Source organism: Achromobacter sp. FW305-C-30-7 (assembly GCF_058783105.1).
Window position 1 is genome coordinate 1 of the sequence record NZ_JBYSYI010000017.1, and the last position, 51,089, is coordinate 51,089.

Below are 51,089 nucleotides of genomic sequence, written 5' to 3' on the forward strand. Positions count from 1 at the left end.
GAGCCATCCGAAGCGCAGCCCCGCCGGGGCGAGCATCGGAATGGCGCAGGGCAGCCTCGGCGGCTAAAGAACCCCGACATCCGCAAGCTCGAAGCGCTGCCGCTCCGCACTTCGGTTGTGTGAGGCAGCGTTCTTGAACCGCCGGCGTCCGGACTGCGGGATTCCGATGCTCGCCCCGGTGGGGCTGCGCTTCGGATCCCTCCGCCCGGCCACCGGCTCACGGCATCTACCCATGAACGGGTTCCGAAACCAATGCATTAGGCGACTGCCAGCCGAGGACCCCGGAGTCATCCGAAGCGCAGCCCCACCGGGGCGAGCATCGGAGTGGCGCAGGGCAGCCTACACGCAAGCCGGCGCGCGCCGAGCCTGTGCGTTTTTAGTTTTTATGAAGTCCGAAGGAAAAAGAAAAAGGCCAACCCCGAGGGATTGGCCTTTTTTGCAATACTTGGCGGAGAGGGTGGGATTCGAACCCACGGTACGGGGATACCGTACGCCTGATTTCGAGTCAGGTACATTCGACCACTCTGCCACCTCTCCGTGGCTGGGTTTCGTAACGGCGGTTTACCCGGGGGCCGGGTTTTCCACAAAAGATCCCTGGTCGGAAGGATCTTCGTTGTCGAAGCAGCGAAGCCCGCAATTCTACAGGATTTTTTTTGTTTGTGTAAAGAGGGTGATTGAAAGTCCCCTACAGCGGGTTTCAACCGGCTTTCGGAGGCGGCGTTCTTTGCCCAGAATTCCGGTATGCCTGACGTTCCTGCCCAGGCATCCATCCGTCTCGGCGTTCATCCCGGAACCGCTAGTCCCATGGATCTGATCCTCATTCTCCTACTTGCGGCCGTGCTGTGCGTGCCCCTGACCCAGCTGCTGGGCCTGGGCGCCATCCCGGGCTACCTGCTGGCCGGCGTGCTGGTGGGGCCGTCCTGCCTCAGGCTCGTCACCAATGTGGACACCATGATCAACGTGTCTCAATGGGGCGTGGTGATGATGCTGTTCATCATCGGGCTGGAGCTGTCGCCCAAGCGCCTGTGGGCCATGCGCAACGAAGTCTTCGTGCTGGGTTCCTTGCAGATGCTGGCTTGCGGCCTGCTGCTGGCGGTGGTGTTTGGCGCGGCGCTGCGGCATCTGGCCGGCATGGAGTGGCAGGCGGCGATCCTGTGCGGCCTGTCGCTGGCCTTGTCGTCCACCGCAGTGGCCTTGCGGCTGCTGGACGAGCGCGTGCTGACGCGCACGCCATTGGGCAGATCGGCGCTGGGCATATTGCTGTTCCAGGACATGGCGGCGATCCCGATGCTGGTGGCGGCGGGCCTGCTGGGTTCCGATGGTGCGTCGGCGCCTTCCTTCAAAGAGGCGCTGATTGCCGTGCTGGTGGTGGCAGCCGCCTACCGGCTGAGGCTGCTGGGATGGGCGGCCAAGGCGCAATTGAACGAATTGTTCACCGCCGCCGCGCTGTTGATGGTGGTGGGCGCAGCCCAATTGTTCGACTTTGCCGGCTTGTCCGCCGGCCTGGGCGGATTCCTGGTGGGCGTGCTGATGGCCGAATCCCGCTACCGGCACGATCTGGAAAAGGCGATCGACCCGTTCAAGGGCTTGCTGCTGGGCCTGTTCTTCGTGGCCATCGGCATGTCCGTGAATTTGAAGGTAGTGGCCAACCACTGGCCGTTCATCTTCGTGGGCGTGTTCGCGTTGCTGCTGGTCAAGGCCTTGATCTTGTACGGTTTTTCGCGCTTTCTGGGCTTGCCGCGCTATCACCGCCTGCTGTTTGCCCTGGCGCTGGCGCAGGGCGGCGAGTTCAGCTTCGCCATCTTCAATGAAGCCTGGGACAACCACCTGATGAATCTGGAACAGCGCGACCTGCTGTCGGTCATCGTGGCGATTTCAATGGGCGTGGTGCCTGTGTTGATCAAGCTGCTGGAACGCATCCCCGAGAACCGCGGCGGCATGGCCGATCTCCCGACGGCGGAACCCGCCAAGGACGAGGCGTCCCAGCCGCCCGTGCCGCGCGATCCTCCTCCCGCTGCTTGACCCTGCGCAGCGTACGGGCATGGCATGATTGCCGTCTTGCCGGGCAGCTACACTTGATCCTCGCTTGGCCCGTCCAATGTGCCCGACCACAGGAGAATGCTCATGCTTAAAGGAAAAGTCGCCCTTGTCACCGGTTCCACCAGCGGCATCGGCCTGGGTATCGCCACTGCCTTCGCCCAGCAGGGCGCCGATATCGTCTTGAATGGTTTCGGCGATGCCGCCGAGATCGAAAAGGTCCGCGCCGGCCTGGCCGACAAGCACGGCGTCAAGGTGATCTACGACGGCGCCGACTTGTCCAAGGGCGCCGCTGTGCGCGAGCTGGTCGAGAACGCGGTGCGCCAAATGGGCCGCATCGACATCCTGGTCAACAACGCCGGCATCCAGCACACCGCCCTGATCGAGGATTTCCCCGCCGAAAAGTGGGACGCGATCCTGGCGCTGAACCTGTCGGCCGTGTTCCACGGCACCGCCGCCGCCTTGCCGCACATGAAGAAGCAGGGCTTCGGCCGCATCATCAACATCGCCTCGGCCCACGGCCTGGTGGCCTCGGCCAACAAGTCGGCCTACGTGGCGGCCAAGCACGGCGTGGTCGGCTTCACCAAGGTCACCGCGCTGGAGACGGCGGGCCAAGGCATTACCGCCAACGCCATCTGCCCCGGCTGGGTCCGCACCCCGCTGGTTGAAAAGCAGATCACCGCGCTGGCGGAAAAGGACGGCGTCGACCAGGAAGCCGCCGCCCGCGAACTGCTGAGCGAAAAGCAGCCGTCGCTGCAATTCGTGACGCCGGAGCAACTGGGGGGCACCGCCGTGTTCCTGGCTTCGGACGCCGCTGCGCAAATCACAGGTACGTCCGTCTCGGTCGATGGCGGCTGGACGGCACGCTAAAAAGGAATACCCGAATGCTGTTTCTGCTTTCTCCCGCCAAGAAGCTGGACTACGACTCGCCGCTGCACATCGAGACGCATACCCAGCCGCTGTTCGTGGACCAGGCCGCCGGCCTGATCAAGGTGTTGAAGACCAAGTCGGCTGAGGACATCTCCGAGCTCATGAGCCTGAGTCCGGCGCTGTCCGAGCTGAACGTGCAGCGCTATGCCCACTGGAAGCGCAGCTTCACCCAGGCCAATTCGCGCCAGGCGGTGCTGGCCTTCAACGGCGACGTCTACGAAGGGCTGGAGGCCTCGACCCTGTCGGCCAAGCAGCTGGACTGGGCGCAAGAGCACGTGGCCATCCTGAGCGGCCTATATGGGGTGCTGCGCCCGCTGGACCTGATGCAGCCCTACCGCCTGGAAATGGGCACGCGCCTGGCTACGCCCAAGGGCAAGAACCTGTACGAGTACTGGGGCCCGGCCATCGCCGGCTACCTGAACGAACGGCAGGCCGGCCAGAAAGCGCCCGTGATCATCAACCTGGCGTCCGAGGAGTACTTCAAGTCGGTCGACCTGAAGACTCTCAAGGCGCGCGTGGTGCAATGCGTGTTCCAGGACTGGAAGAACGGCGCCTGGAAGGTCATCAGCTTCCACGCCAAGCGCGCGCGTGGCCTGATGGCGCGTTATGCGATCCTGCACAAGGTGTCCAAGCCGGAAGGCCTGCAGGGTTTTGACCTGGAAGGCTACAAGTTCGACGCCTCTGCTTCGTCGGACGACAAGCTGGTCTTCCGCCGCAAGGTCTGACCCGGTCCCGGGCCTCGCGCCCGGGACGTCCCTATTCCGCCTGATCAATCCAGGGTAGTCACGCTGCCGCCGCCACTGGCGGCGCGTGCGTGGGATCGGCCAACGCGTGCAGTTCCTGGCGGATCATGTGCGCGGCCTTCAGCATTTGTTTGACCGGATAGACCAGCGCGGCCTGCTCGCCTTCGGTCTCGAACTGGTTCGGCAGGCCGGTAGGCGCCTGCGCCCGGTTTTCGTCCAGCAGGTCCACCATGCCGGCCAGCGCCCGCTGCACGGCCTCGGGCGTGGCGGGCAGGGCGGCCAGCATGGGTATGGCCGCCGTGATCTGCGAGGCCAGTATGTGGTTCTGGATCAGCAGGTTGTTCAGCTCGGGCACGCTCACTTGGTGCGAGGTGGGCTCGCTCATCATGCGGTAGAAGGCCTCGGCGAAATTGCTGAACGAGATGTGCACGTTCTTGCGCGCCAGCCGCCACGCCAGGTCGGCGTCGGTCACTGCCGGGGTCTCGCCCGCCGCGGCGCCCACGGGCGCGCCATGGGCCTGCATGGCCTCGACGTAGCGCAGGCCCGCGATCAGGTACTCGCGGTTGGCGCGCGTGGCCGCGGCCGCCAGCGGCTTCAGGTAGCGGGCCTCCCACCAGGGCAGGATGTAGCTGCAGATCAGCGCCAGCGCGCAGCCGATCAGCGTGTCGATGGCGCGTTCGCCGATCACCGACATGGACACCGTGCCTGGGGATACGAAGTGGAACACCAGCACCACGAACAGCGTATTGAAGGTGGCGCTGGCCATATAGTTCAGCTGCACCAGGCTGTTGCCCATGATGCAGGCGCCGAGCAGCGCCGCGAACAGCAGTTCCGGGCGGTCGGTCAGGTTGAACAGCAACAGGGCCAGGATGCAGCCGATCAGCGTGCCTGTCAGGCGCCAGCTATTGCGCTGGCGCGTCAGCGCGAAGCCCGGCTTCATGATGATGACGATCGTCAGCATGATCCAGTAGTTGTGCGCGGAAAACGCGGGCGACAGCCACTGGCTGGCCAGGGTCATGGCGATGGCCGCGGCGGCCGTCACCCGCAGCGCGTAGCGGAAGTGCGGCGAATCCAGGCGCAGATTGCTGGTCAAGAGTCCCACGCGGAATTCCTGGCGCGAAATGAAGCGCGTCAGCGACTTGTTGATGCGCAGCACGTCGGTGGGCTTGGCATCGGGCGAGGCGGCGGTATGGTCGGCCAGGCGGTCGACGATGCGCGCCGAATTGCGCAGCCTGCGCAGCACCTGGACGATCAGCGCCAGCATCTCGGGCTCGCGCTCGCCCAGGCCCTGCTGTTTGAGCTGTTCGATTTCGTACTCGATGGCGCGCAGCTCGGCCTTGGCGCTGCTGCGGTACTGCACCTTGCGTCCGCGCGACACGTCCAGCGCGATGCGGTTGAGCTCCAGCGACATCTTCACCAGCGCGTCGCGCATGAACATCAGGCAGTCGCTGCCGGCCAGCGCGCGGCGCAGCGCCGCGTAGTCGGTATGCGTGGCCACCAGCGTGTCCAGCAGCTGCAGCATGTCGACGAACATGTTCCAGATCATCACGCGCTGGCGGTCGCCCAGGCCCTTGCCGCGGGGCAGGGCGCGCAGCACCATGTCGCGCGCCGCCTGGTGCTTTTCCGTCATGACGGACTGGCGTTGGATCAGTTCGCGGTAGGCGTCGTCCAGATCGGCGGTTTCATCGTAGAAGGCGGCGCGGGCCGCCACGTAGTCGGCGGTGGCGAACAGCGCCACCGACATGGCCTGCTGCTCCTCGCGCAGCCAGAACAGGCGCGAGAACCCCAGGCTGAACGCGACGTAGAACAACGCCCCGCCCAGCGTGGCCGCGGCGTGCGCCAGCACCTCGTGGGGCGCCAGCGGCGAATGCATGGTCAAGGTCATCAGCAGCAGGCCGGCAAAGCCGATCAGGCCGCCGCGCTTGCCGAATACCGTGAACATCGAATAGACGAAGCACTGCGCAATGACCGCCAGCCAGATCAGCACGGGATACGAGGAAGCGAACCCGGTGATGATGACGGTCAGGGTACCCAGCGCGGCGCCGCCCAGCATCTCGTTGGTGCGATGGCGCTGCGGCCCGCCCGGCTGGTCGATGATGGCCAGGCACTGCGCGCCGAAGGTCGCGACCAGCCCCGTGGTGTAGTTGCCGAAGACGCCGCCCAGCACCAGCACCGGCAACAGCATCCCCACCCCCTGGCGCACCCCTCCGAAGAAGTAGTGGCTGTAGAGGAAGCGGCGAATGCTGGCAATGCGCAAATCCATGGGTGGGGGCTCGGTTCTGGACGACAAAACAAGTATAGAGATGCTGCTCAATTTTTTGGGGCCAGATAGTTACCGAACCTTCCCTGCAACGGTCCGCGAAAGGCCGATTTGCCACCTTTGACGCAACGCGGTAAATTGCTCCACTTGCACCGGTCTGCCTATCCGAAACCGGTGCGTTGAGGCGGATTGCCAGGGTCACCTCCCAGCCATCCCGCAGCAGTTACACCTGCCGTTGGCCGCGCCACAAGCGTGTGTTGCCAAGGCTTCCATTTCGACCTCCAGCGTCCCCCAGGGGCGTTTGCACTGCGTTCTGTCGAGCGTGTGCCGGGTCGGCAAGGTGTCCGGGTGGCGTGGCTCCGTGAGCCGCAAAGCGCCGGATCATGTTGTCGGAACCGGTATGGGTTCAGTTGCCGCCGTATCCGGGCGAGCAGCAGTCAGGGTTGCAGGGCCGGTACTGAAAGGAATGACAACATGGAACTGAATGGCGCCGATATCGTCGTGCGCTGCCTGGCCGATGAAGGCGTGGAACACGTTTTCGGCTACCCCGGCGGCGCGGTGCTTTACATCTACGACGCGATTTTCAAGCAAGACAAATTCCAGCATATCCTGGTTCGTCACGAGCAGGCCGCCGTGCACGCCGCCGATGCCTATTCGCGCTCGTCGCAAAAGGTCGGCGTCTGCCTCGTGACCAGCGGACCGGGCGTGACCAATGCCGTCACCGGCATCGCCACCGCCTATATGGATTCCATCCCCATGGTCATCATCAGCGGGCAGGTGCCCACTGCGGCCATTGGCGAGGACGCCTTCCAGGAATGTGACACCGTCGGCATCACGCGTCCCTGCGTCAAGCACAACTTCCTCGTGCGCGACGTCAAGGACCTGGCCGAAACCATGCGCCGCGCGTTCTACATCGCGCGCACCGGCCGTCCCGGCCCGGTGCTGGTGGATATCCCCAAGGACATCACCATCGCGCAGTGCAAGTACACGCCGCCCAAGGGCGAAATCTCGATGCGTTCCTATGCGCCCGTCAACAAGGGCCACCAGGGGCAGATCAAGAAAGCCGTGCAGATGCTGCTGGCCGCCGAGCGGCCCATGATCTACACGGGCGGCGGGGTCATCCTGTCGAACGCCGCGCCCGAGCTGAACAAGCTCGTGTCGCAACTGGGCGCGCCCTGCACCAGCACCCTGATGGGCCTGGGCGGCTACCCGGCCAGCAGCGGCCAGTTCGTCGGCATGCCCGGGATGCACGGCACCTACGAAGCCAATATGGCGATGCAGCATTGTGACGTGCTGCTGGCCATCGGCGCCCGTTTCGATGACCGCGTGATCGGCAACCCCAAGCACTTCGCCCAGAACGCCCGCAAGATCATCCATATCGATATCGATCCCTCGTCGATCTCCAAGCGCGTGCGCGTGGACGTCCCGATCGTCGGTAACGTCAAGGACGTCCTGGCCGACCTCAGCGCGCAGTACGACATCGCCGCGGCCGAGCACAAGCCCGCCCCGATCACCAAGTGGTGGGAGCAGGTCGAGTCCTGGCGCGGCAAGGAATGCCTGAAGTTCACCAACTCGGACGAGGTCATCAAGCCGCAATACGTGGTGGAAAAGCTCTGGGAAGTGACCGGCGGCGACGCCTTCGTCACCTCCGACGTGGGCCAGCACCAGATGTGGGCCGCGCAGTACTACAAGTTCGACAAGCCGCGCCGCTGGATCAATTCCGGCGGCCTGGGCACCATGGGCGTGGGCCTGCCGTACGCCATGGGCGTGCAGATGGCCAATCCTGGACACGACGTCGCCGTCATCACCGGCGAAGGCTCCATCCAGATGAACATCCAGGAACTGTCGACCTGCCACCAGTACCGCCTGACGCCGAAGATCATCTGCCTGAACAACCGCTTCCTGGGCATGGTCCGGCAGTGGCAGCAGATCGACTACGGTTCGCGCTATTCCGAGTCCTACATGGATTCGCTGCCCGATTTCGTCAAGGTGGCCGAGGCCTATGGCCACGTGGGTCTGCGCATCGAACGCCCGGCGGACGTCGAGCCGGCGCTGCGCGAAGCGTTCAAGAAGCACAAGGACCGCTTGGTCTTCCTGGACTTCATCACCGACCGCACCGAAAACGTGTGGCCGATGGTCAAGGCCGGCCGCGGGCTGACCGAAATGCTGCTTGGCTCTGAAGACCTGTAAGGAGGCCACCCATGAAGCACGTGATTTCCGTCCTCCTCGAAAACGAACCCGGCGCGCTGTCGCGCGTGGTGGGCCTGTTTTCCGCGCGGGGCTACAACATCGAGACCCTGACGGTGGCGCCCACCGAGGACTCCACGCTGTCGCGCATGACCATCGTGACTACCGGTTCGGACGAGGTGATCGAGCAGATCACCAAGCACCTGAACCGCCTGGTGGACGTGGTCAAGGTCGTCGACCTGACCGAAGGCGCGCACATCGAGCGCGAGCTGATGCTCGTCAAGGTGCGCGCGGTCGGCAAGGAACGCGAGGAAATGAAGCGCATGGCGGACATCTTCCGCGGCCGCATCATCGACGTCACCGACAAGTCCTACACCATCGAATTGACGGGGGTGCAGGAAAAAGTACAGGCCTTCCTGGAGGCCCTGGACCGCAGTGCAATCCTTGAAACCGTGCGCACCGGCGTGTCCGGCATCGGACGCGGTGAACGGATTTTGAAGATTTGACCGGCCTTCCAGGCCAAGCCGCACCCTACATCTGAATTAAACAAATATCCAAAATACTGGAATCTGGAGCACAACCATGAAAGTTTTCTACGACAAAGACTGCGATCTCTCCCTCGTCAAGGGCAAGACTGTTGCCATCATCGGCTACGGCTCGCAAGGCCACGCGCACGCGCAGAACCTGCATGAGTCCGGCGTGAAGGTCGTGGTCGGCCTGCGCAAGGGCGGCGCCTCGTGGAACAAGGCCGCCAACGCCGGCCTGGAAGTCAAGGAAGTCGCCGACGCCGTCAAGTCCGCCGACATCGTCATGATGCTGCTGCCCGACGAGAACATCGCCTCGGTCTACAACAAAGAAGTGCACGCCAACATCAAGCCCGGCGCCGCCCTGGCGTTCGCTCACGGCTTCAACGTGCACTACGGCCAGGTCGTGCCGCGCGAAGACATCGACGTCATCATGATCGCCCCGAAGGCCCCGGGCCACACGGTGCGCAACACGTACAAGCAAGGTGGCGGCGTGCCCCACCTGGTGGCCGTGTACCAGGACAAGTCGGGCGCCGCGCGTGACGTGGCCCTGTCGTACGCCAGCGCCAACGGCGGCGGCCGTGCCGGCATCATCGAAACCAACTTCCGCGAAGAAACCGAAACCGACCTGTTCGGCGAACAGGCCGTGCTGTGCGGCGGTACCGTCGAACTGATCAAGGCCGGTTTCGACACGCTGGTGGAAGCCGGCTACGCGCCCGAAATGGCGTACTTCGAGTGCCTGCACGAACTGAAGCTGATCGTCGACCTGATCTATGAAGGCGGCATCGCCAACATGAACTACTCGATCTCGAACAACGCCGAGTTCGGCGAGTACGAAACGGGTCCGAAGATCGTCACCGACGAAACCCGCAAGGCCATGCGCCAGTGCCTGACGGACATCCAGACCGGCGAATACGCCAAGAAGTTCATCCTGGAAAACACCGCCGGCGCTCCGACGCTGACCTCGCGCCGCCGCATCAACGCGGAATCGCAGATCGAGCAAGTGGGCGGCAAGCTGCGCGCCATGATGCCCTGGATCGCCGCCAACAAGCTGGTGGACAAGTCCAAGAACTGATCCACGCCTGCGCGGGGCCAGCCCCCGCGCAATCAGGGTCGAAGCGGCATGCCTGCGAGGGCATGCCGCTTTTTTTGCTGGCGTTCCCGTCGATTGGCCAGGCACGCAGCTTGCTCCGCTCCGCAAGCGGGGCCAGATGGGTTAACCTTTCAGTGTTCGTTGTAAGTTATTGAGACCATGCCCAATTTTTCCATGCGCGATTCCGAGAACCGCCACCGCAGCATCTACCTGCTGCCGAACGCGTTCACCACCGCGGCACTGTTCGCGGGCTTCTATGCCGTCGTACAGGCCATGAACGACCGCTTCGAAGTCGCCGCCATCGCCATTTTCGCGGCCATGGTGCTGGACGGCATGGATGGCCGGGTCGCCCGCCTGACCAACACGCAGTCCGCCTTCGGCGAGCAGTACGACTCCTTGTCCGACATGACCTCCTTCGGCGTTGCGCCGGCACTTGTCATGTACGAATGGATCCTGAACGACCTGGGCCGCTGGGGCTGGCTCGCGGCCTTCGTCTACGTGGCCGGCGCCGCGCTGCGCCTGGCTCGCTTCAACACCAATATCGCCGTCGTGGACAAGCGCTACTTCCAGGGCTTGCCCAGCCCGGCGGCCGGCGCGCTGGTGGCGGGCTTCGTCTGGCTGGCGGTGGACAACAAGCTGCCCATCCATGACAGCCTGATGGCCTGGGCTGCGTTCACGCTGACCATGTACGCGGGCATTTCCATGGTGTCGAACGCGCCGTTCTTCAGCGGCAAGAGCTTCGCCTTGGGCCGCAGCGTGCCGTTCTGGGGCATCCTGCTGGTGGTGGCGGTATTCGTGTTCGTGTCCAGCGATCCTCCGGTCGTGCTGTTCGGCCTGTTCGTGCTGTATGGCCTGTCGGGCTGGATCATGTGGGCCTGGCGCTGGAACCGCGCGCGCCGCCTGACGCAGGAACGCCGCAGCCAATCCTCCTGATCCGCGGCAGCCTTGCCGCCCAAAACAAAACCCGCCGGATGCGGGTTTTGTTTTTTTCAGGGGGAGCGGGGAATCAGCGCCACATGAACCGGTCATCGTCGTACATGGGGTCCGGGCCAGGGTGGAAGTGCGTCAGCCTGTTGCCGTCGCGGCTCATGTAGACGTACATCAGCGAGTTCCAGACGCCGTTTTCCTTGTAGCGGTACGACCAGACAACTTCGCGTTTCTCGCCCAGGCCGGCTTCCTCGATGCGCGCGGGCGGGCCGAATTCGCAGCGCACGCGGTCGGGGCCCCATTCGCCTTCGCTCAGGACCTTGAAGTGCGCGTCCGTCAGCAGCGGCACTACCGGACCCACGCGGCCGTCGGCCCCGACATTGGTGCCCCAGGCGTATTGGCCCATGGGCTGCTGGGTCCAGATCACGCGCCGCCCGCCATTGGCTTGCGGGCACTCGAAGTTGGGCCGGCCGAACTGGGCCTGCACGTCGGCGTAGGGCGTGCCGGGCGGAATCTGGGCCATGTTCGCGCACGCCGCCAGGGTGGCCAGCGCGGCGGCGGCCAGCGCGATGCGGGCGCCTCTGTAATATTTAGACATGCTTCTCTCCTGATGTCGGATTGCGGCCCGCAGCGGGGCGGGCACCCGTCACTGGGGTAATTTTATCGAATCGGCTATAATCATCGAGCTTTATCAAGTGTATTGATTTTGCAACATCCTTTGCGCTGGCCGCAGAGCGGGTCCAGGTATCAGGTCCCGGTGTCGAAACACCGCGTCCACAACCGGGTTCCAGGCTTCTGTTTGAGTCATCAATGGCAGCAGTGAGAAAGCGAATTCAGCCAGGTTCGCGCAAAATTTTTTCCAAACCACGTCAGGGCGCCTCGGCCCTGTCGCATGTCCGAAGAGGTCATAAATGTCTGTAGCTGACATCAAGAAATCCGATATCGTCGCGCAATTCCAACGCGCTCAAGGCGATACCGGCTCCCCCGAAGTTCAGGTGGCTCTGCTCACCGCCCGTATCAACGAACTGACCGGTCACTTCAAAGAACACATGAAGGACCATCACTCGCGCCGCGGTCTGCTGCGTATGGTCAGCCGTCGCCGCAAGCTGCTCGACTATCTCAAGGGCCGCAATCCCGATTCGTACCGCGCACTGATCGAAAAACTCGGTCTGCGCAAGTGATCGACGGGGCTGGCTCCCCATGACGCAATAACCGTGGTCGGTGCGACGCATGTCGCGACGGCCACGGTTTTTCATTTGTAAGGAATAATCGTCATGTTCAATAAAGTGACAAAATCGTTCCAGTACGGCCAGCACACGGTCGTCCTGGAAACTGGCGAAATCGCTCGCCAGGCCTCCGGCGCCGTGGTGGTGTCGATCGAGGACACCGTCGTCCTGGCCACCGTCGTGGCTTCCAAGAAGGCCAAGCCGGGTCAAACGTTTTTCCCGCTGACCGTTGACTACATCGAGAAGACCTACGCCGCCGGCCGTATTCCGGGCGGGTTCTTCAAGCGCGAAGGCAAGCCCTCCGAGAAGGAAACGCTGACCTCGCGCCTGATCGATCGTCCCCTGCGTCCGCTGTTCCCCGAAGACTTCTACAACGAAGTCCAGGTGGTCATCCACACGCTGTCGGTCAATCCCGAGATCGATCCCGACATCGCCGCCATGATCGGCGCCTCGGCCGCGCTGGCCATTTCGGGCATTCCGTTCAACGGCCCGATCGGCGCCGCGCGCGTGGGTTACATCGATGGCCAGTACGCCATCAACCCGACCGCCTCGCAACTGAAGTCGTCCAAGCTGGACCTGGTTGTCGCCGGTACCGAAAACGCCGTGCTGATGGTGGAATCGGAAGCCGACCAGCTGTCCGAAGAAATCATGCTGGGCGGCGTGGTCTACGGCCACCAGCAAATGCAGGCCGTCATCAACGCCATCCACGAACTGGTCAAGGACGCCGGCAAGCCCGATTGGGACTGGCAAGCTCCTGCCAAGGACGAGGCCCTGATCGCCGCGGTCACCGCCGCTGCCCAGGAAGGCCTGAACGCCGCCTACCAGATCCGCGAAAAGCAGGCCCGCACCACCAAGCTGCGTGAAGTGTCGGCTGACGTGTCGGCCAAGCTGGCTGCCGCCGCCGCCGAAAAGGGCGAAGCGCTGCCGGACGCCGTGACCGTCGACAACATCATGTTCTCGCTGGAATCGGCCATCGTCCGCGGCCAGATCCTGAATGGCGAGCCGCGCATCGACGGCCGCGACACCCGCACCGTGCGCCCCATCAGCGTGCGTCTGGGCGTGCTGCCCCGCGCACACGGCAGCGCGCTGTTCACCCGTGGTGAAACGCAGGCGCTGGTCGTGGCCACGCTGGGCACCAAGCAAGACGAACAGATCATCGACGCGCTCATGGGCGAGTACCGCGACCGCTTCATGATGCACTACAACATGCCTCCGTTCGCCACCGGCGAAACGGGCCGCATCGGCGTGCCGAAGCGCCGCGAAATCGGTCATGGCCGCCTGGCCAAGCGTTCGCTGATTCCGCTGCTGCCGGCGCCTGAAGACTTCCAGTACACGATCCGTATCGTGTCGGAAATCACCGAGTCCAACGGCTCGTCGTCGATGGCTTCGGTCTGCGGCGGCTCGCTGGCCATGATGGACGCCGGCGTGCCGGTCAAGGATCACGTGGCCGGCGTGGCCATGGGCCTGATCCTGGACGGCGGCAAGTTCGCCGTGCTGACGGACATCCTGGGCGACGAAGATCACCTGGGCGACATGGACTTCAAGGTTGCGGGCACCGAAAACGGCGTCACCGCACTGCAGATGGACATCAAGATCCAGGGCATCACCAAGGAAATCATGCAAGTGGCGCTGGCTCAAGCCCGCGAAGGCCGCCTGCACATCCTGGGCAAGATGAAGGAAGCGCTGGACGGTTCGCGTGGCGAGCTGTCGGCTTTCGCTCCGCGCATGCTGACCATCAAGATCAACCCCGAGAAGATCCGCGACGTGATCGGCAAGGGCGGCGCCACCATCCGCGCGCTGACCGAAGAAACCGGCACGCAGATCGACATCTCCGACGACGGCACGATCGTGATCGCCAGCGTCGACGAAGCGCAGGCCAAGGAAGCCCAGCGCCGCATCGTCGAGCTGACCGCCGACGTCGAAGTGGGCCAGATCTACGAAGGCGCCGTGCTGCGCCTGCTGGATTTCGGCGCCATCGTGCAAGTGCTGCCGGGCCGCGACGGTCTGCTGCACATCTCGGAAATCGCCAACTACCGCATCGCCAACATCAACGATGTGCTGAAGGTCGGCCAGCAAGTCCGCGTCAAGGTCATCGAGGCCGACGACAAGGGCCGCCTGCGCCTGTCCATCAAGGCCATCGGCGGTATCGAGCAGCAGCAAGCCGCTGCGGCTCCCGAAGCTGCCCCGCAATCTGAACCGCAAGCTGAATAAGCCTGCTTGACCGACAGCATGAGACGGCGCCTTCGGGCGCCGTTTTTCATGGACCGGCAGCGGCCGCGGTGGCCATGCCCGATTCATCTTCTTGCTTCTTCAGGCCCCGGACATCTCCCAACTGCGGCTACCTTCCTGTAAAGTCTTGCGCGAGAGCGCAGCCCCCCGATTGCGGAGGACGGCATGCGCGACGTGGCAAAAGGGGGAAACGGATGGGCAAGGCATGACGGCGTGGGCCAGACCCGCCTGTGCCGCGGCGCTGCTTGCGGCGCTGCTGAGCGGCTGCATGAGCAGCCCCGGACCGGGGCAGGGCAGTCCCAAGAGCGAAGACATGTCCGCCGACCAGTTCGGTCAGACGGACTTCAACCGCACCGTTACGCTGGAGGTGCGCGACAACCTGGCCAGCCTGTACGTCCTGCTGGACAAGCTCTACCGCCGCAATCCGCGCGAATGGCGCAAGACCGGCGCGCCCGACCTGGCCAAGGCGGTGTCGCTGGTCAAGCATTCCATCGAGGTCCGCATCCCGCCCAAGGACCTGGCGGGCCTGCGCGACATCCAGATCCTGGCGGTAGCCCTGGACCCCAACTATTCTGGCGACCGGGTCGGTGCCTTCATCTACGGCTTGGCCGACACCATCATCGCAGCGCACAACGGCAAGACCCGCCTCTATGCCACCGACGCGCTGGATGGGCAGCGGGTCTACAATGCCGCACGGAACGTCGAGGCAGCCGCCTGGCTGCTGGCGTCGCGCCGCAATGCCCAGGGCGAACCCTTGCTGCTGGCCAATGAAATGTCCCAGAACGCCACCAACCTTAGCTTTGAACGCGAATTCGGCGCCATCATCGGCCGCCTGGACCTGATCGCCAATCTGCTCGGTGAGAACACGCGGCGTATCGGGATCAACTACGCGCAGGGCCTGCTGCTGTTCAATTTCCTGCCGGTGCGCTAACAGGATTTCCACCGTGATCGATATCGCCTCCATTCAGACCGCCCGCGAAAACTTGCGCGGCCAGGTGCTGAAGACCCCGTTTACCCTGTCCCGCACGCTGTCCGATATCTTCGGCGCCGAGATCTGGCTGAAGTTCGAGAACCTGCAGTTCACGGCTTCGTTCAAGGAGCGCGGCGCGCTCAACCGCATGCTGACCTTGTCGGAAGCAGAACGCGCCAAGGGCGTGATCGCCGTGTCAGCAGGCAACCACGCCCAGGGCGTGGCCTACCATGCCCAGCGCATGGGCGTGCCCGCCGTGATCGTGATGCCGCGCTTCACACCTACCGTCAAGGTCGCCAACACGCGCCGCTTCGGCGCCGAAGTGGTGCTGGCCGGCGATACCTTCGACGACGCCAAGGCGCGCGGCTACGAGCTGGCGCAGGAGCGCGGCCTGATCATGATCCACCCCTATGACGACGAAGCGGTCATTTCGGGGCAGGGCACGGTGGCGTTGGAAATGCTGGAAGACCAGCCGCAGCTGGACACCCTGGTCATCGCCATCGGCGGCGGCGGCCTGATCTCTGGCATCGCCACCGCGGCCAAGGCGCTCAAGCCGGGCATCGAGATCATCGGCGTGCAGACCGAACGTTTTCCTTCCATGTACGCGGCGGTCAAGGGCGTGACCATGCCGCAGGGCGCGTACACCATCGCCGAAGGCATCGCGGTGAAATCGCCGGGCGCGCTGACCCAACCCATCGTGACGCAGTTGGTCGACCGGCTGGAGCTGGTCAGCGAAAGCGATATCGAGCACGCCATCGTGGTGCTGCTGGAGATCGAAAAATCGGTGGTCGAAGGGGCGGGCGCCGCAGGCCTGGCCGCGCTGCTGCGCGCGAAGGAAGAAGGCAGCGACCGCTACCAGGGCAAGCGCATCGGCCTGGTGCTGACCGGCGGCAATATCGATCCCCTGATGCTGGGCGAATTGATCGAGCGCGGCATGGTGCGCGCCGGCCGCCTGGCCCGCATCCGGGTGGACCTGCGCGACCTGCCGGGCGCGCTGGCCCATGCCACCAAGCTCATCGCCGATGCCCAGGCCAACATCACCGAAGTGCACCACCAGCGCGCCTTCACCTCATTGCCGGTGCGCAATGTCGAAGTGGATTTCGTGCTGCAGACGCGCGGCCATGAGCACATCCAGGAAGTGATCGAAGTGCTGAACGCGGCGGGCTTCGCCGCCAGCAATCACGACCACTGAGCACGCGGGCGCGATTCAGGCGGCGCCACGCTGCGCGGCGTCGCGCGCCAGCAGGCTCTTCAGGCCGTACAGCCGCTCGCGGTGCAGCGTGGCCGATAGCGGCTCGGGCTCGCGGCCCAGGGCCACGTAGTCCGCGGGCACCTGCGCCGCCGCCGCGCGGATGGCGTCGGGAGCGGCCTGCCACCACTGCGTCAGCATGCGGTCGGGGTTGTAGACATCCAGCCCCTGGCGGCGCAGTTCGGAACGGTTGAAATCCTTCAGGTTCCAGGTCAGCACCTGCACCACCGGCGGCTGCTGCAAGCCGCAGCGCGCGCGCCGCGCCAGGCCGGCTGCGATCACGTGGAAATCCTTGGGGTCGCTGTAGCGCAAGGATGCCTCGTACACCTGCGTGTCCGCTTCGCGGGCGGCGGGGAAACGGGCATTCATGTCGTCCCACATTTCCATCATCACTTCTGGCGGGATTTCCCAGATGCGCGAGGCGTTGCGGCGCCATTCTTCGCCGATGCGCTCGGTCCAGACCGGCGTGTACACGCCGGCCTCGGCCAGCCTGAGCAGCAGGCGGCGCAGGATGCCGGACATAAGGACGCAGGCGTCGAGGACGATGAAGGGCGGGGAGGAGGAAGCGGCGGTCAAGTGAGGTCTGAAGCCCTGCCTATGGAGGCTGCGCCGTAGGGAGATCGGGGCGGCGGGCAGGGCGGGAAAAAGAAAAACGAGGCGCAAGAATAACGTTTTTGGGGGCAGCCGGGGTGGGGGACGGGATACGGCAGGTCCACGCCTGGCGCCTTTCAGCGTCGCCAGGCGGTCCTCCTAACCCAGTTCGGCGCGCACGGCGTTGCAGTGGCTCACCAGATTGCGCCGCGACACCAGGCACTGCTTGAGCGGGGTGTCGATGGCGTAGAAATAGATATTGGCGAGAAAACCGTACAGGCCCGCATCCACGCTGCCGGGATTGGCGCCGAACATGAAACCGTTGTCTCCCAGCAGGCTGGATATGACCTCCAGATCGGCGACGCCGCGGGCGTAGGCGTCCTCGGGCGCATAGCGGCCGATGCCCTGGTAGTGGTAGCGCTGGAAATTGTATTGGCGGGCGGCTTCCAGTTGCTCGGGCGTGACGTCCGGATGGGTGTCCAGCAGCGCCTTGCGGAAGGTCGGCCAATAGCGGTCGTCGCGCCAGCGTGAATAGGACATGACCCAGTACAGGTCGTCCAGCGCGCGGCGGACCAGCAGATCCTGTCGCTGCTGCACCGGCGTGAGGGAGTCGTCGATAGTCAGTTCGTACTGGCGCTTCAGGTACGCGACGATGGCGTCGCTGTCGCCGATGCGCAGATCGCCATCGGCGATGTAGGGCAGTTGGCCGCGCGGAGCGGACTGCACGTCGAGCGTATGCCGGTGGTCGAACGGCAGCCGGCACAGCTTCAGGAAGGCGTAGATCTTCAGGCCGTAGGGGTTGTTGTCTTCCAGCCCATAGAGTCCGGGGTACGAGTAGAGGGTGATCATGGCGCGCTCCCTGGTTACCGGTCTAGCTTAGAACGGCCGAGGGATTTTTGCGCGCATCAGTGTGGCGAGGCAGGCGGTTCGCCGGCTTGCGACGAAGGGAGGACGCCTTGCCTGTTGCGGGTGGTGCCCGAGACCGGAATCGAACCGGTACGGCCGCGAGGCCGAGGGATTTTCTTACCACTTCGGCTTTCGCCGCCAGCGCGGTTGCGCTGTTCGTGGTCTGGAGCACGCCTTCACCTTAGCCTTCTGGCCTTAGGTGCCCGCCGTCTGCTCTCTACACCTTCCCCGGTCATGCAACCAGGGCTTGGCTCGGCGTTGGCTCGGAACGGGTCCAGGGCATTCGCCGAGTTTGACGGGCTACACCTTTGGAGTTTCCCCCAAAGGGCTCAAATTAGTTCAAGTCCCTTGTGTCTACCAATTTCACCACTCGGGCGTTGCGCGGCCCCGGAAGGGCCGGCAGCGGGCGAGACTATACCATCCCGGCGCCAGGGAGCCGGAATGCGGGACCCTGGGCGCTGGCGCTCAGGAGACGAAGCGCACGGCAGGGCGCGGGCGTTCATCCACCGTCAGCGCGAAGACATCGGGGCGCGAATAGTGGCCGACCACGTCGAAGTCGTAGCGGGCCCGCACCAGTTCCGCCGTGTCGACCTGGGCGGTCAGCAGGCCAGCCTTGCCGCGCAAGGGACCCGCCAGCACGTCGCCCAGCGGGCCGACGATGACCGAGCCGCCGTTGATCAGCGGGCGGTTGGCGTCCCAGCCCGGCACGTCCTGGCCCAGCTCGGCGGGCGAGGGCTGCACCTGGCAGGCGCTGACCACGAAGCAGCGGCCTTCATGGGCGATGTGGCGCATCGAGCATTGCCAGATGTCGCGCTCGTCCACGGTGGGGGCGCACCAGATTTCCACGCCCTTGGCGTACATGGCGGTGCGCAGCAGCGGCATGTGGTTTTCCCAGCAGATGGCGCCGCCGATGCGGCCGGCCCCGCTGTCGACCACCGGCAGGGTCGAGCCGTCGCCCTGGCCCCAGATCAGGCGTTCGGTGCCAGTGGGCATGAGCTTGCGGTGCTTGGCGGCCAGGCCGGTGGCGGGTTCGAAGAACAGGGCGGTGCAGTACAGCGTGTTGCCGCCGCGTTCGATCACGCCCACCACCAGGCTGGCGCCGGTGCGCTGCGACAGGGCGGCCAGCGCCTCGGTTTCGGGGCCGGGCACGTCGATGGCGTTTTCGTAATAGCGGGCAAAGGCCTCGCGGCCTTCGGGCAGGCGATAGCCCAGGCGGGTGCCGAAGATCTCGCCCTTGGGGTAGCCGCCCAGCAGCGCTTCGGGCATGACCACGAGCGAGGCGCCCGAGGCGGCGATTTCGCTTTCGTAGGCCAGGATGTCTTCAAGGGTGCGGGCGCGGCCTGCGGGCGAGGAGCCGATCTGCAATGCGGCGACGGTTTTCGTGGTCATGGTGGGGGCTCGGGTGGGGTAGAAACAAGCCTCAGTGTCAGACCGGCTCTAAAATCAATCAATCCTGGTCAGAGATAAATGATATGAACCAGATTGATATCGAATCGGCGGACCTGAACCTGCTCAAGGTCTTCGAGGCCATCTACGACGAGGGCGGAGCCGGGCGCGCCGCCCTGCGCCTGGGCGTGACGCAGTCGGCCGTCAGCGCGGCGCTGGGGCGCCTGCGCGGTCTCTATGGCGATCCGCTGTTCACGCGCACGGGCCGGGGGCTGACGCCCAGCCTGCGGGCGCGCGAGTTGCGGCCCGTTATCGGCGAGGCGCTGGACAAGTGCCGACAGAGCCTGTCGCTGGCGCGTCCCGGCGCGGCGGGCTTTGCCGGCAGGTCGGTCACGCTGGGCCTGTCGGATGATTTCGAGATCGCATTGGGGCGGGATGCGATCCGCGCGCTGGCGCAAGGCGCGCCGGGACTGCGCATCATCTTCCGGCAGACCCACAGCCGGCTGGCGGCCGATATGCTGATGGCGCGCGAGGCTGATCTGGTGATCGCCTCGGGCGGACTGGCCGCGCATGCCTTGCAGCGCGTGACAGTTGGGCAGGGCGGCTATGCCTGCCTGCTCGATCCCGCCAGCCTGGCGCCGGGGCAGACGACCCTGTCGTTGGAGGAATTTGTCCGCCGCCAGCACATCCTGGTGTCGTCCGGCGGATTCATCGGCGTGGTGGATGAAGTGCTGCACGGGCTGGGACTGACGCGGCGGGTGCAGGCCTCAACCACACATTTTGCGGCGTTGGCGTTCCTGCTGCCGGGCAGCGATGCCCTGTCGACCCTGCCCGCGCATGCGGCGCGCGGTTTGGCCGCGGCGTCCGGCTTGAGCATGCTGCCTTGCCCAGTAGCCATGCCGGGGTACGCCATCGAAATGGGCTGGCGTCCCGACGCCTTGCGCGATGAGGCGGTGGCGGCTGCGAGGCGCGGCTTGCTGGGCTTGTTGAACGGCTATGAATGGGAGCGCGCCGCGTAGGCGCGCGGCCTACTTGCGTCCGAACATCCGGCCCAGCAGGCCGCGTGGCGCGGCGGCGGCCTGTTCCGCCGCCAGGGCATTGTTCAAGGACAATTCCTGGTACTGCGGCTTGCCGTTCTGTTGATAGGCGGCGGCAGCCTGGCGATAGGCCATGGCGGACTCCGCATGGCGCTTCATCTCGCCGTAGGCTTGGCCGCGCGAAAACAGCGCCCAGCTGCGGTACTCCGGATCCATCGCGATCAGGCGGTCGCAGGCCGCCAGCGCTTCGTCGTGGCGCTGGGCCGCGATCAGCGCGTTGATGCGTTCGGCGTGCAGGGCGCCGTCATCGGGCCAGCGTGTCATGGCGCGGTCGGCGTCGGCCACCGCCTCGTCCGCCCGGCCCAGATGGGTCAGCGCTTCGATGCGGGCGCGGCGCCACTTGAGCCAGTCCGGATCCAGCGAGATCGCCACCTCGGACAGCGGCAGGGCTTCGTCGTGACGCTCCAGCCGGTTCAGCATGTCAGCCGCATTGCCGGGCAGGAAGTCGTTGTCGGGCGCCAGCTCGTAGCCCCGCAAGTAGTACGCCAGCGCCTCATCCCAGTTGCGCTGGTCGCGCTGGGCGTTGCCGGCCACGAACAGCAGTTGGGCATCGCCGCTGTCCATCGGGTCCAGCCCTTGCAGCGCCTGCTCGGCCAGTTCCGGATCGCGGCTGCGCACGTACTCGCGGGCCTGTTCCCTGCGGCCTTCCCAGCCGCTGTCCGAGAGCGCATCCAGATGCCGCCATAACGGCACGGCCTCATCGGCGCGACCCAGCCGGTGCAGGGAGCGCGCCTTGCCTTCCAGGGGCCAGTCCCAGTCGGGCTGGCGGCGCAGCAGACTGGTCCATTCCTCGACCGCGTCTTCATGGCGTTCCAGCGCTTGCAGGCACGAGGCGCGGTTGTGCTGGATGGCGTTCTGCTCGCCCAGGATGGCGCGCGCACGGTCGAACATCGCGATGGCGTTGCGCAGGTCGCCCAGGCTGCGATAGGTGTTGCCGGCGTCATACAGGAACATGCCGTTGCCCGGCGCCAGCGTGGTCGCGCGCCGGAAATGGGGCTCGGCCTCGGCGTGGCGTCCGGCATTGGCCAGGTTGGACGCGATATAGCAATGCGGCGCGCCGGCGGACGGACGCAGTTGCGCGGCGCGGGTCCAGCATTCGATGGCCTGGTCCAGGCGGCGGTCGTTGATCAGCAGATAGGCCTGCGCCATCAGCAGCCCGAAGTGCGAGGGCGCACGCTGCTGGGCGTCGCGCAGGATGCGCCAGGCTTCCTGCTGTTCGCCCGCGTTATAGAGCGCGGTGGCCTGGACGCGAATGGCGTCGCCGCAATGCGGGTCCAGCGCCAGCGCCCGGTCCAGGTCGGCCTGGCGCGCCGCGTGGGCGTTGCGCTTGTCGTGATAGCGGGCGCGCAGCGCCCACATGAGGGCCGAGGCGGGCTGCTCGCGCAGCCCCTGTTCGCACAGCGCCAGCATTTGCGCGTGCTCGTCGCCGTCGTCGGCGCGATGGATGGATTCGATCAGGCTGGACATGCGCGGGATTCCGTGTCGGGGCGCGTCAGGGCGCGGAAGCGCCGGCTTCGTGGCGGCAGCTATAGGGACGGTCGGCGCGCGGGATGTCGTCGCTGCCGCACTGCCAGCGGCGCACGCCGCCGCCTTTCTTTTCCGAGCGCAGTTCGGGCAGGTAGACCAGGTGCTTGCCGCCCAGCGCGGGTGCGTCGGCGGTGCCGGGTTCTCCGGCGATGGTGAAACGCAGCACGCCGTTGACTGGATTCAGGCTCAGCGCGCTGAAGCCGCTGCTTTTCAGCGACTCCGGGGTGACGCCGAGCGCCGCCATGTCCGGGGCGTAGGCCCCGGTGCGGCGGTAGTGGTTTTCGGCCAGCATGCGCACCGGTTGCGACACCAGGTCCAGGCGGATCACCTCGGCGCGCAAGGGGTTGTCTTCCTGCTTCGAGTCCATGACGATGGCGCCGATGATCATGCCGCCCGCCACCAGCGCCAGCACGCCCAGCACGGTGAAGATGAATTTGCCCGCGCCCGTGATGGAGCGGGTCTTGGCGATGGCGGGCCGGATGGCCCGCGGATCCGCCCGGCTGGACACCACGTAGCTGCCCGAGATCCAGTTATGCATGGCGCGTTCACCGAAGATGGTCCGCTGGATGCGGTAGAAGATGCCGGGCAGGGCAAGGTTGAGTACGTACTTCATCAAGTGCCGCCAACTGGCGCGCAGGACGCCGGGGTTGTCGCCGTTGCGGTTCACGACGCGCAGCTTCAGCAGCCGCTTGCCCGGAGACCCGCCGCCCCAAGCGTCCATCAGCGCCGGCAGCATCAGGCCGAGGAAGCCGGCGGCCATGGCCAACAGGACAGGGCGCGGATCGCCGGCCAGCGATTCGTAGGTCAGGTTGGCGGCCGTGCTGAATCCGATCATCGCCGCCACCATCACGGCGGCGTCGATCGCGGTGGCGCCCAACCGCGGCCAGATGCCGGGGAAGACCGGCGCATTGCCGGCGCGGGCCGGGGCGGGCTTGGCGGCTTTCGCCGTCTTCGTGGCAGGCGCGGCCGCGGCTGGGGCGGGCAGCGGCGCGTTGCAGCTGAAGCACAGGGTATTGGAGGCCGGATTCTGCCAGTTGCAGCGGGGGCATTGCATGGGCGGCGGTGGCGGCGCGAGAAAGCCGCATGAGCGTTGGGAGTGCGGATGTTACCGGGAAAACCCCGATCCCTGGGCGGGCGCAAAGCACGACACTTCCGGGCATGAAACCCGTCCAGCCCCCTTTGCCGCATCCCCGCGATATCGATCCCGTCTCCTTGCGCCTATTCCTGGCGGCGCTTGAAGAGGGCAGCCTGGCGCGCGCCGCCGCCCGCGAGAACATCGTTCCTTCCGCCGTCAGCAAGCGCATGTCGGAAATGGAGGACGCCTTCGGGGTGCCGCTGCTGGAACGCGGGGTCAAGGGCGTGCAGCCCACGCCGGCGGGCAATGCCCTGGCCACGCATGTGCGCATGGTGTTGCAGAGCATGGACCGTATGCGTCGCGAGATGGCGGGCTTTGCCACCGGCGTGCGCGGCAGCATCCGGCTGGCCGTCAGTGTGGCGGCCTTGTCTGGCGAACTGCCGGCGCAGATCCAGTCCTTCCGCCGGGCCTATCCCCAGATCGACATTTCGCTGGAAGAGGGCACCACCCAGGAAGTGTTCCGCGCGGTGCTGGACGGGCAGGCCGATGTGGCGGTGGGTTCCGACTTCGGCCATGACGGCTTGCAGGTCTTTGCTTGCGGCCGCTGCGATCTGGCGGCGGTGGTGCCCGGGCAGCATCTGCTGGCCGACCGCGACACGCTGGACTACGCGCAGCTATTGCCCTTCGAGCAGATCGAGCTGAACCGCGACAATGGCATCAGCGCGGTGTTCCAGCAGGCGGCGCAGGATGCGGGCGTGGCGCGGCGCATCAGCGCCCGGGTCAGCTCGCATGAAACCATCTGCATGCTGGTGGCGCGCGGCATGGGCGTGGCCGTGGTGCCCATGTATCTCAAGGCGCGCCACGCCAATCTGGACATCCGCTTCATTCCGCTTTCCGGGGCCTGGTCCAGCACTTCCTTGTGCATCGCCGTGCTGGGGCTGGAGGCTTTGCCGCCTGCTGCCCGCGTGCTGCTGGCGCACCTGGGCGTGGCCGACGCAGCCTGATTGTCGCGGGGCTCAGGGCTTTCCCGGACGTTCCCAAACGAGAATGCCCCGGTGCTGAAAGACCGCTACCCGCTGGCCCGGCTTGCCGCCGATGATGGAGGAATAGGGGCATCGGCTCACTCCGCCGCCCGTTCTTCATCGCGTCAGGCCCAAGGATATGCAGATGGCAGCAACACCGGCTTCACCCTTCATGGACCACACCGAATTGCCGCTGCGCGGCATCAAGGTGCTGGAGCTGTCCCATATGATCATGGGCCCGGCGGCCGGCTTGGCGCTGGCGGACCTGGGCGCCGAAGTCATCAAGGTGGAACCGATAGAAGGCGACCGCACCCGCCGGCTGAAAGGCTCGGGCAGCGGTTATTTCCCGGTCTTCAACCGCAACAAGCAGAGCCTGGCGATCGACCTGAAGACGCGCGAAGGGCAGGCCGTGGTGCGCCAGCTGGCCTTGCAGGCCGATATGGTGGTGGAGAATTTCCGCGACGGCAGCCTGGCCCAGTACGGGCTGGACTACGAGTCGTTGTCCGCCGAGAACCCCGGGCTGATCTACGTGTCGCTCAAGGGTTTTCTGTCCGGCCCCTACAAGCAGCGTACCGCGCTCGATGAAGTGGTGCAGATGATGGGCGGGCTGGCCTACATCAACGGCGGGGCGGATACGCCGCAGCGCGTCGCGGCCTCGGTCAACGACATCCTGGGTGGCACCTTCGGCGTGGTGGGCGCGCTGGCGGCGCTGCACGACCGCCACGCCACCGGGCGCGGCCGGCACGTGCGCTCCGGCCTGTTCGAGAACAACTTGCTGCTGGTCGCGCAGTTCATCGCCCAGTTCCAGTTGACCGGCGCGGCGCCCAAACCCATGGGCGCGGAACGCCGGCCGCCCTGGGGCGTGTACGACGTGTTCGAGACCGCGGACGGACGGGTGTTCGTCGCCGTCGTCGGCGATGCGCAGTGGCGCAACTTCGCCCAGAAATTCCTGCCGCCCGAGTGGGCCGCGGATCCGCGCCTGGCCACCGCCGTCGACCGCGAGGCCGCGCGCCCCTGGTTGGTGCCGGGCGTGGGCGAGATCCTGAAGACCTGGAAGACCGACGAGCTGTGCGCGGCGCTGGAGGCCGCCGGACTGTCTTACGGTCCGATACGCCAGCCGCACGACCTGCTGGACGACGCGCATCTGAACGCCGGCGGCGCGCTGCTGAAGACCCGGCTGCCAGACGGCGGCGAGATTTCCGCGGCCGCGCTGCCCATCGAGTTCGACGGACTGAAGGCCGGCAAGCGTTCCGATCCGCCGCGGCAAGGCGGCGATACGCAGGCCATCCTGCAGGGGCTGGGCTGGGATGCCGCGCGCATCGAGGCCCTGCGCACCGCCGGAGTGATTGCATAAGAGGGCTTGAGCGCCCGATATCGGTCGAGGCGGCGCAGACCGCCAAGACATTCATCCAAGAGGAGACAAGATGATCCGCAAACTATTCGCGGTGGCTGCGCTGGCCGCCGCCTGTACCGCACACGCCCAGGACTACCCCAGCAAGCCCATCCGCATCATCATCCCGTCCACGCCGGGCGGAGGCACCGACTATATCGGGCGCCTGATGAGCACCAAGCTGCATGAACTCAACGGCTGGTCGGTCATCCCCGAGAACAAGCCGGGCGCGGGCACGGCGCTGGGTCTGGCCGAGGCCGCGCGTTCGCCGGCGCAGGGCTATGACCTGGTGATCGGCCAGTCCGACAACGTCACCTTGATTCCGCTGCTGATGAAGGTGGCGTACGACCCGGTCAAGGACCTGGCCCCGGTGGCGCTGGTGGCCACCACGCCGATGGTGCTGCTGGTGTCGGAGAACTCGCCATACAAGACCTTGCCCGAAGTCATCGACGCCGCGAAGAAGGATCCCAACAAGATCTCCTACGGCACCTCGGGCACGGGCGGGGGCGTGCACATCGCTATCGAAATGCTGCAGCATGCGGCCGGCTTCAAGATGCAGCACGTGCCGTACAAGGGCTCGGCGCCGGCGCTGGCGGACCTCATGGGCGGGCATTTGCAGTTCGCGGGTTCCTCGATCTCGTCGGCGGCCACGCTTATCAAGTCTGGCAAGGTGCGCGCGCTGGCGGTGACTTCGCCCAAGCGCAACCCGGCGCTGCCGGAAGTGCCCACGGTGGCGGAGCTGGGCTACAAGGATTTCAGCGTGGTGACCTATTACGGCGTGCTGGCCCCGGCCAAAACGCCGCCGGCCATCGTGTCGCGCCTGAACAGCGACTTCAACAAGCTGTTGGCGCGCAAGGACGTGCAGGAGGCGCTGGCGATGCAGGGACTGGAAACCGATCCAGTATCCACCGAGCAGTTCGCCGCGCTGATCCAGTCGGACATCGGCAAGGCGCGCCAGACCATCGAGAGCGCGGGCATCGTGGTGCAGCAGTAAACAGGATAGGACAGCACATGAACCAGGAAATCAGGCTTTGCGAAGTGGGTCCGCGCGACGGGCTGCAAATGGCCAAGGGCATGATGTCGGCGGCCGACAAGCTGCGCTGGATCCGGCAGCTGGCCGACGCCGGCCTGCGCGAGATCGAGGCGGGCAGCTTTGTGTCGCCGCGGCTGGTGCCGCAGATGGCCGATACCGGCGCGGTCCTGCCTGAAGTCCTGAAGATCGACGGCCTGACCGTGGTCGCGCTGGTCTGCAACCTCAAGGGCGCCATCGCTGCCTACGAGGCCGGCGCGCACGCGCTATCGTTTCCCGTTTCGGTCAGCGACACGCATAGCCGCGCCAACGTGGGCAAGGGCACCGACGCGCAGGTGGACGTGCTGGCGTCGATTGTCGATTGGGCGCGGGCGCAGCCGCGGCCCATGCGCATCGACGCAGCGGTCGCCACGGCCTTTGGTTGTTCTCTTGAAGGCGTGGTGCCGGTGGGTCGGGTGGCGCAGGTGGCCGCGGCCACCGCGCTGGCGGGCGCCGATGAGATCGCGCTGGCCGATACCGTGGGCTACGCCCATCCAGCACTGGTGCGCGACGCGGTGCGCGCCACGCAGGACGCCGTGGGCGCGCGGCTGGTCAAGCTGCACCTGCACGACACGATGGGGCTGGGCCTGGCCAACGCGCTGGCCGGCCTGAACGAGGGCATCCGCGCTTTTGATTCCTGCCTGGGCGGCCTGGGCGGCTGTCCCTTCGCGCCCGGCGCGTCGGGCAACATCGTCACCGAAGACCTGGTCTTCATGCTGGAAAGCATGGGGTACCGGACGGGCGTCGATCTGCCGCGGCTGCTGGCGGCGCGCACCTTGCTGGCAGCGGCACTGCCGCACGAACATCTGCGCAGCGGCGTGGCGGCCGCCGGCATTCCCAAGACCTACGGAGCACTGGCCGCGGCATAGCGCTGGGACGCGCGAGACGCCCGCCTCAGCGGTAGACAATCACCGGCAGCGTCGAATGCGCCATTACCTTTTGCGTCTGGCTGCCCAGCAGCACGGCCGCCAGCCCGCCGTGGCCGCGCGAGGCCATGGCGATCAGGTCGCAGCCTTGCGTCATGGCGACGTCGATGATGGTTTGCGCCGGGTTGTTGCTTTCACGCATTTCGGTGGTGCAGGGCACGCCCGCCGCATCGGCCTGCGCGGCGGCTTGCGACAAGTACGACCTGGCTGATTCCGTGGCCTCGCGTTCATACTCCGTGTGCACGCCTTCCAGATGCACGGTTTCCATGGAAGTCGGGCGGAAGGCGCTGTACACCGTCAGCACGGTGACGCTGGCGCCCAGGGCGCTGGCCAGGCCCAGTCCTTGCGCCAGGCCGGCATAGGCCCGTGCGGAACCGTCGATGGGGATGAGTATGTGCTTGTACATGACGACCTCCTGAGGGTGTGGAGGGCGGCGCGAGTCCGCGCGGCCCTAGGAGCGTGAACAGCGGCTATACCCATACTACGCCTTGTGACGGCATTCGGCGAACCGCGAGGGAAACGCCGCGCTTGCGGCCGGCACACCCATGGCGCTTGCGTGGACCGTACCTACTGCATCGGCATCGCGCTACCTACACTTCCTCCTGAAGCCTTATTTTTCGCAGCGCGGCTGCAGGGAGGGAGAAGTGAGCGGAACGGTTTATCTGGTTGGCGCCGGTCCGGGCGATCCCGAGTTGCTCACGCTGCGCGCCTTGCGGCTGCTGCAACAGGCCGACGCCGTGGTGTGCGACAGGCTGGTCGGCGCCGGCATCATACCCCTCGTCAATCCTGCCGCGCAGTTCCATGACGTAGGCAAGATGGCGGGCGACTGCCGGCATCGTCAGGAAGACATCAATCAGCTGCTGCTGGAGTTGGCGAGGTCGCGCGCCCGCGTGGTGCGCTTGAAGGGTGGCGATCCGTTCGTTTTCGGCCGAGGTGGCGAAGAACTGTTGTTCCTGTCCCGGCATGGCGTGCGGGTCGAGGTCGTGCCGGGAATCAGCGCCGCCAACGGCTGCGCGGCGGCGTTGGGCATACCCCTGACGCATCGGGGCCTGGCGGCCAGCGTGCGTCTCATCACGGGACATATGCGGGACGATGCCGGCCTGGAGCTGGACTGGAGCTCGCTGGCCGACCCCACCTGTACCCTGGTGTTCTACATGGCGGTGGCCAACGCCGCCGAGATCGTCGCGGCCTTGCAGCGGCACGGGCGCGGCGGCGATACGCCGGCCGCGCTGATCCATGCGGGAACCACCGAAAACCAGGACTGGACGGTCGCGTCCTTGCGTCAGATTCCGCTCCTGGTGCCCGGCTTCAAGCCGCCCACGCTGCTGGTGGTCGGCGATGTGGTGCGCCTGGCGCAGCGCGCATGGTCCGGCGCCGGGGGCGGGCAGCGGCTTTTCCGTGACGCGACCGAGCCATGCGCCCCGGTCGCGGCCTGACATGCCTGATGCTGGCGAGTTGTGCCTGGTTGGCAGCGGCGGCAGGCCAGACGCCGCCGCTGGCGGATATGGATCCCGCCGATCGGCAGCGGCTCGTCCACTTGGTGCGCCAGGATTGCGGTTCTTGCCATGGGTTGCGCCTGAATGGCGGCCTGGGTCCGGCGCTGACGCCAGAAGCGCTGGCTGGCAAGCCGCCGGCCCATCTCGAATACGCGATCCTGCGCGGCCTGCCCGGGACCGCCATGCCCGGGTGGCAGGGCATGCTAGCGCCCGACGAGGCCGCCTGGATCGCCGCGAATCTGCTCAAAGGCTTTCCAGAGGAATAGAAGGCTCATGAAACTGCGCTTCCTGCTTGCACTGGCCGCCATGGCGCTGTCCGGCTGCGCGGCAACGACCGATCCGCGTGGCACCAATGACCTGGGCATGGTGATCGAGCGCGCCGATGGCGCCGTCTCCATCGTCGAAACCACCGGACAGACCCGGCTGGCGCGCGTCCCAGGACTGGGGGATCTTTCCCATGCGCACGTCGCCTATTCTCGCGACGGGCGCTACGGCTACGTTTTCGGCCGCGACGGCGGACTTACCAAGGTGGATCTGCTGCGCGGGCGGGTGGACCGCCGGATCATCCAGTCCGGCAATGCGATCGGCGGCGCCATCTCGCAGGACGGGACGCTGATCGTGGCGCAGAACTACACGCCAGGTGGAATCAAGGTCTTCGACGCCCGGACCCTGCGCCAGATCAGCGAGGTGCCCGCCGAGTACGCGCCTGGCAAGCGCTCCAAGGTGGTCGGCCTGGCGGACCTGCCTGGACAGAAGTTCGCCTATGCGCTGTTCGACGCAGGCGAGATCTGGATCACGGATCTCACGGACCCGGCGCGCCCGGTCACGCAACGCTACCAGGCCGGCCGCCAGCCTTACGACGCGCTGGTCACGCCCGACGGCCGCTATTACATCGCCGGACTGTTCGGCGAGGACGCCCTGGCCATGATGGACCTCTGGCATCCAGAGGCGGGCGTGCGCAAGATCCTGCAGGGCTATGGACGCGGCGAGGAGCCGATGCCGGTCTACAAGATGCCCCACTTGCGAGGCTGGAGCGCGGCGGGCGGACGCCTGTTCCTACCGGCCATCGGCAGGCATGAGGTGCTGGTGGTGGATACCGCCACCTGGCAGGAAACCGGACGCATCGCCACGCTGGGACAACCGGTATTCGTCATGGCTCAGCCCGACGGCCGCCGCGCATGGGTCAACTTCGCGGTGCCCGACAACGGCCAGGTGCAGGTCATCGACACGGAGACGCTGGCCGTGGTCCGGACGCTGGCGCCCGGCCGCGGCGTGCTGCATATGGAATTCACGCCGCGCGGCGAGGCAGTCTGGCTGTCGGCGCGCGATGACGATCAGGTGGTGGTGTACGACACCCGGACCTTGCAGCGCGGCGCCACACTGGACATTGCCAAGCCCAGCGGCATTTTCTTCACCAGCAGGAGCGGTCGCCTTGGCTTCTGAACCGTCCGATTCCGACTTGCGTCTGCTGGACGGCTGGCAGCGTGGCTTTCCGCTGGTATCGCGGCCCTACGCCCTGCTGGGCGAGCGCGTCGGCCAGGACCAGGACGTGGTGCTGGCGCGCTTTCGCGGGTGGCAGCGCGAGGGCGTGGTGAGCCGTATCGGCCCCGTGCTGCATCAATCCTGCTTCGCCAGCGCACTGGTGGGCATGCACGTGTCAGCCGACCGCCTGGACGAGGTGGCGGCATACGTAAGCCGCCTTGAACAGGTCAATCACAACTACGAGCGCGAGCATTTGCTGAATCTATGGTTCGTCGCCGCCTGCCGTACGCCCGGCGCGCTAGCGCGCCTGCTGGCGGGGATCGGGCAGGACACCGGTTGCGAACCGTTGGCCTTGCCCATGGAGGCCGAGTACCACATCGACCTGGGATTCAGCCTGAGGACGCCGCAGCGTCGCGCGGCGCCGGTGCGGCGCAGCAGGCCTGCCAGGCTGCCGCCCGCCGGCAGCGGGCAAGAGTCCTTGCTGCTCGCCGTGCAGGATGGCCTGGAGCTTTGTGAGCAGCCCTATCGCCGCCTGGGATGCCTTGCCGGACTGGATGAAGAGGCGGTGCTGCGCTTCCTGGATCAATGGCAGCGCAATGGCCTGTTCCGCCGCTTCGGCGTAGTGCTGAGGCACCGCCAACTTGGCTTTCGCGCAAATGCCATGTGTGTCTGGAACGTCGACGACGCGCGGGTGGATGCGCTGGGCCGGCTGCTGGCCGCCGAGCCGGGCGTCACGCTCTGCTACCGGCGAGCCCGGCATTTGCCGCAATGGCCCTACAACCTTTTCTGCATGATCCACGGCAAGGAGCGGCGCGCGGTGCAGGCGCTGCGCGATGCCATAGCCGCCCGGATCGGACTGGATGCATGGCCGCATGCGGTGCTGTTCTCCACCCGGTGCTTCAAGCAGCGCGGAGCGCGGATTGCAACCAGTGAGACGATGCATGGATAGGCGCCAGGATCTTGCCGCAGGTTCGCCGCAGGCGCTGGACGATACCGACCGCGCGCTGATCAACCGCCTGCAGGGCGGCTTTCCCATCAGCCCGCGTCCGTACGCGGACGTCGCGCAGGCGCTGGGCCTGGACGAGGACGCCGTGATCGCGCGCCTGGCCCGCTTGCGCGCGTGCGGGGCGCTGAGCCGCTTCGGCCCGCTCTTCCAGATCGAGCGCGCCGGCGGCGCGTACTGCCTGGCGGCCATGGCCGTGCCGCAAGCGCGATGGAATGAGGTCGTCGCACAGGTCAACCGCCGGATCGAGGTGGCGCACAACTATCGCCGCGAGCATGCGCTGAACATGTGGTTCGTGCTGGCGGCGGCTGATCCCGCGGACATCGCTGCCAGCCTGCGCGCCATCGAACAGGAGGCGGGCTTGCCCGTGCTGGCCTTTCCGAAAGAGCGCGAGTACTTCCTTGAAATGAAGCTGGAGGTTTGAGATGGATGTCGTCGGGCTTACCCCCTTCGAGCTATCCCTGGTTCGTGCCACCCAGGATGGGCTGCCGATACAGCGGGAGCCCTATCGAGCCGTGGCCAGGCAGTTGGGCGTCACCGAAGCCGAGGTGATGGCATGTTTTCGTTCCATGCTCGCGCGCGGCGTGATCCGCCGCATCGGCGCGGTGCCCAACCACTACGCGTTGGGATTCGTGGCCAACGGCATGACGGTCTGGGACGTGGACGATGGCCAGGTCGACGCCGTGGGGGCCTGGCTGGGCCAGCATGCGGACGTGAGCCACTGCTATCGGCGTCCCCGGCGCCCGCCGCTGTGGCGCTACAACCTCTACGCCATGCTGCACGGCGCTGATTGCGCTGCGTTGCGGATGCGTATCGCTGAGATCGCCGAGGCCTTGGCCGCGCGCTTTCCGGGCGCTCTGTGTGCGCGGGAAGTGCTGTTTTCCTCGGCCATACTGAAAAAGACCGGCCTGCGCCTGAGAGACGGCCAGGGGCCGGCCGCATAGCAAGGAATCCCGCATGTTCCGCATTTCCGCCTTCGTCTCCGAACTGCTGCGGCCCACGCCGCTGGCGCCGCGCCGAGATCCGGCCGGACCCGTGGTGATCTGGAACCTGATCCGGCGCTGCAACCTGCATTGTCGCCATTGCTATTCGGCTTCGGTCGACAAGGATTTCGCCGGCGAGTTGAGCTACGCCGAGATCTGCGAAGTCATGGACGATCTGCACGCCTATGGCGTACGGGCGCTGATTTTGTCTGGCGGGGAACCGCTGCTGCGGTCGGACATCTTCGATATTGCGCGCAGGGCCAAGGCCATGGGTTTCTACGTCGGCCTTTCGTCCAACGGCACCCTGATAGACCGGCACAACATCGAGTCCATCGACGCTTGCGGATTCGATTACGTGGGCCTTTCGCTGGACGGCCTGGGCGCGACGCACGACCGTTTCCGCGGCGAAGCGGGTGCATTCAACGCCTCGCTCGAAGGCATCCGGCTGTGCCGGGACCGTGGCTTGAAGGTCGGCATCCGCTACACCATGACCCAGGGCAATGCCGACGACCTGCCCGGGCTGCTCGCCTTGCTGGATGCCGAGAACGTAGCCCGCTTCTACTTTTCGCACCTGAACTACGCGGGGCGCGGTGGCAGCAACCGGGCCGAGGACAGCCACCATCGCATGACGCGGGCGGCCATCGAGCGGATCTTCGAGACGTGCCTGGAACATGCCGCGGCAGGTCGTCCCAAGGAATTCACGTCCGGCAACAACGATGCCGACGGCGTGTTCTTCCTGCATTGGGTGCGCCGCCGCTTCCCGCAGCGCGCGCCGCACATCGAGGCCAAGCTGCGCCTGTGGGGCGGCAACGCCAGCGGCATCAATGTCGCCAATATCGATAACCGTGGCAATGTCCACGCCGACACCATGTGGTGGCACTACACTCTGGGAAACGTGCGCCTGCGGCCCTTCTCGGCAATATGGTCGGATCCCGCCGAGCCCTTGCTCAAGCTGCTGCGGCTGCGGCCGCGGCCGGTCAAGGGGCGCTGCGCCCGCTGCACCTATCTGGATATTTGCAACGGCAATACGCGTATCCGCGCGCAGAAGCAGTCGGGCGACCTCTGGGCCGAAGATCCTGGCTGCTATCTGACTGAAGACGAGACTGGAGTGTTGAATGGAATTCCCGCCCATGCCGACGGACGCTGAGGATGCGGCACTGCAGCGCGCCTTGCAGCTGTTCGATGACTACAACCGGCGCGATCCCAATCTGGCCGCCTGGGATGGCGCGATGCAGCCGCGCGAATGGCTGCATGCCCAATTCCTCCACGGCTGGGTGCTGAAGCTGGCGCCGCAGGCCGGCACTGCCCTGCGCCTGGCAGCCCGCTGCCAGCACATCGGCCGCTGGGAGGTGCCGCGCGAGGCCTGTCCGTCCGGCAGGGTGGGCTATCTGCAATGGCGCAATACGCTCAAGGAGCATCACGCGGGCATCGCCGCAAGATTGCTCGCAGGCGCAGGCCATGATGCGGAAACAGTGCAGGCGGTGCTGAAGATCGTGCGCAAGCAGGGCATCAAGCGCGATGCCGACGTGCAATGCATGGAAAACGCGCTGTGCCTGGTGTTCCTGGAACATCAGTACGAGGAGTTCTGCGACCGCTATCCGGACAAGGTCGTCGCGGTGCTGCAGAAGACCTGGAACAAGATGGACGATGCCGGCCAGCAGGCGGCGGCATCGCTGTCCTTCAGCGAGCGAGGCCGGGCTTATCTGGCGGCTGCGCTGGCGGGCGGGGATTCCCGCGACACGGCCCGTGACGCAAGTTCCTGATTGAAGCGCTTGCCGGGCGCACGGGATTCACAGCACGGTACACGCCACGCCGCAAGCCGTTATCCGCCGGGCCAGCAGTTTCGGATCATGCGCCGTACCCAGCAGCAGCACGGCGCGCTGGCCCGCTCGCACCTGCCGGGCCAGCCAGTCCGGCCCTGAGCCTGCGGCAATGGCCGGATCGGGCTGCAGGCCCGGGCCTTTCAGCTCGATCCTCGCCGCGTCCCGCCTCGCCTTGTCCAGGATGGCCGGGTTGACGGCCGGCACGTGCGCGACCAGGTCGGCCTGGTTCAGCATGCGCAAGGCGCGCAGGGTCAACATGTCGGCGGGACCGTCGGCGGCCGCCAGTATCGTGGCACTTCCTGTGCGGAGCGGGGCGTCGGCCAGCATGGCGGCTTCGAGCGCCAGGCAAGCCTGCCTGCCGTGTCCGGCGGCCAGCAAGGAGGGCAGCGGACCGTCCAGCATCCAGTCGTAGAAGTCGCGGCGCCGGTCCAGGTCGCGGAAGCGCGAAACGATGCGGCTGCGGTAGCGCGCCGCCAGCCGTGCCAGATCGCCGCTGCTTTCGTCGAGCAACGCTTCGAGCCGCTCGCGGATGCGGCGCGCCAGCACGGGGGCGCAACCTCCTGAAGAAATCGCCACAACGAGCGGGGAGCGGTCGAGGATGGCGGGCACCTGTATCGTTGAAAGAGCCGGATCGTCGACCACGTTGCAGGGAATGCGGCGCGCAAGCGCTGCCGCGGCAACGGCCTGGTTCGTGGGGCCGTGATCAGTCGCGGCCACCGCCAGCCAGGCGCCGTCCAGACATGCAGGCGAGAATGCAGCCGGCAGGTGCCGGAGCTTGCCCAGGTCCACGGCCTCGCGCAGCCAGGGCGTCAGGGCGGGCGCTGCCACGGCGATGGCGGCGCCCGCCCCGAGCAGCAGCCGGACCTTGCGTTCGGCCACGGCCCCGCCGCCCGCCACGACCACCCGCCGTCCAGCCAGGTTGAAGAACACCGGGAAGAGCATCGCGGATGGCGCGTCCATGGGGATCCTCCCTTACTTGCGGCTGGAGAAGTACTGGGCCAGTTCCTGGATGGCCTCGGGACTCAAGGGTTCAGCCATGGAGCTCATGACGGGGTCGTTGCGTTCCCGCGCCTTGAAGGCATTGAGCTGTTTCACCAGGTACTCGACCTTCTGCCCGGCAAGATTGGGGTACAGGCCGACGGCGCTGATCCCGTCCGCGCCATGGCAGGACGCGCACAGCGGCAGCATGGCAGAGACGTGGGGCGAGAGCGTGTCGGGGTTGCCGCCTGCGACCAGGGCAGGCTGCCCGCCGGCGGCCTGCGCGTATACGGCGGCCTGGGACAGCAGCAGCGCCGCGAGGATGCGGAATAGCGGTTTCATGTCTGTGTTCCTGGTTTCAGAATTTGCGCGTTTCGGACAGGCCGATGGTCAGCCAGCGGGTGCGGGCGCGGGAGAAGATGCCCGAGGGGCTTTCCATCTTGTGCTCCGCCACCAGTTCCAGCGTCTTGCTGTCGTAGATCTTGATGCGGTCGCCCCAGTAGCCCGAGCTGACGTAGAGGTAGTTGCCGGTGCGGTTGTAATCGGGGAAGAAGGCATGCCCGCCCACGTCCAGCGTCTTGGCCACTTCCAGGGTGTTCTTGTCGATCAGCTGGATCCAGGCCGCGCGCTTGTCCTTGTCGACGATGTCAACCGCCACGTAGGGCGCGTTCGGATGGGCCGCGGGCGATTCGGTGGCGCCCGCCACCGGTATCTGCTTGACCACCGAGAAGTCCTTGGTGTCCCACACGGTGACGACGGATCCTTTGTCGCAGCTGCCGATATTGGTGCCGAACGCCAGAAAGCGGCCATTGACCTCGGTCACCGCGCCCGAGCCGACGTGCGGCTGGCAGCCCGCGGGAATGTCGCGCACCACTTTGTCGTCCTTGAAGTCGATGGCGACGATTTTGTTGTCGTCATAGGACGCCACCATGGAGTAGCGGCCGTCGGGCGTGAGGAAGGTGTCGTGCAGCATGCGGCCGACCTTGGTCAGCTTGGTCACGGGCATGTCGGGTTTGTCGGGGTCGATGATCCAGATCTGGCCCGCCTGGCGCAGCGTCAGGGCGAATTTGTTGTTGATGCGGCTGCCGATCACCGGGCCGCCGGCCGACTTGACGAACTTGCCGTCCGGATCCTCGCCTTCGAGGTCCATGTACTTGACCGGTTCCAGCGTGTCCGCCTTCAGGATGGCGACGCTCTTGGGCACGAACGAACTGATGGCCAGCCACTTGCCGTCGTTGGACAAGGCGATGCCGGGGCCGGTCAGGCCGACCTTGGCGCGGCGCACGATTTGAAGCGTATACAGGTCGATCTTGTAGACCATGCCGTCGTCGCTCTTGAGCCAGGCCCAGCGTTCAGCCACGGGGCTGAAATCCATGATGTGCGGCGCCACCGGCGTGGCGATCTCGCCGACCACCTTGTTGGTCTTGCCGTCCAGGAACACGGTGCGCGCATTGTTGCCCGCGTCGCCCCGCCCGTATCTGCCGCGCGCCATGACCACCATCAGGTCATATACGGTATCAATGGAATAGGTCGGCTTGGCGGGCAGCGTGGTTTCGTCGACCACGACTTGCACGCTGGCGCGGATCTGGTCCAGTCCCCACTTCGGATCATCCGCGGCCTGAGTCTTGATGAGACGCGCGAGCGCGCGGATTTCCTCGTCGGACAAGCGGCCCACGAAGGGCGGCATCAGGGTGTCGGGAATGCCGGTCATGATGGTGCCGCGCAGCGCCGCCTCGCTCTGGACCAGGCGGTCGCTGGTCAGGCCCGGCGCGATGTAGCCGCCGCGGTCGGCGCCGTGACAGACGGCGCAGTTCTGCTGGAACAGCTGATTCGCCTTGAGGTACTCCTCGGTTGGCGCACTCCAGGCGGCGCCGGCCGAGAGGAACAGCAAGGCCGCGCTCAATAGCTTGGTGTGCATGTCGATCTCTCCCGTAAGGTTCTTGCCGAAACTCCGGCACCTGCACTGTGTCACCGCGGCCCAGGGCCGATAAGGCACGGCTTGCGCGCACGCGATGGTTACGGTCTAGTCGTTTTTTTGACATAGGACAAAACAAAGGAATGGCCCGAGGACTACCGTGAGAAGAAACGGAGCGTGGCCGGCCCGCGCCGCTTCGAAAGGCCGGCGCTATCTTTTTCCTGTGGTTGTCCGCCATGTTTTCATTACCGCTTTCCCTATCCCGCCAGGATGCAAAACCCTACAAGCAGCAGATCGCCGACCAGATCGAAACGCTGATACGCGCCGGACGATTGCAGGAAGGGGACAGGCTGCCGGCGATCAACCGCATGTCACATCGCTGCTGCAGGTATCGAAGAACACCGTGCTGGGCGCGTATGAGCTGCTGATCGACTCCTGTCTGATCGAGAGCAAGCCCAGCCGGGGCTATTTCGTGACGCTGAACCGCAGCCTGGTCATCAATCCGAGTTGCCTGGATTTTGTCCAGGATCGTCCGCCGGTCTACGCCGATGCCGTGAGCCAGGCGCAATCCAGTGGCGTCTGCGGCCAGTCTCCATCCATGCCCTTGCGCTATGACTTCAAGGTCGGCCGTCCTTCCGTCCACGCTTTTCCCTTGCGCCAGTTCATCACGCTGTCGAACCAGTTGCTGCGGCACGCGGGCAGCGCCATGGCCGAGTACGCGCCGCCGGCCGGCCTGTGGGGCTTGCGCGTCCAGATTGCCGATTACCTGTCGGCGGCCAAGGCGTTGAAGGTGGAGCCGGAGCAGGTGCTGATCACGGCCGGTAGCCAGGAAGCCCTGAGCCTGATCGCCTCGCATTTCCTGGACCGCAACGGCAGGGCGGTGTTCGAGTCCCCCTGTTATGCGGGCTTCAGGAATCTGGTGCGGCGCCATGGCGCGCAGGAGGCGCCCGTTCCGGTCGATGAGCAGGGATTGCGCGCCGACCTGCTGCCGGAAGGACCGGCCAGGCTCGCCTATGTGACGCCATCGCATCAATATCCCCTGGGCCACGCCATGTCCCTGTCCAGGCGGCAGCGATTGCTCGAGTGGGCCGGCCGCAGTGGCGCGCTGATCATCGAAGACGACTACGACGGCGACTTCTGCTATGAGTCCGTGCTGCCCATGCCCCTGGCCGCCATGAGCCCACGCCAAGTCGTCTACCTGGGCACGTTCTCCAAGACGCTAGGACCGGGGCTGAGGCTGGGATATATGGTTTGCCCGCCCGCGCTGGTCGACGATTTCGTCGAGCGCAAGGCGTTGCTCAACAACGGCAGTCCGTGGCTGACTCAGGCCGTGCTGGCCCGTTACTTCGACGAGAACTGTTTCGCGCGCCACCTGCAAGCCCTGCGCAGGCGCTATCAGGCCCAGCGCGATGAGCTGTTGTGCGGCATCCGCAAGATCTGGGCCGGACGGGGCCGGGTAAGCGGACAGAATTCGGGGATGCATCTGGCCTTCGAACTGCCCGCGGACAGCCCCGGCGCCGATATCCTCGCCGCGGCAGCGCTGGCGCAGGGCGTGAGGCTGTACCCGCTGGCCCAGGCCGCCGCCAGCGCGGCCGACGATGCGGAATCCAGGCATCTGCTGTTCGGTTATGCCGGCCTGGAAACCGGTGAAATCGCCCAGGCCATGGCGCGGGTGCATGCCGCTTGCAGGCAGATGCAGGAGGCCAGTCCCGGGCGGGCAGAGGTCTGCCTGTCCAGGGAGGAAGCTAGCTGTGGCGGCGTCTAGCACGGTTCCTGCATTTTCGGTAGGGATGGCGGCGCAACGCAGGGAGCGGCGGCATCGCTATGCATTCCGGTCCGGCCGTTCTTAGAATGAATTTGTCCTATGACAAATTTGTGATCCCTATGTTCCGCGGTCCGCTTGCCGGCGGAACTGCCACGCCTGGAGATGCTTTGATGCCGCATACCGCCGCCGGGTCCGTCCCGTTGACTTCCCGCCGGTCCGTGCCGGATGTTTCGCAAGCCGAAGATCGTCCAGGCAGGCGCTTGAATCGGGCGGATGCCGGGTTCCTCGCGGTGTGTCTCGCCGGCTGCGTCTACGCGCTGGCGGATTTCGGGCAGTTCCTCAATGGTTATGAGAAGGCGATGCTGGTCGGCGCGGTACCCGCCCTGGTCTGGCTGGGGTGGTTGTGGCGTCCCTTGCGTCTTCTGGTCCTGGCCAGCGGCGCCTGCGCGCTGCTGGCGGTGTGGCTGTACGCGGGCAGGGCTGGGCTGCTCCAGGGCGACCTGGCGCGCGCCGAGAGTGTCTTCCTGCTCAAGTACCTGCTGTCGTCGCAGTCCGCCATCCTCTGGATGAGCTGCCTGTTCGTGCTGGGCACGGTCTGCTATTGGGCGGGCCTGGCCCGGCCTGCGATCGCCTGGCTGGGAACGCTCCTGACCTGGGCCGGAGTATGGGCGGGCCTGACCGGCCTGCTGGTGCGCTGGCGCGAAGGGCATCTGCTGGGACCGGATGTCGGACACATCCCGGTCAGCAATTTGTACGAGGTGTTCGTCTTCTTCGCGCTGGTCACGGCGCTGTTCTATCTCTACTACGAGGCCCGTTATGCGACGCGGGCGCTGGGCGGCTTCGTGATGCTGGTGGTCGCCTCGATGGTCGTGTTCCTGTCCTGGTATTCGGTCGCACGCGGCGCCCATCAAATCCAGCCGCTGGTTCCAGCGCTGCAGAGCTGGTGGATGAAGCTGCACGTGCCGGCCAACTTCGTCGGTTACGGCACTTTCGCGCTGGCGGGCGCGGTGGGCTTTGCCTATCTGGTCAAGCTGCACGGGCAGACCTCCGCGGGCAAGCGCCTGATTCCGGTGTTCCTGCTGGGGGCGCTGCTATGCGCCGAGCCGATGGTCTTCGGCTCGCGCCGGTTGTCGCCGGTCTGGATGCTGTACTTCGGCGTCGGCGCCATGCTTGTGGGCGCGGTGCTGGCGTTGCGCCGTCCCATTGCCCGCAGGCTGCCGTCCCTGGCGGTGCTGGAGGACATCATGTACCGGGCCATCGCCCTGGGCTTCGCCTTCTTCACGGTGGCCACCGTGCTGGGCGCGCTGTGGGCGGCCGACGCCTGGGGCGCTTACTGGCAATGGGATCCCAAGGAAACCTGGGCGCTGATTGTGTGGCTGAATTACGCCGCCTGGCTGCACATGCGGCTGCTCAAGGGGCTGCGGGGGGAAGTGGCGGCCTATTGGGCGCTCGCCGGACTGGTTGTGACGAGTTTTGCCTTCCTGGGCGTCAACATGTTCCTGTCGGGGCTGCATTCGTACGGCAGCCTGTAGGACACGGCGGGATCGAGTCGTCGGGGCGCTCAAACCAGGCGAGTCGGGGGTAGGCTTAGCGCATCTCGCAGTGATAAAATCTTTTTTTTTTATCAAAAAAAATAACATGTTGTTCTTTGAGCTTGATTTTCTCCTTATCTTTTTATTACCGCTGCTACTCATAGTTATATCAATGAAGAGTCTTGGCCTGTCCAAGATTCTTCCATGGATAGCTAGCGCGTCATCGATAGCCTTTCTCTATGCGTTCAGTGCAATAAGCGTCGTTGTGGCGCTTTTTTCTTTGCTGCTCAATTATTTTGTAGCGGCATATTTTCTGAAGCATAAGTCCAAAACGCTACTGCTTTCGACCATTTTCGTAAATCTGGCCGTGCTGGGATACTTCAAGTATTCGATATTGGCAGATAGAACCTTGTTTGACGGAAATTCATCCTGGGCTTGGAGAATTGCGCTGCCTCTGGGCATAAGTTTCTATACTTTCCAGCAGATAGCTTTTTTGGTTGATGTCTACAAGGGTAAGGTCGAGTCGTTCAGCTTCAGAACATACATATTGTTCAAGCTATTTTTTCCTCAGTTCGTGGCAGGCCCGATCACTCATTTCGGCAGGGTCGCGGCAAGCTATGAAAAATGGCCGAGATTCAACGTCCGTTCAATCAAGTTCGGCCTGGCGATATTTGCCTTCGGCATGGTCAAGAAGTTGATCGGGGACCATTTTGGCATGATCGCCAATAATGGCTTCTCGCACCAGTCGACCATGACCACGTACGATGCCTGGGTCGCGATGTTCGCTTTCACCCTGCAGATCTATTTCGACTTTTCAGGGTATAGCGACATGGCGGTTGGCGTCGCGAGGATATTCGGCGTCAGCCTGCCGTACAACTTCAATTCTCCATACAAGGCGAAAAGCCTGAGCGACTTTTGGCGGCGCTGGCATATCACGTTGTCGCAATGGCTGCGCGACTATTTATATATTTCGCTGGGGGGGAACCGCCGTGGCGCCGTCAGGATGGCGCTTGCCCTGTTTATCACGATGGCTCTGGGCGGATTGTGGCATGGCGCCAACTGGACATTCCTTCTTTGGGGAGTGGCCCATGGACTGGCGCTCATCGCAGTACGTTTTTTCGGGTTCCCCGCCCCAGTCCTGATGAAGCAGTCGCTGGTATTCCTTTTCGTTATGCTGACTTGGATACTTTTCAGGTCGGAATCGCTTTCCGGCGCCTTGCAGCATTACGCCGCCCTGATTGACTTTTCAAATGTGGGGCTGGGTGTTGAAGCCCAGAGGCTCGTCAATCTCGTTGTGCCGTCCTACGTGATAGACGCCAAGGTCAACAAGCCGCAACAGTTGTTCGAAATTGCCGCCATTTTGATGGCCACGCTCCTGTGCTTCATGGCGCCGAATTCCAGGAGATTGTCGATATCGTATGTGGCCCGTCGAGTGCGTCCAGCGATGCTGATTGAGATCCCGCTGCTGATCGCCTTGATCGTTATTCTGTCGGTTGCTTTTGTTTCTCCGGATACTGCAAATGCGTTTATCTATTTCGAATTTTAAGAGCCTCGCTGGAGTGGCCATTGCAGTCTCCGTGTTGTCCGCGCTGGTGTGGGTCGGCTATAGGATCGTTACGGTCCAGATTGGCTACGCCGTTCCTGGAAACAAAACCGAGACATGGTTCGGCAATGTCGCCCGCATGCGAGAGCTGTTGTATGCGAAGCAAGAGGGCAACGGGAAAAACACCATCTTCGTGGTCGGCGGTTCGAATTCCTTGTTTTCCACCGCCAGCGGTTTACTGGCGGAAAAGACGGGCTACAACGTCAGAAACTATTCGCTGCACGCCGGGCTGCACATAGATATTCTTTTTTCCCAGATCCGAAACAAGGTGAAGCGCGGCGATATTGTGGTTGCGCCGCTTGAGTGGGAGACCAGAAGCAGGATCGCAATCAATCAGTTCGACTACGAAAACTACCTGCACCATTTCAGCCGGTCGGTCGAGCTATCGCCGCGCGTGACGTACGAAGTGTTTTCGTCCGTGCCCTTGCGTCGATGGGTGGATGGCATAAAGTCGTATCTGTATTTGCCCCACTCGGCGGAATCGTATTGGAATTTCTATACCAAAGAGTCGCTTCAGTACACGTGGGACCACCGGGAAAAAAACGAAAACTATACACATCGCGCATTGAATGAATATGGGGACATCAATATCGGCGAGCCCATGGCCGTTGCCACCTGGAAGGACAAGTCCATTTTCCACGTCCCGGAAAAGCAGGATCCGAAATGGACTGAGGAGTTGGAAAGGTGGCGGGCCTATTTCGAGGAGCAGGGCGTGCGATTGTTCGTGACGTCTCCGGTCTTGCTCGAAGGGAATGGCCCCGAAATCGCTTCGGTCGATACCTGGAGAAAGATCGGAAGAATCCGTGACCAAATGGCTGCCACAGGAGCGCCGCTCAATTGCGATCCTGTCCAGGCCACATTCTCAAGCATCTATCGTTTTGACACTTCGTACCACGCAAACGCTGAAGGGGCGAGGCAAAGAACGGAGGCGCTCGGCGACTGCCTGCTGGGCTTCATAACCCAAAAGGATGTGCAGACTAAGCCGATCGATCCAGAAGCCGCGGCGGCCGCGGTTGCGAGTCGCCTTGCCGAACAACGGCGCAATTTTGGAGCAGGCAACATGCCATTCCAGATCCGCTTGCGGGAAGTCACCCGGATCAATCAGGACGTCCAGCAGTACCACGCAAAGCATGGAAAATATCCAAGATCAACGGCGTCGGGGGATTGGGGGCTGCCCGCAGATATCGGCACAAGTATCGGCAATGATTCCGGTATCGCGTACTGGTCCGATGAAGCCGGATACAAGCTGGTCGTCAAGGCGCCCAAGCTTGAATGCACCGTGGTCAACGCGAATTGGCCGCACATGATTGATCTCGTGGGCCTGGAAAATGGCGATCCCACGTTGTGTACCGGCTTCGGATATTGGTCCGACGATCAAAAACTCAGGTAAGCGGGGCGTCCGGCCTGGCCATCGTGTGTGGACGGGTACGGGCCGGCATCGGTCTGTACGTCTCGCCCGGGTTATTGGGCGCGGTTGCGTGCAGGTGTCGCGGGGCTGTGCCGTGGCGGTAAGCCCTTGTATCTATTGGCGGAAGCTCAGGGATTCGAACCCTGGAACCCTTACGGGTTGCTGGTTTTCAAGACCAGTGCAATCGACCACTCTGCCAAGCTTCCGGTAGTGCTGCTGTGTGGACGCCACCCAGACAGCCTATTGTCCTGCGTTCCGGCCACCAGGCAAACAATCTGCCGGGCGGGAACACGATACGCCGTAAAGGGCGCAATAATAATCTATTTGCTGCAAAGGAGGCACGCGATGCACGCCGTAGAAATCTCTCGCCCTGGTGGCCCCGAGGTCCTGGTCCCCGTGGAACGCCCCACGCCGGAAACCGGCGCGGGTGAAGTCCTGATCAAAGTGAGCGCCGCGGGAGTCAACCGCCCCGACGTGTTCCAGCGCAAAGGCAATTACGCGCCGCCGCGCGGCGCCTCGGACCTGCCGGGCCTGGAAGTGGCCGGCGAGATCGTTGGCGGCGACCTGGCCGGCAGCGGCTACGCGCTGGGCGACAAGGTCTGCGCCCTGGTGGCGGGCGGCGGCTACGCCGAATACTGTGTTGCGCCCACGGCGCAATGCCTGCCCATTCCCAAGGGCTTGTCCGACATCGAGGCCGCCGGCCTGCCGGAAACCTACTTCACTGTCTGGAGCAACGTGTTCGACCGCGGCCGCCTTTCCGAAGGCGAGGCCCTGCTGGTGCACGGCGGCGCCAGCGGCATCGGCACCACGGCCATCCAGTTGGCCCGCGCCATGGGCCACAAGGTCTACGCCACGGTCGGCAGCGACGACCGGGCCCGTGCGGTGGAAGCGCTGGGCGCCGAGCGCGGCATCAACTACAAGACCGAGGATTTCGTGAAGGAAGTGCTGGACGCCACCGGCGGACGCGGCGTGGACGTGATCCTGGACATGGTGGCCGGCGATTACATCGGCCGCGACATGCAGTGCCTGGCCGACGACGGCCGCATCGTCATCATCGCCCAGTTGGGCGGCGCGCACGCCAATGTCGATACGGCCCAGGTCATGCGCCGCCGCCTGACCATCACGGGTTCCACCTTGCGTCCCCGTCCGGTCGCCTTCAAGGGGGCCATCGCCCGCGCGTTGCGCGAGCAGGCTTGGCCCCTGCTGGAAAAAGGGGCCATCAAGCCCATCGTGCACGCCACCTTCCCGCTGGCCGAGGCTTCGCGCGCCCATGCCATGATGGAAAGCGGTGAAAACATAGGCAAAATCATCCTGACCATGTAAGAAATGGGGGGGCGCCCGGCGTAGCGCCCCGCAACAGGATACAATCACGGGTTTCGCCTGGAATTTTTTCCAGGCAGACCTGTGGGCGGTTGCTAAGCAGCCTCTGGCTCGCCCCAGCCCAACCGATACAGATACCTCGCCATGACTTCAGTCGAAAACCGCGCCCGCCTCGTGCTGGGCAACTGGAAGATGCACGGCAACCTGGCCGAGAACGCCGCGTTGCTGACCGAGCTGCGCGCCGCGGATGCTGCGAGCCACTGCGAAATCGGCATCTGCGTACCGTTTCCCTATCTCGCGCAGGCGGCGTCGGCCCTGACCGGCAGCAGCGTGTCGTGGGGCGCGCAAGACGTCAGCGCCCATGACAAGGGCGCCTACACCGGGGAAGTCTCCGGCGCCATGCTGAAGGAATTCGGCTGCCGCTGGGCCCTGGCCGGCCATTCCGAGCGCCGCGTGCTGCATGGCGAGACCGACGAAATCGTCGCCGCCAAGGCCCAGGCCGCGCTGGCCGCCGGCCTGACCCCGGTCGTGTGCGTGGGCGAGTCCCTGGCCGACCGCGAAGCCGGCAACACGCTGGCCGTGATCGAACGCCAGTTGAAGCCCGTGCTGGCTTTGGGCGCCGAGGCGGTTTCGCGCATGGTCCTGGCCTATGAGCCCGTCTGGGCCATCGGCACCGGCCGCACCGCCAGCCCCGAGCAGGCGCAAGAAGTCCATGGCGCGATCCGCGCCGCCCTGCGCGCGCTGGGCGCGGCGCAGGTGCAAGTGTTGTACGGCGGCAGCGTCAAGGCTGCCAATGCCGCCAGTTTGTTCGCCATGACTGATATCGACGGGGCCCTGGTCGGCGGCGCGTCGCTCGTGGCCGAAGAATTTTTGCGAATCGCCGCTATCTAAGTTTCCGTTCCGGAGTCTGTAATGCCCTTGATGCTCAAAATCCTGCTGGCCGTCCAAGTGATCTCGGCGCTGGCTATCATCGTCCTGGTCCTGCTTCAGCAGGGCAAAGGCGCCGACATGGGGTCCGCTTTCGGTAGCGGCTCGGCCGGCAGCCTGTTCGGCGCCACCGGCGCGGCGAACTTCCTGTCGCGCGCAACCAAGTGGGCCGCCGTGGTCTTCTTCGCGTCCACCGCTGGCCTGGCTTATGTCAGCCACAAGGGCAACAGCGGCCCGGCCGTCGATTCCGGCGTGATGCAAAGCTTCCCGGCCGACCGTTCGGTGCCGCAAGTGCCGGGCGCGGCGCCTGCCGCTCCCGCCGGTGCATCCTCGGTCCCTGGCGCCGCTTCGGTGCCCGCCGCTCCGGCCAAGCCCGACGCGTCGGTACCCTCGGTGCCGGCCGCGCCCGCTACCCCGGCCGCTCCGGCCGCAGGCGACAAGCCGGCCGAAACGCCCGCTACGCCGGCGAAGTAAGCCGCAGCAAACGGAAAGGCCGGCATCATGCCGGCCTTTTTCATGGACGCTGCGCGCGGCTCGAACCTCCTGTCATCAGCGGCCGGTAGCATGCGCCATCGCCGCGCCGGCAGCGGGTAGAGTATCGTTGCCTTCGCATCCGGTTTCCGTCCCCCAGACCCCGCCATGGCCACATCCAAACGCTCCCCCCGAACGCCGTCCGCCGCCGATCCGCAGCGGGGCTCGCCCCAGGCCATGCTGGCGCGCATCCAGAGCCTGTTGCCGTCGATGGGGGCGGCCTCGCAGCGCATCGGCGAATTCGTCATACGCCATCCCGCGGACGTGGTGCACATGTCGGTCAGTGAAGTGGCGGAACGCACCCAATGCAGCGAAGGCAGCGTGGTGGGCTTCTGCAAGCTGCTGGGCGCCACCGGCTTTCAACAGCTGAAGATCGCGCTGGCGCAGCAGATCGTGCAGCCCGTGCAGTACATCCACGAAGACCTGGCCGCCAAGGACACGCCCGAGCAGGTCGTCAGCAAGATCTTCCACAGCAACATCCAGACCCTGCAGGAAACCGAATCGGTGCTGGACGTGGCCGCGCTGAGGGCGGCGGTGGAGCTGATCCGCCGCGCCCGCCGCGTGGAAATCTACGGCATCGGCAGCTCGGCCGTGATCGCGCACGACGCGCACTACCGCATGTTGCGCATCGGCCTGCATGCCACGGCAGTGACCGATTCCCACGTGCAAGCCATCAGCGCATCGCTGACCGGGCCGGACGTCGCCGTGCTGACTATTTCGCACTCGGGCAGCACGCACGAAACCGTGCTGGCGACGCGGCTGGCGAAAGAAGCCGGCGCGCGCACCATTTGCATCACCAATTTTGGTAAATCGCCCATCCAGGAGCACGCGGATGTGGTGCTGCACACCATGTCGCGCGAGACTCGATTCCGCACCGAGGCGATGACCAGCCGGCTGGCCCAATTGGCCATCATCGACACACTCATCGCCTGTCTGGCCCTGTCCGACTACGACAAGGCCGTCTCTACCCTGCGCAGCACTTTCGACGTGCTGTCGAACAAGCGCTACTGATCGCCTTCGATGCCCGCCGGCAGCGCATGCCTGCGCGGGCATGCGCTATCCAGCAGCCCGGCCACGTCCGGCGCATCCGCGTAGGGCGCATTCCCAACCAGCAGATAACCCAAGCCCAGGCGCACCGCGCCCAGGCCATCCGTGCGCACGTTGTCGCCGATGACCGTGGTGTCCGCTGGCGTCAGGCCCAGCCGGCGCAATCCTTCCTCCAGCAGCATGGCCCCGGGCTTGCCGAGTATGCGCGGGCGCACACCGGGCGCGCAGGCCAGCACCGACTGCAGCAGCGCGCCCGTCTCCGGGACGATGGCGCCTTGCGGGCCCGGGTGGGTGAGATCGCCGTTGCTGACCATCAATGCCGCGCCTCGGGCGAGTTCCCTTGCCAGGCTCTGCAGCGTTCCATAGCCGAAGGCGAGATCGCGCGCCAGCAGCACGATGTCCGCATCGCGCTCCACCAGCGCCAGCCCCAGGCCTGCGGCGCAAGCCCGCAGCGCGTCCGAGGCGCAGAGCAGCAGCCTGGCGCGAGGGTGCTGGCGGGCGATATGGCGCAAGGCCTGCTCGCCGGCCAGGACCAGCGTGTCGGCTTCTACCGGCAGGCCCATTGCCCGTAAGCGTGGCGCCAGGCCCGCCGCGGTATCGGTGGAATTGTTGGACACGATGACGCAGCGCCCCGCCCAGCGGGTCAGCAGTTCGCTGGCGCCAGGTATCACCTCATGCCCGCGTATCAAGGTCCCGTCCAGGTCCAGGATCAGTCCGCGCGAGCGGACGGTCCAGGGCGATTCGGCCGTCGGGGCTTGGGGGGAGTCGGAGACGGGAGTGCAGGCAATGCGGGTCATGGATCGGCGGTTGGGCGTCGAAGCGCGTGCAAGGTTGAAGGAGTGGGCGTCCGCTGTGATTCGGGGTACCCGGCGGCTGTGATTCTATCTGAACAAAATTCAAAAATTCATTTTTTTGATTTGAGAAATTTTCATTTGCCTGTCATGTGCGGTGACTAATCTGCGTTCCGGAATCAGGGCCAAGCACGTTGCGCCCCGATAGCAACCTCATCAAGACTAGGAACAACGAAATGAAGATCCGCACCTGCGCGCCTGCCCTGGCGCTCGTTTCCCTGCTGGCCGCCGCGCCTCTCGCGCAAGCCCAGTCCCTGGCCGATGGTTCGCAGCAGCGTCCGCTGCGCGTGCTGCTCATCCCCGCCGATGGCGGCACGGAATCGGGCACCAAGGCCGACTACGCTCCGATCTTCAACGCGATCACGCGCAGCACCGGCCTGCATTTCCAGCTAACGGTGGGCCAGTCCTATGGCGCCGTGGTCGAAGGCATGTGCAACCAGTTGGCCGAGGTCGCGTTCCTGGGTCCGGTTTCCTACGTGCAGGCGCATGAGCGCCAATGCGCGCAATTGCTGGCCGTGGGCGTGCAAAAGGGCGAGTCCGCCTATTACGCGGCGATGTTCGCCAAGGCCGATTCGCCCATCAATACGCTCGCCGACCTGAAGGGCAAGCGCGCCGCGTTTGGCGATGTGAACTCGGCCTCCAGCTTCACCTTCCAGGTGGCCTCCATGATCAAGGACGGCATGGATCCGGCCAAGGACCTGGCAGCGCTGCAACTGACCGGCAGCCACGCCAGCAGTCTGGCTGCGCTGGTGCAAGGCCAGGTCGACGCGGCCGCGCTGTCGTTCGACTCGTTCGACAAGGCCGTGCGCCAGGGCGCGGTGGATCCGAAGTCCGTGAAGGTGATCTTCAAGAGCGAGCCCATCCCGTATCCGCCGCTGGCCATGAACACCAAGCTGCCCGAGACGCTGAAGACCACGCTCAAGCAGGCCTTTGCCACGGTGCACCAGGCGCCCGGCGTGACGCCGGATATGGTGCGCGGCTACGGCGGCGCCAAGCTGGATCGTTTCGATACCGAGTTCTCCGAGGCGCAGTTCGCGGGCCCGGCTTCGAAGATGGCTCTGCTGACCGATGAGATCAAGGGCGAAATCCTGCAGAAGGCGGCCCAGCGGTGATCGCCGAAGCAAGCGGAATGGACATGCTGCGCTACGACGCCGTGGGCATGCGCTACGCCGATGGCACTACGGCGCTGAACTCGGTGTCGCTGCAGGTGCCGCGCGGTCAGTTCTGCGTGATCCTGGGCGCTTCGGGCGCGGGCAAATCGACCTTGCTGCGCATGGCCAACGGACTGACCACGCCGACCCAGGGCGACGTGTGGGTCGATGGCACGCAGGTGCAGCCGTCGACGCTGGCGGCGGTACGGCCCCGGATCGGCATGGTGCATCAGCACTTCAACCTGGTGTCGCGCTCCACGGTGGCGACCAACGTGCTGTCGGGCGCGCTGCCCGGCCTGCCGGCATGGCGTACCTATCTGATGCGCTTTCCCGCGGAATTGCGCGAGCGCGCCTGCCGGTTGGTGCGCGAAGTCGGCCTGCAGCCCGAACACCTGCAACGCCGCGTGAGCGAATTGTCGGGCGGCCAGCAGCAGCGCGTGGGCATCGCCCGCGCTTTCATGCTGACGCCCGCCTTGCTGCTGGCCGACGAGCCGGTGGCCAGCCTGGATCCGCGCATCAGCCGCGACATCCTGGCGCTGTTGCGCAATCAGGCGCGGGAACGCGGCGCCACCGTGCTGTGCAGTCTGCATCAGGTCGACCTGGCGCGGGAGTTCGCCGACCGCATCGTGGCCTTGCGCCATGGCGTCATGGTGTTCGACGGGCCGGCCGGCGCGTTCGATGAGGCCACAGCCCGTGCGCTCTATCAGGCCCCGCAGTCGGAGAGCGGCATGGCTGCCGTCGATCTTGCGGGCCGCGGCCATGCCGAGCCGCGCACGGCCAGGCCGATCCGGCCCGCGCTGTTGTCGGCAGGAGGCGCGCAATGAATACGCACGCATTGAAGACGACGGCCGATAACGCCGGATGGCGCCTGGATCCGCCCTATGGCGCTCGTGCGCTGCTGATCGTGATCGCCGCGCTGATGCTGTTTCTCTACATCGGCCAGCGGGTCGAGATGGGCCGCATGGCGGCGCTGACCCTGGACGGCGCGTTGGCCGCGGTCGGCCTGAAGGAGCAGTCCCAGGTCACGTCCGGCCTGGGCGCCCTGGCCGACAGCCTGTTCCCGCTGCAAATCTCGTATCGCACCGAGACCTCGCGCATCGAGGGCTTCGATCCGGACAAGCTGCCGTGGCTGGCGCGCGTGGAAACGTTGCAGGTGACCGAGAGCCGGCTGAATCCGCACACGCTGAAGATGGAAGACGAGGTGTCCACGCAGACCTACCTGGTCGAGCCGCTGGGCTATCTGTGGCGGGTGGCGGTCAAGATGGTGGAGACCTTCGAGATCGCGATCTGGGCGACCTTGCTGGCCGTATTGGGCAGCGTGCCGCTGGCCTATTGCAGCGCCCGCAACTATGCGCCCAACCGGCTGCTGTACGTGGCGGCGCGGGCCATCGTCAGCATGTTCCGCGCCATGCCCGAACTGATCTGCGCGCTGTTCCTGGTGCTGGCCTACGGCTTCGGCCCGATTGCCGGGGTGCTGGCGTTGGCCATCCATTCGATGGGCTTCCTCGGCAAGTTCTACGCCGAGGACATCGAGACGGCCGACACCAAGCCGCAAGAGGCGCTGGCGGCGATCGGCGCCAGCAAGCCGCGCGTGCTGGCCTATGCCGTGTTGCCGCAGGTCATGCCCAAGTTCACCGGCTACACCCTGTACATCCTGGACCGCAACGTGCGCATGGCCACGGTGGTGGGCCTGGTGGGCGCGGGCGGCATCGGGCAGGAGCTGAAAGGCCGCTACGACATGTACCAGTACGCCCACGTCGGGACCATTCTCGTCGTGATCTTCATCACCGTGTTCTTGCTGGACCAGGTTGCCGCCCGGCTGCGGCGCCGCTTGAGCTGAGCCGGGGGGGGGGGGGGGGGGGGGGGGGGGGGGGGGGGGGGGGGGGGGGGGGGGGGGGGGGGGGAGGGGG

Annotated in this window: 47 protein-coding genes and 2 tRNA genes; 35 read left to right on the forward strand and 14 right to left on the reverse strand. The window is 65.4% G+C overall.

The annotated features are described in order from the left end of the window. Window positions 1-446: 446 nt before the first annotated feature. A tRNA-Ser gene (locus tag AC3WOB_RS30795) sits at window positions 447-537 on the reverse strand. A 267-nt stretch (window positions 538-804) separates the two neighbouring features. Between AC3WOB_RS30795 and AC3WOB_RS30800 the strand changes: the two genes are divergently transcribed. The 3 genes from AC3WOB_RS30800 (at window position 805) to yaaA (ending at window position 3,692) form a co-directional block, all read left to right on the forward strand. Beyond that, window positions 805-2,022, forward strand: a complete 1,218-nt coding sequence (locus AC3WOB_RS30800; protein WP_492277152.1) for a cation:proton antiporter domain-containing protein — start codon at window positions 805-807, stop codon at window positions 2,020-2,022. A gap of 102 nt (window positions 2,023-2,124) precedes the next feature. Continuing rightward, window positions 2,125-2,907 carry a 3-hydroxybutyrate dehydrogenase gene (locus tag AC3WOB_RS30805; protein ID WP_207468717.1) on the forward strand — a complete coding sequence of 261 codons (783 nt, stop codon included), beginning with the start codon at window positions 2,125-2,127 and terminating at the stop codon, window positions 2,905-2,907. 14 nt (window positions 2,908-2,921) lie between these two features. Further along, window positions 2,922-3,692 (forward strand): peroxide stress protein YaaA, encoded by a 771-nt coding sequence (gene yaaA, locus AC3WOB_RS30810; RefSeq protein WP_492277153.1) that lies wholly within the window; start codon window positions 2,922-2,924, stop codon window positions 3,690-3,692. Between the two features lie 58 nt (window positions 3,693-3,750). On the opposite strand, the gene AC3WOB_RS30815 is transcribed toward yaaA, so the two are convergent. Beyond that, window positions 3,751-5,973: an FUSC family protein gene (locus AC3WOB_RS30815; RefSeq protein WP_013391927.1), complete on the reverse strand. Its 2,223-nt coding sequence runs from the start codon at window positions 5,971-5,973 to the stop codon at window positions 3,751-3,753. Window positions 5,974-6,390: 417 nt separating this feature from the next. Here AC3WOB_RS30815 and AC3WOB_RS30820 point away from each other — a divergent pair, with 417 nt between their 5' ends. The 4 genes from AC3WOB_RS30820 (at window position 6,391) to pssA (ending at window position 10,707) form a co-directional block, all read left to right on the forward strand. Next, complete coding sequence (locus tag AC3WOB_RS30820) at window positions 6,391-8,160, forward strand: acetolactate synthase 3 catalytic subunit (RefSeq protein WP_371818963.1); 1,770 nt, start codon at window positions 6,391-6,393, stop codon at window positions 8,158-8,160. A gap of 11 nt (window positions 8,161-8,171) precedes the next feature. Continuing rightward, complete coding sequence (ilvN, locus tag AC3WOB_RS30825; RefSeq protein ID WP_006223608.1) at window positions 8,172-8,663, forward strand: acetolactate synthase small subunit; 492 nt, start codon at window positions 8,172-8,174, stop codon at window positions 8,661-8,663. Between the two features lie 76 nt (window positions 8,664-8,739). Continuing rightward, window positions 8,740-9,756, forward strand: a complete 1,017-nt coding sequence (gene ilvC, locus AC3WOB_RS30830) for a ketol-acid reductoisomerase (RefSeq protein ID WP_013391929.1) — start codon at window positions 8,740-8,742, stop codon at window positions 9,754-9,756. Window positions 9,757-9,933: 177 nt separating this feature from the next. Beyond that, window positions 9,934-10,707, forward strand: coding sequence for a CDP-diacylglycerol--serine O-phosphatidyltransferase (gene pssA / locus AC3WOB_RS30835; protein ID WP_013391930.1), 774 nt, complete (start codon window positions 9,934-9,936; stop codon window positions 10,705-10,707). A gap of 73 nt (window positions 10,708-10,780) precedes the next feature. On the opposite strand, the gene AC3WOB_RS30840 is transcribed toward pssA, so the two are convergent. Continuing rightward, window positions 10,781-11,299: a hypothetical protein gene (locus AC3WOB_RS30840; RefSeq protein ID WP_492277154.1), complete on the reverse strand. Its 519-nt coding sequence runs from the start codon at window positions 11,297-11,299 to the stop codon at window positions 10,781-10,783. Between the two features lie 313 nt (window positions 11,300-11,612). On the opposite strand from AC3WOB_RS30840, the gene rpsO reads away from it, so the two are divergent. From rpsO to AC3WOB_RS30860, 4 genes are all read left to right on the forward strand, one after another. Continuing rightward, window positions 11,613-11,882 (forward strand): 30S ribosomal protein S15, encoded by a 270-nt coding sequence (gene rpsO / locus AC3WOB_RS30845; protein WP_006223612.1) that lies wholly within the window; start codon window positions 11,613-11,615, stop codon window positions 11,880-11,882. A gap of 93 nt (window positions 11,883-11,975) precedes the next feature. Further along, entirely contained in the window at window positions 11,976-14,138 is a 2,163-nt protein-coding gene (gene pnp / locus AC3WOB_RS30850) for a polyribonucleotide nucleotidyltransferase (protein WP_013391932.1), read from the forward strand. A gap of 223 nt (window positions 14,139-14,361) precedes the next feature. Next, window positions 14,362-15,087 (forward strand): hypothetical protein, encoded by a 726-nt coding sequence (locus AC3WOB_RS30855; protein WP_492277155.1) that lies wholly within the window; start codon window positions 14,362-14,364, stop codon window positions 15,085-15,087. Window positions 15,088-15,100: 13 nt separating this feature from the next. Then, the gene (locus AC3WOB_RS30860) at window positions 15,101-16,318 is read left to right on the forward strand and encodes a threonine ammonia-lyase (protein WP_013391934.1); all 1,218 of its coding nucleotides are present in this window, start codon (window positions 15,101-15,103) and stop codon (window positions 16,316-16,318) included. Between the two features lie 15 nt (window positions 16,319-16,333). Here the strand turns inward: AC3WOB_RS30860 and AC3WOB_RS30865 are convergent, their stop codons facing one another. The 3 genes from AC3WOB_RS30865 to AC3WOB_RS30875 form a co-directional block, all read right to left on the reverse strand. Further along, window positions 16,334-16,897 carry a PIN domain-containing protein gene (locus AC3WOB_RS30865; protein WP_492277186.1) on the reverse strand — a complete coding sequence of 188 codons (564 nt, stop codon included), beginning with the start codon at window positions 16,895-16,897 and terminating at the stop codon, window positions 16,334-16,336. Window positions 16,898-17,125: 228 nt separating this feature from the next. Next, window positions 17,126-17,815 (reverse strand): glutathione S-transferase family protein, encoded by a 690-nt coding sequence (locus tag AC3WOB_RS30870; protein ID WP_492277156.1) that lies wholly within the window; start codon window positions 17,813-17,815, stop codon window positions 17,126-17,128. Window positions 17,816-18,337: 522 nt separating this feature from the next. Beyond that, window positions 18,338-19,261 (reverse strand): carbon-nitrogen hydrolase family protein, encoded by a 924-nt coding sequence (locus AC3WOB_RS30875; RefSeq protein ID WP_492277157.1) that lies wholly within the window; start codon window positions 19,259-19,261, stop codon window positions 18,338-18,340. 83 nt (window positions 19,262-19,344) lie between these two features. Here AC3WOB_RS30875 and AC3WOB_RS30880 point away from each other — a divergent pair, with 83 nt between their 5' ends. Beyond that, a complete protein-coding gene (locus tag AC3WOB_RS30880; RefSeq protein WP_492277158.1) occupies window positions 19,345-20,277 on the forward strand; it encodes a LysR substrate-binding domain-containing protein in 933 nt (310 codons plus the stop codon). Between the two features lie 9 nt (window positions 20,278-20,286). Here AC3WOB_RS30880 and AC3WOB_RS30885 read toward each other — a convergent pair whose 3' ends face one another. Next, window positions 20,287-21,822, reverse strand: coding sequence for a tetratricopeptide repeat protein (locus AC3WOB_RS30885; RefSeq protein WP_492277159.1), 1,536 nt, complete (start codon window positions 21,820-21,822; stop codon window positions 20,287-20,289). Window positions 21,823-21,847: 25 nt separating this feature from the next. Beyond that, window positions 21,848-22,936 (reverse strand): RDD family protein, encoded by a 1,089-nt coding sequence (locus AC3WOB_RS30890; protein ID WP_492277160.1) that lies wholly within the window; start codon window positions 22,934-22,936, stop codon window positions 21,848-21,850. 104 nt (window positions 22,937-23,040) lie between these two features. On the opposite strand from AC3WOB_RS30890, the gene AC3WOB_RS30895 reads away from it, so the two are divergent. The 4 genes from AC3WOB_RS30895 to AC3WOB_RS30910 all read left to right on the forward strand — a co-directional run bounded on the left by AC3WOB_RS30895 (window position 23,041) and on the right by AC3WOB_RS30910 (window position 27,307). Next, complete coding sequence (locus AC3WOB_RS30895) at window positions 23,041-23,961, forward strand: LysR family transcriptional regulator (RefSeq protein WP_492277161.1); 921 nt, start codon at window positions 23,041-23,043, stop codon at window positions 23,959-23,961. 163 nt (window positions 23,962-24,124) lie between these two features. Next, window positions 24,125-25,333, forward strand: a complete 1,209-nt coding sequence (locus AC3WOB_RS30900) for a CaiB/BaiF CoA transferase family protein (protein WP_207468696.1) — start codon at window positions 24,125-24,127, stop codon at window positions 25,331-25,333. A gap of 70 nt (window positions 25,334-25,403) precedes the next feature. Further along, a complete protein-coding gene (locus tag AC3WOB_RS30905) occupies window positions 25,404-26,363 on the forward strand; it encodes a Bug family tripartite tricarboxylate transporter substrate binding protein (protein WP_492277162.1) in 960 nt (319 codons plus the stop codon). A 17-nt stretch (window positions 26,364-26,380) separates the two neighbouring features. Further along, window positions 26,381-27,307: a hydroxymethylglutaryl-CoA lyase gene (locus AC3WOB_RS30910; RefSeq protein WP_492277163.1), complete on the forward strand. Its 927-nt coding sequence runs from the start codon at window positions 26,381-26,383 to the stop codon at window positions 27,305-27,307. A 25-nt stretch (window positions 27,308-27,332) separates the two neighbouring features. Here the strand turns inward: AC3WOB_RS30910 and AC3WOB_RS30915 are convergent, their stop codons facing one another. Beyond that, window positions 27,333-27,770, reverse strand: a complete 438-nt coding sequence (locus AC3WOB_RS30915; RefSeq protein WP_013391945.1) for a universal stress protein — start codon at window positions 27,768-27,770, stop codon at window positions 27,333-27,335. 238 nt (window positions 27,771-28,008) lie between these two features. On the opposite strand from AC3WOB_RS30915, the gene cobA reads away from it, so the two are divergent. The 8 genes from cobA to AC3WOB_RS30955 are packed head-to-tail and all read left to right on the forward strand — an operon-like array spanning window position 28,009 to window position 34,091. Then, the gene (cobA, locus tag AC3WOB_RS30920) at window positions 28,009-28,800 is read left to right on the forward strand and encodes a uroporphyrinogen-III C-methyltransferase (RefSeq protein ID WP_492277164.1); all 792 of its coding nucleotides are present in this window, start codon (window positions 28,009-28,011) and stop codon (window positions 28,798-28,800) included. Continuing rightward, a complete protein-coding gene (locus AC3WOB_RS30925) occupies window positions 28,779-29,126 on the forward strand; it encodes a c-type cytochrome (RefSeq protein WP_492277165.1) in 348 nt (115 codons plus the stop codon). The genes cobA and AC3WOB_RS30925 overlap by 22 nt, the downstream gene beginning before the upstream one ends. 7 nt (window positions 29,127-29,133) lie before the next feature. Further along, window positions 29,134-30,303, forward strand: a complete 1,170-nt coding sequence (locus AC3WOB_RS30930) for a cytochrome D1 domain-containing protein (protein WP_492277166.1) — start codon at window positions 29,134-29,136, stop codon at window positions 30,301-30,303. Further along, complete coding sequence (gene ahbB / locus AC3WOB_RS30935) at window positions 30,293-31,291, forward strand: siroheme decarboxylase subunit beta (protein WP_492277167.1); 999 nt, start codon at window positions 30,293-30,295, stop codon at window positions 31,289-31,291. Before AC3WOB_RS30930 ends, ahbB (AC3WOB_RS30935) begins: the two co-directional genes overlap by 11 nt. After that, the gene (locus tag AC3WOB_RS30940) at window positions 31,284-31,769 is read left to right on the forward strand and encodes an Lrp/AsnC family transcriptional regulator (protein ID WP_492277168.1); all 486 of its coding nucleotides are present in this window, start codon (window positions 31,284-31,286) and stop codon (window positions 31,767-31,769) included. Before ahbB (AC3WOB_RS30935) ends, AC3WOB_RS30940 begins: the two co-directional genes overlap by 8 nt. Before the next feature lies 1 nt (window position 31,770). Further along, entirely contained in the window at window positions 31,771-32,289 is a 519-nt protein-coding gene (gene ahbB / locus AC3WOB_RS30945; RefSeq protein WP_492277169.1) for a siroheme decarboxylase subunit beta, read from the forward strand. A 13-nt stretch (window positions 32,290-32,302) separates the two neighbouring features. Then, window positions 32,303-33,475 carry a heme d1 biosynthesis radical SAM protein NirJ gene (gene nirJ / locus AC3WOB_RS30950; RefSeq protein WP_492277170.1) on the forward strand — a complete coding sequence of 391 codons (1,173 nt, stop codon included), beginning with the start codon at window positions 32,303-32,305 and terminating at the stop codon, window positions 33,473-33,475. After that, window positions 33,459-34,091, forward strand: a complete 633-nt coding sequence (locus AC3WOB_RS30955; RefSeq protein WP_492277171.1) for a DUF4202 domain-containing protein — start codon at window positions 33,459-33,461, stop codon at window positions 34,089-34,091. The genes nirJ and AC3WOB_RS30955 overlap by 17 nt, the downstream gene beginning before the upstream one ends. A 27-nt stretch (window positions 34,092-34,118) precedes the next feature. Here AC3WOB_RS30955 and AC3WOB_RS30960 read toward each other — a convergent pair whose 3' ends face one another. Genes AC3WOB_RS30960 through AC3WOB_RS30970 form a run of 3 tightly spaced genes read right to left on the reverse strand, consistent with a single transcriptional unit; the run spans window position 34,119 to window position 37,047 of the window. Beyond that, window positions 34,119-35,111, reverse strand: a complete 993-nt coding sequence (locus AC3WOB_RS30960) for a precorrin-2 dehydrogenase/sirohydrochlorin ferrochelatase family protein (RefSeq protein WP_492277172.1) — start codon at window positions 35,109-35,111, stop codon at window positions 34,119-34,121. Window positions 35,112-35,123: 12 nt separating this feature from the next. Continuing rightward, entirely contained in the window at window positions 35,124-35,471 is a 348-nt protein-coding gene (locus tag AC3WOB_RS30965) for a c-type cytochrome (RefSeq protein WP_492277173.1), read from the reverse strand. Window positions 35,472-35,487: 16 nt separating this feature from the next. Next, a complete protein-coding gene (locus AC3WOB_RS30970) occupies window positions 35,488-37,047 on the reverse strand; it encodes a cytochrome D1 domain-containing protein (RefSeq protein ID WP_492277174.1) in 1,560 nt (519 codons plus the stop codon). Window positions 37,048-37,447: 400 nt separating this feature from the next. Between AC3WOB_RS30970 and pdxR the strand changes: the two genes are divergently transcribed. From pdxR to AC3WOB_RS30990, 4 genes are all read left to right on the forward strand, one after another. Continuing rightward, window positions 37,448-38,809 carry a MocR-like pyridoxine biosynthesis transcription factor PdxR gene (gene pdxR, locus AC3WOB_RS30975; RefSeq protein WP_492277175.1) on the forward strand — a complete coding sequence of 454 codons (1,362 nt, stop codon included), beginning with the start codon at window positions 37,448-37,450 and terminating at the stop codon, window positions 38,807-38,809. Between the two features lie 170 nt (window positions 38,810-38,979). Continuing rightward, window positions 38,980-40,341, forward strand: coding sequence for a c-type cytochrome biogenesis protein CcsB (gene ccsB, locus AC3WOB_RS30980; RefSeq protein ID WP_492277176.1), 1,362 nt, complete (start codon window positions 38,980-38,982; stop codon window positions 40,339-40,341). A gap of 106 nt (window positions 40,342-40,447) precedes the next feature. Beyond that, on the forward strand, window positions 40,448-41,887 hold the full coding sequence (locus AC3WOB_RS30985; RefSeq protein ID WP_492277177.1) for an MBOAT family O-acyltransferase: 1,440 nt from the start codon (window positions 40,448-40,450) through the stop codon (window positions 41,885-41,887). Continuing rightward, the gene (locus AC3WOB_RS30990) at window positions 41,862-43,334 is read left to right on the forward strand and encodes a hypothetical protein (protein ID WP_492277178.1); all 1,473 of its coding nucleotides are present in this window, start codon (window positions 41,862-41,864) and stop codon (window positions 43,332-43,334) included. The genes AC3WOB_RS30985 and AC3WOB_RS30990 overlap by 26 nt, the downstream gene beginning before the upstream one ends. Before the next feature lie 136 nt (window positions 43,335-43,470). Here the strand turns inward: AC3WOB_RS30990 and AC3WOB_RS30995 are convergent. Further along, window positions 43,471-43,558, reverse strand: a tRNA-Ser gene (locus tag AC3WOB_RS30995). 139 nt (window positions 43,559-43,697) lie between these two features. Here AC3WOB_RS30995 and AC3WOB_RS31000 point away from each other — a divergent pair. The 4 genes from AC3WOB_RS31000 (at window position 43,698) to AC3WOB_RS31015 (ending at window position 47,141) form a co-directional block, all read left to right on the forward strand. Next, window positions 43,698-44,675 carry an NAD(P)H-quinone oxidoreductase gene (locus tag AC3WOB_RS31000; RefSeq protein WP_207468680.1) on the forward strand — a complete coding sequence of 326 codons (978 nt, stop codon included), beginning with the start codon at window positions 43,698-43,700 and terminating at the stop codon, window positions 44,673-44,675. Window positions 44,676-44,816: 141 nt separating this feature from the next. Further along, entirely contained in the window at window positions 44,817-45,563 is a 747-nt protein-coding gene (gene tpiA, locus AC3WOB_RS31005; protein WP_492277179.1) for a triose-phosphate isomerase, read from the forward strand. A gap of 21 nt (window positions 45,564-45,584) precedes the next feature. Beyond that, the gene (gene secG, locus AC3WOB_RS31010; protein ID WP_492277180.1) at window positions 45,585-46,073 is read left to right on the forward strand and encodes a preprotein translocase subunit SecG; all 489 of its coding nucleotides are present in this window, start codon (window positions 45,585-45,587) and stop codon (window positions 46,071-46,073) included. Window positions 46,074-46,238: 165 nt separating this feature from the next. Beyond that, a complete protein-coding gene (locus tag AC3WOB_RS31015; protein WP_492277181.1) occupies window positions 46,239-47,141 on the forward strand; it encodes a MurR/RpiR family transcriptional regulator in 903 nt (300 codons plus the stop codon). Here the strand turns inward: AC3WOB_RS31015 and AC3WOB_RS31020 are convergent. Then, the gene (locus tag AC3WOB_RS31020) at window positions 47,135-47,974 is read right to left on the reverse strand and encodes an HAD-IIA family hydrolase (RefSeq protein ID WP_492277182.1); all 840 of its coding nucleotides are present in this window, start codon (window positions 47,972-47,974) and stop codon (window positions 47,135-47,137) included. The two genes, AC3WOB_RS31015 and AC3WOB_RS31020, sit on opposite strands and share 7 nt — an antisense overlap. 230 nt (window positions 47,975-48,204) lie before the next feature. Here AC3WOB_RS31020 and AC3WOB_RS31025 point away from each other — a divergent pair, with 230 nt between their 5' ends. Genes AC3WOB_RS31025 through phnE form a run of 3 tightly spaced genes read left to right on the forward strand, consistent with a single transcriptional unit; the run spans window position 48,205 to window position 51,019 of the window. Continuing rightward, window positions 48,205-49,140, forward strand: coding sequence for a phosphate/phosphite/phosphonate ABC transporter substrate-binding protein (locus AC3WOB_RS31025; RefSeq protein WP_492277183.1), 936 nt, complete (start codon window positions 48,205-48,207; stop codon window positions 49,138-49,140). 23 nt (window positions 49,141-49,163) lie between these two features. After that, window positions 49,164-50,003 carry a phosphonate ABC transporter ATP-binding protein gene (locus AC3WOB_RS31030; protein ID WP_492277184.1) on the forward strand — a complete coding sequence of 280 codons (840 nt, stop codon included), beginning with the start codon at window positions 49,164-49,166 and terminating at the stop codon, window positions 50,001-50,003. Further along, window positions 50,000-51,019, forward strand: coding sequence for a phosphonate ABC transporter, permease protein PhnE (gene phnE, locus AC3WOB_RS31035; protein ID WP_492277185.1), 1,020 nt, complete (start codon window positions 50,000-50,002; stop codon window positions 51,017-51,019). Before AC3WOB_RS31030 ends, phnE begins: the two co-directional genes overlap by 4 nt. The last annotated feature ends 70 nt before the right edge of the window (window positions 51,020-51,089 follow it).

Excerpts from the sequence above, each read along its gene's own strand:
- AC3WOB_RS30800 (WP_492277152.1), top strand. The coding sequence starts at position 805 with ATGGATCTGATCCTCATTCTCCTACTTGCGGCCGTGCTGTGCGTGCCC.
- AC3WOB_RS30855 (WP_492277155.1), top strand. The coding sequence starts at position 14,362 with ATGACGGCGTGGGCCAGACCCGCCTGTGCCGCGGCGCTGCTTGCGGCG.
- AC3WOB_RS30940 (WP_492277168.1), top strand. The coding sequence starts at position 31,284 with ATGGATAGGCGCCAGGATCTTGCCGCAGGTTCGCCGCAGGCGCTGGAC.
- AC3WOB_RS30985 (WP_492277177.1), top strand. The coding sequence starts at position 40,448 with ATGTTGTTCTTTGAGCTTGATTTTCTCCTTATCTTTTTATTACCGCTG.
- rpsO (WP_006223612.1), top strand. The coding sequence starts at position 11,613 with ATGTCTGTAGCTGACATCAAGAAATCCGATATCGTCGCGCAATTCCAA.
- tpiA (WP_492277179.1), top strand. The coding sequence starts at position 44,817 with ATGACTTCAGTCGAAAACCGCGCCCGCCTCGTGCTGGGCAACTGGAAG.
- ccsB (WP_492277176.1), top strand. The coding sequence starts at position 38,980 with ATGCCGCATACCGCCGCCGGGTCCGTCCCGTTGACTTCCCGCCGGTCC.
- AC3WOB_RS30815 (WP_013391927.1), bottom strand. The coding sequence starts at position 5,973 with ATGGATTTGCGCATTGCCAGCATTCGCCGCTTCCTCTACAGCCACTAC.
- AC3WOB_RS30955 (WP_492277171.1), top strand. The coding sequence starts at position 33,459 with ATGCCGACGGACGCTGAGGATGCGGCACTGCAGCGCGCCTTGCAGCTG.
- ahbB (WP_492277169.1), top strand. The coding sequence starts at position 31,771 with ATGGATGTCGTCGGGCTTACCCCCTTCGAGCTATCCCTGGTTCGTGCC.
- AC3WOB_RS31030 (WP_492277184.1), top strand. The coding sequence starts at position 49,164 with ATGCTGCGCTACGACGCCGTGGGCATGCGCTACGCCGATGGCACTACG.
- AC3WOB_RS30970 (WP_492277174.1), bottom strand. The coding sequence starts at position 37,047 with ATGCACACCAAGCTATTGAGCGCGGCCTTGCTGTTCCTCTCGGCCGGC.
- AC3WOB_RS30930 (WP_492277166.1), top strand. The coding sequence starts at position 29,134 with ATGAAACTGCGCTTCCTGCTTGCACTGGCCGCCATGGCGCTGTCCGGC.
- AC3WOB_RS30840 (WP_492277154.1), bottom strand. The coding sequence starts at position 11,299 with ATGTCTAAATATTACAGAGGCGCCCGCATCGCGCTGGCCGCCGCCGCG.
- AC3WOB_RS30870 (WP_492277156.1), bottom strand. The coding sequence starts at position 17,815 with ATGATCACCCTCTACTCGTACCCCGGACTCTATGGGCTGGAAGACAAC.
- AC3WOB_RS30905 (WP_492277162.1), top strand. The coding sequence starts at position 25,404 with ATGATCCGCAAACTATTCGCGGTGGCTGCGCTGGCCGCCGCCTGTACC.
- AC3WOB_RS30925 (WP_492277165.1), top strand. The coding sequence starts at position 28,779 with ATGCGCCCCGGTCGCGGCCTGACATGCCTGATGCTGGCGAGTTGTGCC.
- AC3WOB_RS30915 (WP_013391945.1), bottom strand. The coding sequence starts at position 27,770 with ATGTACAAGCACATACTCATCCCCATCGACGGTTCCGCACGGGCCTAT.
- AC3WOB_RS30900 (WP_207468696.1), top strand. The coding sequence starts at position 24,125 with ATGGCAGCAACACCGGCTTCACCCTTCATGGACCACACCGAATTGCCG.
- AC3WOB_RS31015 (WP_492277181.1), top strand. The coding sequence starts at position 46,239 with ATGGCCACATCCAAACGCTCCCCCCGAACGCCGTCCGCCGCCGATCCG.
- phnE (WP_492277185.1), top strand. The coding sequence starts at position 50,000 with ATGAATACGCACGCATTGAAGACGACGGCCGATAACGCCGGATGGCGC.
- AC3WOB_RS30880 (WP_492277158.1), top strand. The coding sequence starts at position 19,345 with ATGAACCAGATTGATATCGAATCGGCGGACCTGAACCTGCTCAAGGTC.
- AC3WOB_RS30965 (WP_492277173.1), bottom strand. The coding sequence starts at position 35,471 with ATGAAACCGCTATTCCGCATCCTCGCGGCGCTGCTGCTGTCCCAGGCC.
- AC3WOB_RS30865 (WP_492277186.1), bottom strand. The coding sequence starts at position 16,897 with ATGTCCGGCATCCTGCGCCGCCTGCTGCTCAGGCTGGCCGAGGCCGGC.
- AC3WOB_RS30875 (WP_492277157.1), bottom strand. The coding sequence starts at position 19,261 with ATGACCACGAAAACCGTCGCCGCATTGCAGATCGGCTCCTCGCCCGCA.
- secG (WP_492277180.1), top strand. The coding sequence starts at position 45,585 with ATGCCCTTGATGCTCAAAATCCTGCTGGCCGTCCAAGTGATCTCGGCG.
- AC3WOB_RS30890 (WP_492277160.1), bottom strand. The coding sequence starts at position 22,936 with ATGCAATGCCCCCGCTGCAACTGGCAGAATCCGGCCTCCAATACCCTG.
- ilvC (WP_013391929.1), top strand. The coding sequence starts at position 8,740 with ATGAAAGTTTTCTACGACAAAGACTGCGATCTCTCCCTCGTCAAGGGC.
- AC3WOB_RS30990 (WP_492277178.1), top strand. The coding sequence starts at position 41,862 with ATGCGTTTATCTATTTCGAATTTTAAGAGCCTCGCTGGAGTGGCCATT.
- AC3WOB_RS30885 (WP_492277159.1), bottom strand. The coding sequence starts at position 21,822 with ATGTCCAGCCTGATCGAATCCATCCATCGCGCCGACGACGGCGACGAG.
- pnp (WP_013391932.1), top strand. The coding sequence starts at position 11,976 with ATGTTCAATAAAGTGACAAAATCGTTCCAGTACGGCCAGCACACGGTC.
- yaaA (WP_492277153.1), top strand. The coding sequence starts at position 2,922 with ATGCTGTTTCTGCTTTCTCCCGCCAAGAAGCTGGACTACGACTCGCCG.
- AC3WOB_RS31000 (WP_207468680.1), top strand. The coding sequence starts at position 43,698 with ATGCACGCCGTAGAAATCTCTCGCCCTGGTGGCCCCGAGGTCCTGGTC.
- pssA (WP_013391930.1), top strand. The coding sequence starts at position 9,934 with ATGCCCAATTTTTCCATGCGCGATTCCGAGAACCGCCACCGCAGCATC.
- AC3WOB_RS31020 (WP_492277182.1), bottom strand. The coding sequence starts at position 47,974 with ATGACCCGCATTGCCTGCACTCCCGTCTCCGACTCCCCCCAAGCCCCG.
- AC3WOB_RS30805 (WP_207468717.1), top strand. The coding sequence starts at position 2,125 with ATGCTTAAAGGAAAAGTCGCCCTTGTCACCGGTTCCACCAGCGGCATC.
- AC3WOB_RS30960 (WP_492277172.1), bottom strand. The coding sequence starts at position 35,111 with ATGGACGCGCCATCCGCGATGCTCTTCCCGGTGTTCTTCAACCTGGCT.
- nirJ (WP_492277170.1), top strand. The coding sequence starts at position 32,303 with ATGTTCCGCATTTCCGCCTTCGTCTCCGAACTGCTGCGGCCCACGCCG.
- ilvN (WP_006223608.1), top strand. The coding sequence starts at position 8,172 with ATGAAGCACGTGATTTCCGTCCTCCTCGAAAACGAACCCGGCGCGCTG.
- AC3WOB_RS30910 (WP_492277163.1), top strand. The coding sequence starts at position 26,381 with ATGAACCAGGAAATCAGGCTTTGCGAAGTGGGTCCGCGCGACGGGCTG.
- AC3WOB_RS30895 (WP_492277161.1), top strand. The coding sequence starts at position 23,041 with ATGAAACCCGTCCAGCCCCCTTTGCCGCATCCCCGCGATATCGATCCC.
- AC3WOB_RS31025 (WP_492277183.1), top strand. The coding sequence starts at position 48,205 with ATGAAGATCCGCACCTGCGCGCCTGCCCTGGCGCTCGTTTCCCTGCTG.